This window comes from Pseudomonas sp. C9D1 (assembly GCF_056491235.1).
The window spans coordinates 4,238,722-4,288,836 of the sequence record NZ_JBSZIE010000002.1 but is presented as its reverse complement, the minus strand read 5'-3'; the positions used below and the strand labels follow the sequence as shown (position 1 = coordinate 4,288,836).

The following is a 50,115-nucleotide window of genomic DNA, read 5'->3' as shown; positions in this document are numbered from 1 at the left end:
TTCCCGTCTGGCCCTGGCCATCGCCATGGCCCCCTGCCTCGCGGCAGCCGAAGAAATCCCCCTGGACAGCCTCGACGCGCTGAAGAGCCCCTATGTGGTGGCCACTTCGGGCAACGCGCTGGAGCCCCGTTCCCAGGCCACCGCCGCCACCAGCATCTTCACCCGCAAGGACATCGCCCGGCTCAAGGCCAAGAGCGTGCCGGACCTGCTCGCCCGCGTGCCGGGCATGTCGGTCGAGCAGAGCGGCGGGCGCGGCAGCTCGGCCAACCTCTACCTGCGCGGCAGCAACGCCAACCAGACGCTGGTGCTGATCGACGGCGTGCGCATCGGCTCGCTGGTGGACGGCCTGCCACGCCTGCAATACCTGGGGCATGGAGCAGATCGAGCGGGTCGAGGTCACCCGGGGCGGGCGCTCCAGCCTGTACGGCTCGGCGCGCCATGGGCGGCGTCATCCAGGTGTTCACCCGCCGTGGAGAGGGCGCCGGCCTGGAGCCGCGCTTCGACTTCAGCCTCGGCGACAGCGACACCAACGAGAACAGCCTGGGCCTGTCCGGCGGTGACGAACGCACCCGCTTCGACCTCAACGCCAGCCTCGAAGAATTGCGCATGGACCGCAGTGACGACATCGACGGCGCCAACACCGACGACGACACCTACCGCAACCGCGGCCTGAGCATGAGCCTGGAGCACCGCCTCACCGAGCAGTGGCGCACCGGCCTCAACCTGCTCGACCAGCGCGGCAAGAGCGACATGGACGGCGACTCCGTCTGGTTCCCCGGCCAGCCCACCGACGAATTCACCCTGAGCAGCACCTCGGCCTACCTGGAGGCGGAGCTCGACCCGCGCTGGACCAGCCGCCTGCAGGCTGGCCATGCCGAGGAAAAGAGCCACCTCGACACCGTCTACAACTTCATCACTGCCCTTGAGGAATACGCCACTTACCGCGACTCCCTGGAATGGCAGAACACCCTGCGCCTGGACGAGCACCAGCAGGTGCTGCTGGGCGCCGAATGGTACGAGGAACGCCTGCGCGCCAACGTGCCCTTCGAGGAAACCGAACGCCGCAACCAGGCCTGGTTCGCCCAGCATCGCTTCCGCGCCGCGCCCTTCGGCACCGAGCTGGGCTGGCGCCACGACAAGAACGAGCAGTACGGCAGCGAAGACAGCCTCAACGCCGCCCTGGACTTCGACCTGCCGCTGAACACCCAACTGGTGCTGAGCTACGCCGAAGGCTTCCGCGTGCCCACCTTCACCGAGCTCTATGTGCCGGACATATTCTTCCCCAACGGCAATCCCAAGCTCGAACCCGAGCACTCGAAGACCTGGGAAGCCCAACTGCGCGGCGCGCACTACGACACCGACTGGAGCTTCGGCGTCTACCGCACCGATGTGGAAGACCTGATCACCGACGTGATGGAGTTCGACCCCGTCTTCGTCCACGAGATGCGCAACGTCGGCAAGGCCCGCATCAACGGCCTGGACCTCAGCGCATCCCGCGACTTCATGGGCTGGACCACCCGCCTCAACCTGGGCCTGGTCGACCCGCGCGACCGCGACACCGGCCATACCCTGCCCGGCCGCTCGCGGCGCAACCTGGCCCTGGACGTGGACAAGCAGTTCGGCGACTACAGCTTCGGCTTCAGTTGGCTGGGCGTCTCCAGCCGCTACGTGGACGCCGCCAATACCCAGAAATCACCGGGCTACGGGCGCATCGACATCCGCGCCGGCTGGGGCTTCCTCAAGGGCCTGAAGGTGGAGACGCGGGTGGAGAACATCGCCAACAAGCAGTACTCGCAGAAGTACTACGGCAGCGGCTCCAGCTTCTCCTCCAACCCCTTCGGCGACGGCGTGCCTTACGTCGACAACGACGTGGACATCCCCGACCCGACCATCGAGGAGAACACCGGCTTCCAGGAAGAGGGCCGCAAGGTGGTGATGACCCTCAAGTGGTCGCCGCAGTTCTAGTCAGGTTGCCTCGCCCGCGCTCACCCGCAGGCCGCCCTCGCAGCAGCCCGCCACCAGGCGGGTCGCGCCGGGGGACGCCAGCAGGCACTCGGCCAGCGCCGGCTCCAGCAGCACCCGCACGCGCCGCCCCAGGTCACGGGCGCCGTAGCGCGGGTCATGGCCGAGGCAGAGCAGCTCGCGGGCGCCCTCTTGCAACACCAGCGTGCGCCCCTGGCGTGCCAGGCGCTGGTTGAGGCGCGCCAGTTCGATGTCGAGCAAGGCCTCCAGGTGGTCCTCGCCGATGCGCTCGAAGCAGACGACGCGGTCCAGCCGGTTGAGGAACTCCGGGTCGAAGTGGCGGTGCAAGGCCGCCTCCAGCACCCGCGCCTCGTCCCGTGGGGAGACTCCGAACAGGCGCCGCCAGCCACGCGAATAGCGCTCACGGAACTGCCAGGCCTCCTGGGCGCCGATATTGCTGGTGAGGAAGATCAGGCTGTTGCGGAAGTCGATGCGGCGGCTGCCGGCGCTCAAGGTCAGCTGGCCGTTCTCCAGCACCCCGAGCAGGCTGCGCACCACCTCCTTGCCGGCTTTCTCCAGTTCGTCGAAGAGCACGATGCCGGGGCGGCCGAAGCTGCCCTGGATGGCCTCGGCGTCGAACAGCGTGGCGCCCTCCTTGCTGCCCACGTAGCCCGGCGGCGCACCGGTGAGCGCAGCGACGTAGTGTTCCTGGGCCAGGGTCTGCATGTCGATGCGGCAGAAGGCGTCGGCGCGGCCATGGAGGGCCAGCGCCAGCAGGCGCACCAGCTCGGTCTTGCCGACGCCGGTGGGGCCCATGAACAGGTTCACCGCCAGGGGCCGCTCGCGGTCGCCGATGTCCGCCTTGACCACCTTGAGCAGGGCCTCCACCGCCTCCAGCGCGGCGTCCTGGCCGACGATGCGGGTGCGCAGCAGGGCCATGACGGTGTCGGGCTCGAAGAGAAAGCGCGACTGCAAGCGCGCCGCCGGCACCTCGCCGCGCCCCAGGTGCTCGCGGTTGTGCTCGATCAGGTCGTTGACGAAGGGCATCCGGGCTCCTCGGTTCAGGGAATCACGGGCGGCGGGCCGCCCCGTTCACGGAGCGCCGTCGCGCTAGCCCGCGACCTGCTCGCGCCCACCATGGGGCAGCTCGCCCACCGGGCAGTCGGCCACGCCGATGGTGCGGCGGGTGAGCTTTTCCACATCGTCCCGGGCCTTCTCCGCGTCCAGCACCCAGGTGCGGTAGAACTCGAAGGGGCAATCGGCCACGCCACGGTCGCCATCGCCGGAGTTGTAGACCCCGGTGTAGCCCCGGTGCAGCAGCTTGAACAGGTGGTTCTGCGACTGGTCGTTGGCCCGCGCGTCGCGGATCTGCGAGACCGACAGCTGGGCGTACTGGATGCCCATCTCCTCCTCGCCGCATTCGCCCAGGGTGCGGCCGTCGAAGCCGATGATCGCCGAGTGGCCGAAGTAGCTGTAGACGCCATCGAAGCCGGCGGCGTTGGCCACCGCCACATAGCAGTTGTTGGCCCAGGCCATGGTCTTGGCCATCAGCACCTGCTGCTCCTTGGCCGGGTACATGTAGCCCTGGCAGCGCACGATCAGCTCGGCGCCCTTCATCGCGCAGTCGCGCCAGATCTCGGGTAGTTGCCGTCGTCGCAGATGATCAGGCTGATCTTCAGGCCCTTGGGCCCTTCGCTGACGTAGGTGCGATCGCCCGGGTACCAGCCCTCGATGGGGCACCAGGGGATGCACTTGCGGTACTTCTGCACGATCTCGCCGCGGTCGTCGATCAGCACCAGGGTGTTGTAGGGCGCTTTGTGCGGGTGCTCCTCGTGGCGTTCGCCGGTGAGGGAGAAGATGCCCCAGGTCCCGGCCTCGCGGCAGGCGGCGGAGAAGATCGCCGTTTCCTCGCCGGGGATGCTGGCGGCGGTGGCCATCATCTCGTCGTGGTCGTACATGATCCCCATGGTGCTGTACTCGGGGAACACCACCAGGTCCATGCCCGGCAGGCCGAGCTTCATGCCCTTGATCATCTCGGCGATGCGCCGGGCATTGTCGAGCACCTCGGCCTTGCTGTGCAGGCGCGGCATCTTGTAGTTGACGACGGCGACGCCGACGGTATCCGGGCTGCTGGAAATATCACCGTGACGCATGGGCTTCTCCTTCCGTTCAGTGGCTGATCATCCAGGGCCGCGCGCTGGGCTTGGTCTTCAGCGCGTGGGGGTTGGCCTTGGTGGGTGCCAGGGGTTTGTTCGGCGTGCAGCAACCGCAGCCTTTCGGGTGCTTGCGGTTCTCGCGGTACTCCTCGACCGTCTGCGGCGCGTTGGCGCTGCGCTCGTTGGCGGCGATGGCGCGGCGCTGGCTGCCGGCCAGGGTGGCCAGGCCGGGTGCGGAGAGGATGACCCTCGGCGCGCTGCCACCACAGGCCGGGCATGGGCAGGGGGCCTCGCGCTCGGCCATGGGCCGCAGGGCGGTGAAGTCGCCGCAGGTAGCGCAGTCGTATTCGTAGATGGGCATGTTGGGGTCCTCGTCTTCGTTCGATGTCCGCCGTCCCGGCGGGAGGTACGCCGTCCAGAGCAACCTCCCGCCGGGGCGGTGAACTCACTTGTCCGGCGCGATGGGCAGGTCGACGCTGCCGTCGAGGAAGCGGGTCGGGCCAGAGGCGTTGGGGTTGATGTCGAAGTCGAAGATTTCCGTCGGCAGCCACAGCGTCGCGCAGGCGTTGGGGATGTCCACCACCCCGCTGATGTGCCCCTGCACAGGCGCCGAACCAAGCAGCGCGTAGCCCTGGGCCGGCGAGTAGCCGAACTTGGTCAGGTAGTTGATGGCGTTGAGGCAGGCCTGCTTGTAGGCGATGTTGACGTCCAGGTAGTGCTGCTTGCCGGACTCGTCCACCGAGATGCCTTCGAAGATCAGGTAGTTCTTGTAGTTGGGCACGATGGGGCTGGGCTTGAACACCGGGTTCTTGATGCCGTACTTGGCCATGCCGCCCTTGATCAGCTCGACCTTCATGTGCACCCAGCCGGCCATTTCGATGGCGCCGCAGAAGGTGATCTCGCCGTCGCCCTGGCTGAAGTGCAGGTCGCCCACCGAGAGGCCGGCGCCGTCGACGTAGACCGGGAAGAAGATCTTCGAGCCGCGGGACAGGTCCTTGATGTCGCAGTTGCCGCCATGCTCGCGCGGCGGCACGGTGCGCGCGCCGGTCATGGCCGCCTTGTCGCGGGCCTCGCCGCGCAGCTTGCCCATGTGCGCGGTGGGCGCCATCGGCGGGTTGGCCAGGGGCGGCACGCGGGTCGGGTTGGTGTCGATCAGCGCCTGCTCGCGGCTGTTCCAGTCGGCGAGCATCTTGTGGTCCGGCAGGCAGCCGATCAACCCGGGGTGGATCAGCCCGGCGAACTGCACGCCGGGGATGTGCCGGGAGCTGGTGAACAGGCCGTGGAAATCCCAGATTGCCTTCTGCGCCATGGGGAAGTGGTCGGTGAGGAAGCCGCCGCCGTTCTGCCGCGAGAAGAAGCCGTTGAAACCCCACAGGGAATCCGGCTTGGCGCCGATGTCCAGCAGGTCCACCACCAGCAGGTCGCCCGGCTCGGCGCCCTTCACCCCCACCGGGCCGGAGAGGTAGTGCACGGTGGAGAGGTCGACGTCGCGCACGTCCGAGGCGTCGTCGTTGTTCCTGATCGCGCCGGCGGTCCAGTCGTAGGTCTCGAGGATGAAGTCATCCCCCGGGTTGACCCAGCAGGCCATGGGAATGTCGGGGTGCCAGCGGTTGTGGATCTGTTCGTTCTCGGTGGCGGCCTGGATGAGGTCGACCTTGATCAGCGTTTCGGTCATGACGGTGCTCCTTGGGACCAAGTGTTGGACGGGCGGTCTGGGCCGCGCTGGGAGCTAGTCTTGGCCGCCTGGCCGGGATCGGGAATACGTCGAATTACGTAGGTGGGAAGCGGCCGGGCGGGCGCGCGAAAGCCGTCGCCCGTGCGCGGGCACGGGGACGGCTTGGCGGGGATTCCGGGCCACGGCCCGGCTGCGGGCTACACCGACAGGTAGCGGCTGATGGTGGCTTCGTCGACCCGGTCGCGGGTTTCCTCGATCACGAAGCGGCCCTTCTCGATCACCAGGAAGCGGTCGGCGATCTCCAGGGTGAAGGACAGCACCTGCTCGGAGACGACGATGGTCAGGTCGCGCAGGGTGCGGATCTCCTTCAGGCTGCGGGCGATGTCCTTGATGATCGACGGCTGGATGCCCTCGGTGGGTTCGTCCAGCAGCAGCACCTTGGGGTTGGTGGCCAGGGCGCGGGCGATGGCCAGCTGTTGCTGCTGGCCGCCGGAGAGGTTGCCGCCCTTGCGCGAGCGCATGTCGTGGAGCACCGGGAACAGCGCGTAGAGATCGTCCGGAACCTGGCCGTTGGCCGAGGCCGGCAGGCCGGTCTGGATGTTTTCCAGCACCGTCATGTGGGAGAAGATCATCCGCCCCTGGGGCACGTAGGCGATGCCGCGTTCGACGCGCTGGTGGGTCTCCAGGGCCGACACGTCCTGGCCATCGACGCGCACCTCACCGCCCCATTGCGGGAGGATGCCCATCAGGCTCTTGAACAGGGTGGTCTTGCCCATGCCGTTGCGCCCCATGACGGCGACGATTTCCTGCCTGGCCACGTTCAGGTCGAGGTCGTGGAGGATCTGGCTCTGGCCGTAGCCCGAGGTGAGCTTGCTGATCTGGAACATGCTGGACTCCATTGATGGCTGGCCCGGGGCTCAATGCCCCAGGTACACCTCGATCACCTTCGGGTTGCTCTGCACCGCCTCCATGCTGCCTTCTGCCAGGACCTTGCCCTGGTGCAGCACGGTGACCTTGTGGGCGATGCTCTTGACGAACTCCATGTCGTGCTCGATGACCAGCACCGAACGCCCCTGGCTGATGCGCTTGAGCAGCTCGGCGGTCTGCGCGCGCTCGCTGACGCTCATGCCCGCCACCGGCTCGTCGAGCATCAGCAGCTCCGGGTCCTGCATCAGCAGCATGCCGATCTCCAGCCACTGCTTCTGGCCGTGGGAGAGCAGGTCGGCCTGGCGGTGCAGGTGTTCGCTGAGGAAGATTTCCCCGGCCACCGCCTCGACCCGGGCGATGACCTCGGCACTGCGCTTGAAGAACAGCGCGCCGAGCACCTTGCGCCCGGCCGGGTAGGACATCTCCAGGTTCTCGAACACCGTGAGGTTCTCGTAGATGGAGGGGTTCTGGAACTTGCGCCCGACGCCGGCACGGACGATGTCGTACTCGCGCATGCGGGTCAGCTCGCGGCCGTCGAACTGGATGCTGCCGGCGGTGGCGCGGGTCTTGCCGCAGATCAGGTCGAGCACCGTGGTCTTGCCGGCGCCGTTGGGGCCGATCACCACCCGCACCTCGTTGCGGTCCAGGTAGAGGTTGAGGTCGTTGACCGCCTTGAAGCCGTCGAAGGACACCGTCAGGCCCTCGATGGCCAGCACCGGTTTCGGGCTTTCGAATCCGCTCGGGCTCATGGTGTGCGCTCCACTTCACGGGGGGTGCTCGGGGCCGGGCTCGGGCTCGCGGCGGGCGTCGTCACAGTTGCGGCGGGTGCCTTGGCGCGGGTGGCCAGCAGGCGCTCCAGGCGCGGGCGGCCATGGCTCTGCCAGAGCCCGGCGAGGCCGTTGGGGAAGTACATGACCACGGCGATGAACAGGCCGCCCATCAGGTACAGCCACAGCTCGGGGAAGCTCTCGGAGAAGTAGGTCTTGCCGTAGTTCACCAGCAGCGCGCCGTACACCGCGCCGAGCAGCGACATGCGCCCGCCGACGGCGGCGAAGATGACCATTTCGATGGACGGCACGATGCCGACGAAGCTCGGCGACATGAAGCCCACCTGCAGGGCGAACATGGCCCCGCCTATGGCCGAGAAGCCGGCGGCCACGCAGAACACGAAGATCTTGAAGCTGGCCACGTCGTAGCCGGAGAAGCGCACCCGTTCCTCCTTGTCGCGCATGGCCATGAGCAGGCGGCCGAGCTTGGAGGCGAGGATGAACTTGCCGATGACGATGCAGCCCAGCAGCAGGAAGGCGCTGACGAAGTAGAGGATGAGCTTGGCGCCATCGGTGCGGATGTCCCAGCCCATCAGGGTCTTCAGGTCGGTGATGCCGTTGACCCCGCCGGTGAGCCCCTGCTGGCCGATGATCAGCACCGTGAGGATCATGGCGATGGCCTGGGTGACGATGGAGAAGTACACATCCCCGACCCGCCGCTTGAACATCGCCAGGCCGATCACCGCCGCCAGCAGCATGGGCACCGCCAGCACCGCGACGAGGGTGAAGCCGAAGCTGTGGAAGGGCTGCCAGAGCAGCGGCAGCTCGGTGATCTGGTTCCAGTCCATGAAGTCCGGGATGCCGGGGGTGGACTGGATCCTGGTGCTCTCCGGGTCGGAGGCCTCCAGCTTGAGGAACATCGCCATGCAGTAGCCGCCGAGGCCGAAGAACACCCCCTGGCCGAGGCTGAGGATGCCGCCGTAGCCCCAGCACAGCACCAGGCCGACGGCGACGAAAGCGTAGGTGAGGTACTTGCCGACCATGCTCAGGCGGAAGGCGTCCAGCGCCAGCGGGAACACCACCAGGATAAGTGCGGCGAGGATCAGCAGGCCGATGGTGCCCTGCCGCCCGCCGAGGACGTTGTCGATTGCGTTCATCTGCCGCCCCTCATTTACGGACTTTGATGGAGAAGAGCCCCTGGGGGCGCAGCATCAGGATCAGGATCACCGCCGACAGGGTCAGCACCTTGGCCATCGAGCCGCTCATGAAGAATTCGGAGATGGACTGCGTCTGGGCGATGGTGAAGGCCGAGGCGATGGTGCCGAACAGGCTCTGCGCGCCGCCGAAGACCACCACCAGGAAGGTGTCGACGATGTACAGCGAGCCCGCCGTCGGCCCGGTGGAGCCGATGGTGGTGAAGGCCGCGCCGGCCACCCCGGCGACACCGCAGCCGAGGGCGAAGGTCATGCGGTCGACCCGCTTGGTATTGATGCCCACCGCGCGGCTCATCACCCGGTTGAGCATGGTGGCGCGCACCTGCAGGCCCCAGCGCGAGCGGTAGAGCATGAGGAAGATCGTGGCGGTGAGCAGCACCGTGAGGCCCATGACGAACAGGCCGTTGCGCGGGATGTCGATGCTCTCGGTGGGGTTGAACGAGCCCATCAGCCATTCCGGCAGGGTGGCGCTGACCTCGCGCGCGCCGAAGATCGAGCGGAACGCCTGCTGCATCACCAGGGACAGGCCCCAGGTGGCCAGCAGGGTGTCCAGCGGGCGCTGGTAGAGCTTGCTGATCATTGCCCACTCCACCAGCCAGCCGATGGCCCCGGCGATGAAGAACGACAGCACGATGGCGAAGAAGAAGTAATAGGGCTGCATCGCCGGCGCGTAGTGGGTGGTCAGTGCCGACAGCAGGTAGGTGGTGTAGGCACCGATGGTGAGGAACTCGCCGTGGGCCATGTTGATCACGCCCATCTGGCCGAAGATGATCGCCAGCCCCAGGGCCATCAGCAGCAGGACGCAGAACACCGACAGCCCGTTGAAGCCCTGCATGGCCGCAATGGCGCCGAACTCAGATAGCCATTCCATAAGGTTCTCCGGAAGCGGGCGACAGCCTCGCCGCCCGCCGGGGTTTGGATTCAGGGTGAAACGGGGGTCAGACAAACCCCGACCCCACTTCAGGCTTCAAGCTTCAAGCTTCAAGCTGCTTCTCGCTTCTCGCTTGCCTCTTGCAGCTTGAAACTTGCCGCTTGCCGCTCCCTACTCACTGATACCCCTTGGGGAAGGGATTGGGTTCGATCAGGCCGGACTCGTAGACCACCTTGAACTGGCCGTCTGCCTGGACCTCGCCGATGCGGGTCTTGCTCCACAGGTGATGGTTGTCGTGGACCTTCACGTAGCCTTCCGGCGCGGTGGTCAGCTCGATGCCCGGGGAGGCGGCGACCACCTTGTCGACGTCGAAGCTGCCGGCCTTCTCCACGGCGGCCTTCCACAGCCAAGGGCCGAGGTAGGCGGCCTGGGTCACGTCACCGATCACCGCGTCCTTGCCGTACTTGGCCTTGAAGGCTTCGACGAAGGCTTTGTTGTTGGGGTTGTCCAGGCTCTGGAAGTACTTCATGGAGGCGTAGAAGCCGGCCATGTTCTCGCCGCCGATGCCGAGCAGTTCATCCTCGGTCACCGAGAGCGTCAGCAGGGTCTGCTTGGCGGCGGTGACGCCGGCGGCCTTCATCTGCTTGTAGAAGGCGACGTTGGAGCCCCCGACCACGGCGGCGAAGACCACGTCAGGCTTCTTCAGCTTGACCTTGTTGATCAGCGAGCCGAACTGGGTGTTGCCCAGCGGGTAGTACTCCTCGCCCACCACCTTGCCGCCGAGCACGTTCTCGATGTGCTTGCGGGCGATCTTCATCGAGGTGCGCGGCCAGATGTAGTCCGAGCCGATCAGGTAGAAGGTCTTGGCGCCCTTCTCCTTGGCCACCCAGTCCAGGCCGGCGAGGATCTGCTGGGTCGCCTCCTGGCCGGTGTAGATGACGTTCTTCGACTGCTCCAGACCCTCGTAGAAGGTCGGGTAGTAAAGCAGGCCGTTCTCCTTCTCGAACACCGGCAGCACGGCCTTGCGCGAGGCCGAGGTCCAGCAGCCGAAGACGGTGGCGACCTTGTCGTTCACCAGCAGCTTCTTGGCCTTCTCGGCGAAGGTCGGCCAGTCGGAGGCGCCGTCTTCCTGGATGATCTTGATCTGCCGGCCGAGGATGCCGCCGGAAGCGTTGATCTGCTCGATGGCCAGGCGCTCGGCCTGGATCGAGCCGGTCTCGGAGATGGCCATGGTGCCGGTGGCCGAGTGCAGCTGGCCCACGGTCACTTCGGTGTCGGTCACCGCCAGGCCGGTGGTGTTGGCGTCGGCGGCCACCGCCAGTTGGCCGAATACCGCTGCGGCCATCAGCGACAGCGCGGCGGCGCCCAGCGCCAGCCGGCGCGGAAGAAAGCGTTTCGCACCCGTCATCAAGCTTGAATCCATGGTCCTGCTCCTCTGTGGTTGGCGTGGTCGGCTCGCCTTGCGGGTACCGGCCTCGGTTCGGGGCAAGGATGCGTTCGGCCAGGGGGCGGGGGTATACGCACATTGACGTAGCGGCATACGTCATCTGACGTAGTGGCCGCTGCGCCAGCTTGGGGCATGCTGCGCTCGCAGACAGGCGCAAGGACGTGCGCGCGATGACGCAGCCAACCCGGGAGGGCCGTGCCAGAGCGGTGCGCACCCGGGGCCGGGGCGGGGCATGGAAGTTGCTGCACACGCCCACCGCCGCCCAGGAGCGCCGCCGTGCAACAGACCGGTACGCAACGCATCGCCAAGATCCGCCGCGACTACAACAGCTGGGTCGCCGACGAGACGCTGGAGGACTACGCGCTGCGCTATACGCCGCGCTCGTTCCGCAAATGGTCGGAGCTGCGCATCGCCAACACCGCCCTCGGCGCCGTGTCCTTCCTCGCCCTGGAAGCCATAGGCGGTGCCCTGGCCATCAGCTACGGCTTCACCAACACCCTGTGGGCGGTGCTGGCGGTGAGCCTGGTGATCTTCCTCACCGGCCTGCCCATCAGCTACTACGCCGCACGCTACGGCGTGGACATGGACCTGCTCACTCGTGGCGCCGGCTTCGGCTACATCGGCTCCACCATCACCTCGCTGATCTACGCCAGCTTCACCTTCCTGTTCTTCGCCCTGGAGGCGGCGATCATGGCGCTGGCCCTGGAGCTGTACTTCGGCATTCCGCTGGCGCTGGCCTACGTCATCTGCTCGGTGATCATCATTCCCCTGGTGGCCTTCGGCATCACCCTGATCAACCGCCTGCAGATGTGGACTCAGCCGGTGTGGCTGCTGCTGCTGTTGCTGCCCTACGTCTTCGTCATCGCCAGGAACCCCGGGGCGCTCGGCGACCTGGCCAGCTTCGCCGGGCGCGACGGCGAGGCCGGCACCTTCAACCCGCTGCACTTCGGCGCCGCCTGCACCGTGGCCCTGGCGCTGGTGACGCAGATCGGCGAGCAGGTGGACTACCTGCGCTTCCTGCCGCAGAAGACCCGCGCCAACCGCAAGCGCTGGTGGGCGGCAATGCTCCTGGCCGGCCCCGGCTGGATCATCCCCGGCGCACTGAAGATGCTCGGCGGCGCCTTCCTCGCCTTCCTCGCCCTGCAGCACGAGATCCCCCTGGAGCGCGCCGCCGAACCAACGCAGATGTACCTGGTGGCCTTCAACTACGTGTTCGCCTCGCCGCAATGGGCGCTCGGCGCCATGGTGCTGTTCGTCATCGTCAGCCAGGTGAAGATCAACGTCACCAACGCCTACGCCGGCTCCCTGGCCTGGTCGAACTTCTTCGCCCGCATCACCCACAGCCACCCCGGCCGCGTGGTCTGGCTGGTGTTCAACGTGGCCATCGCGCTGATGCTGATGGAGCTGGGCGTGTTCGAGGCCATCGAGCAGGTGCTGGGGCTCTACGCCAACATCGCCATCGCCTGGATCGGCGCCCTGGTGGCGGACCTGGTGATCAACAAGCCGCTGGGCCTGTCGCCGCGGCACATCGAGTTCAAGCGCGCGCACCTCTACGACATCAACCCGGTGGGGGTCGGCGCCATGCTGATCGCCTCGCTGCTCTCGGTGCTGGCCCATGCCGGGCTGCTCGGCAGCCTCGCCCAGGCGGCCTCGCCCATGGTGGCGCTGGTCTCGGCGATGGCGGTGGCGCCGCTGCTGGCCTGGCTCACCGGCGGGCGCTACTACATCGCCCGGGAAAGCGACCCGGCGCTGCTCCATCCGCTACGCGAGAAGGTCACCTGCACCCTGTGCAGCAACGATTTCGAGCGCGAGGACACCGCCTTCTGCCCGGCCTACGGCGCGCCCATCTGCTCCCTGTGCTGCTCGCTGGACGCCCGCTGCGGCGATGCCTGCAAGCCCCGGGCGCGGCTCTCGGAACAGTTCGACGACCTGGTGCGCTGGCTGCTGCCCAACGCCTCGGTGCCGCGCCTGCACACGCGCCTGGCCCATTACCTGGGGGTGTTGGCGGTGATCGTGATCCTGTTGTTCTGCGCCCTGGCGCTGATCTACAGCCAGGTTTCCCAGGGCCTGGAACAGGCCCCGGCGGACGCCGCGCAGACGCTCTACCAGGCGTTCCTCAAGGCCTTCCTGACCCTCTCGCTGTTCGCCGCGATACTCGCCTGGTGGGTGGTGCTGACCCGCGAGAGTCGCCACGTGGCGCTGGAGGAGTCGAACCGCCAGACCACCCTGCTGATGCAGGAGATCGAGGCCCACCGCAAGACCGACGAGGCGCTGCAGAAGGCCAAGGAAGCCTCGGAGGCGGCCAACGCGGCGAAGAGCCGCTACGTCACCGGGCTGTCCCACGAGTTGCGCACGCCGCTCAACAGCATCCTCGGCTACACCCAGATCCTGCAGCGCGACGGCCTCACCCCCGAGCCGCACAAGGAGGCCCTGGCGACCATCTTCCGCAGCGGCTCGCACCTGCTGTCGCTGATCGACGGGCTGCTGGACGTGGCCAAGATCGAGGCCGGCAAGCTGCAACTGGAGCCCAGCGAAATCCCCTTCCCCGAATTCCTCCAGCAGTTGCAGCACATGTTCAGCCCGCAGGCCGAGGAGAAGGGCCTGGCCTTCCGCTACGAGCCCGGCGGGCGCCTGCCGGTGGTGGTGCGCGGCGACGAGAAGCGCATCCGCCAGATCCTCATCAACCTGCTGGGCAACGCGGTGCGCTTCACCGAGAGCGGCGAGGTGCGGCTGCGGGTCAGCTACCTGCGCGAAACCGCCACCTTCGAGATCATCGACACCGGCATCGGCATCGCTCCGGACCAGATCGAGCGCATCTTCCAGCCCTTCGAACGGGGCGACCCGCTGCGCCAGGACAACGGCGTCGGGCTCGGCCTGACCATCACCCGCATGCTCATCGCGCTGATGGGCGGCGATATCCGCGTGCACAGCCGGCCGGGCCAGGGCACCTCGTTCCAGGTGCGCCTGTTCCTGTCCGAGGTGCGCGTGCCCCAGGCGGTGGTGCACGTCGAGCACGACATCATCGGCTACCAGGGCGCGCGCCGCCGCGTGCTGCTGGTGGACGACCATATCGAGCACCGTCGGGTGCTGGCCGGCATGCTGGGACCGCTGGGCTTCGAGATCGTCCAGGCCGCCGATGGCCAGGAGGCGGTGCGCCAGGTGGCCCTGCTGCACCCGGACCTGATCCTCATGGACCTGTCGATGCCGCACATGGACGGCTGGGAGACCAGCCGCCTGATCCGCAGCAACGTGCAGTCGCGGGCGCCGATCATCGTCATCTCCGCCAACGCCTTCGCCGACGACCGCGAGCGCAGCGTGGCGGCCGGCTGCAACGACTACCTGGCCAAGCCGGTGCACACCCCGGCCCTGCTGGAGAAGATCAAGGAGCACCTGGGCCTGGAATGGCTCAAGCGTCCGCCCGTGGCCCCCTGTACCGAAGCGGACGGCGCGCGGCCCTCGCCCGCCGCCCTGGAGGCGCTGCGCGAGCTGAGCGAGATGGGCTACGTCAAGGGCATCCTCGAGCGCCTGGACGCCATCGAGCGCGAGGAGCCCGGGTGCACCGCCGTCCTCGCCGGCCTGCGACAACGCGCGCGGCGCTTCCAACTCAACGAATTCAATACGCTGCTGAAAGCGGCCGGCAGCCCCACCCCCCGCGTCGACCTGGCGCGCGACCAGACAGGAGGAGCCCATGCACAGCTCGAGCCGTGACAGCGCCGTGGTGCTGATCGTCGACGACACCCCGGACAACCTCGCCCTGCTCAGCGATGCCCTCGACGCCGCCGGCTACAGGGTGCTGGTGGCGCTGGACGGCACCAGCGCCCTGGAGCGCGCCCAGCGCAGCCAGCCGGACGTGATCCTGTTGGACGCGATGATGCCGGGCATGGACGGCTTCGAGACCTGCCGACGGCTCAAGGCCAGTGGCGAGACGGCGGACATCCCGGTGCTGTTCATGACCGCGCTGACCGAGAGCGAGCATGTGGTGGAAGGCTTCGCCGCCGGCGGCATCGACTACGTGACCAAGCCGATCAAGCCCGACGAGGTGCTCGCCCGCGTCGCCGCTCACCTGCGCACCGCCCGCGCCCTGCAGGCCGTGCGCAACGCCCCGGCGTCACGCCCGGCGCTGGACGACGAGCAGACCCAGGAGGCGCTGGCCTCGCGCTTCCAGCTCACCGGCCGGGAAATGGAGGTGCTGCACTGGGTGGCCTGCGGCAAGACCAACCGCGATATCGGCGACATCCTCGGCCTCAGCCCGCGCACGGTGAACAAGCACCTGGAGCACGTCTACGTAAAGCTGGGCGTAGAAACCCGCACCGCAGCGGCGGCGGTGGCCATGTCGGCGGGGCGTTGATGCTCCTTTTGAAGCCAGGCGATGCAAGGCTGGGGGCTCGCTGCGGATGGCGTCTTTCGTAGGATGGTGTAGAGCGAAGCGAAACCCATCGATGCCCGGCACGGAGCCGGCATCGCGAATGAGATAGGTGATGCGTAGGGTGGATGACGCTCTTTTCATCCACCATCGAGGTACCGATCAGCCTCGGTGCCAGGTCCATAGATCCCTGCCTGCCCATGGTGGATGGGTGAAGCGTCATCCACCCTACAGCCCGCTGGGTGCTCGCTGCGGATGGCGGCTTTCGTAGGATGGCGTAGAGCGCAGCGAAACCCATCGATGCCCGGCACGGAGCCGGCATCGCGAATGAGATAGGTGATGCGTAGGGTGGATGACGCTCTTTTCATCCACCATCGAGGTACCGATCAGCCTCGGTGCCAGGTCCATAGATCCCTGCCTGCCCATGGTGGATGGGTGAAGCGTCATCCACCCTACAGCCCGCTGGGTGCTCGCTGCGGATGGCGTCTTTCGTAGGATACGTCGGGCGGCGCTCAACGAGCGGTGGCAAGGCGCTCGCAGAGCTTTCGCGTGGCGTCGAGCATCTGGAAGCTGGGGCGTTCCAGGCCGCGGTCGGGCACTGGCCACACCTGGCCGGCGGCGACCGCGGGGATCTGCGGCCAGGCTCGCCAGGCGGCGGCCTGGGCCGGTTCGCTGACGAGGATGACCCGGGGCTGGCGCTGCAGGATGGATTCGATGCTGACCTGGGGCGCCGGCAGGCGCTGGTCGGCGAAGACGTTCTCGGCGCCGCAGATGCGCAGGGCATCGCTGACGATCTGCTGCCCGCCCAGGGTGTAGAGCGGCTTGTCCCACACCTGGTAGAACACCGCCAGCGGCACCTCGCGGCGGTATTTCCCACGCAACTCCGCCAGCCCCGCAGCGAAGCGCTGGCTCAGGGCACGGCCCTGTTCGGCGCGCCCCACACGCTGGCCGACTTCGGCGAACACCCCGGCCAGGTCATCCAGTTGCCGGGGCTCCACCCGCAACTGCTCGATGGGGGTACGCCTGAGCTGTTCACGCCCGGCAGCGCCCACGCTGTCGGGCCACAGCAGCACCAGCTCGGGCTTCAGCGCCAACAGGCTTTCGATTTCCAGCTGGCCGTAGCGGCCGACACTGGGCAGCCCCGACAGAGCGGCCGGGCGCTCGCCGCCATCGAGCACGCCCACCAGCAGGTCGGCGGCATCCAGGTCGAGCATGAGTTCGGTAAGGGAAGGGGCCAGGCTGACCACACGCAGCTGCGCCACCGCCGGCAGCGCCAGGCACAGCAGCAACGCGCCGAGCAGGCTGCGCATCAGCCCAGTTGGCGCGGGATGCGGTAGAGGCTGAAGATCACCACGCTGCCGAGGGCCAGCAGCACCAGGGCCACGGCGTTGAGGCCGGCGAACACGGCCACCGCACCGATCCAGGCCGGCAGGCCGGCGCCGAGGAAGGCGACGCGACGGGCACGGGCCAGGGCGATCCAGGCGGCGGGCTCTTCCTCGCTGTCGAGGGCTTCCTCGGTGGCGATCAGGGCGCGCTTGTAGCCGCGAAACAGCGGCAGGCTGATGAACATGGAGATCAGCGCCGCCAGGAACAGCGGCATCTCCAGGGCGGCGAACACCGGCTCGCCGGGGCCGAACAGCAGGTTGAGCACGAACAGCGGGGCCAGGGCGATGGCGAGGTAGGCCCACCATTCCAGGCCCAGCTTGCGGCGCACCTGGTTGCGGGTCATAGCTCGACTTCACCCTGGTGCAGGCTGCCGAGCATGTGGCCGAGCTTGCCGGCCTTGGTCGCCAGGTACTTCCTGTTGTGCGGGTTGAGGCCGGTCTGCAGCGGCACGCGTTCGGCGACGCGGATGCCGAAGCCTTCGAGGGCCTTCACCTTGCGCGGGTTGTTGGTCATCAGCTTGATGCCGGAGATGCCCAGGTGGTCGAGCATCGGCAGGCAGATGGCGTAGTCGCGCTGGTCGGCACCGAAGCCCAGGCGCTCGTTGGCCTCGACCGTGTCGGCGCCGCCGTCCTGCAGCTCATAGGCGCGGATCTTGTTCAGCAGGCCGATGCCGCGGCCTTCCTGGCGCAGGTACAGCAGCACGCCACGGCCTTCCTCGGCGATGGCGCGCAGGGCGGCCTCGAGCTGGAAGCCGCAGTCGCAGCGCAGGCTGAACAGGGCGTCGCCGGTCAGGCATTCGGAATGCAGGCGGCCGAGCACCGGGGCGCCATCGGCGAATTCGCCCATGGTCAGGGCAACGTGTTCCTTGCCGCTGGCCTGGTCGAGGAAGCCATGCATGGTGAACAGGCCAAAGGGCGTGGGCAGTTGGGAGGCGGCGACGAAGACGACGGACACCACGGATCTCCTGGGATTTCGAAAGGCCGGCATTGTATCAGCAGCATTAACCGGCCGGTCAGACTGAATAGTTGGGGATAAGGATCGAAACGCTTGGACGATCGAGCCTCAGATCTTCGATTCCAGCAGCAACACGCCCTGGTCCTCGCGCCAACGCACGCGGTTGAGGAAGCTCATGCCCAGCAGCACGTCGACCGGGGCATCGCCCTCGACCACCGCGCCTTCGACGCCGAGCACTTCCAGCGGGCCGACCTTGACCCGGTCGAAGACCACCCGCCAGGCCCGCACGGTACCGGAGGCGGTGCTGGCGGTCATCGGCTTGCCGGTCACCCGGTAGTCGATGCCGAGGATGCGCGCCTGGTTCTCGCTCATGGCGACGGTGGAGGCACCGGTGTCGACCATGAACTGCACCGGGTGGCCCTCGATGGCACCGGCCACCATGAAGTGGCCATTGTTGCCGCGGGCGATGCTCATCTGGGTCTTCTGCGGGGCGCTGGCGCCGGCCTGGTTGTACTCGCGGGAGAGTTCGTAGGTGCGCTCGATACCGCCGATGCGCAGCACCGCGCCCCGGCTGCTGGCACTGACCACCTCGACGCCGCCGGGGCCGGTCTGGCCGACCTTCACCAGCTTGCGCTGGCCGTCGACGCTGAGCACCGCGGCATTGGGGAACAGGCCGACCACCTGCACCTGGGGTTCGGCATGGAGGGCACCACAGCAGGCCAGCAGCAGGCTGGCGCAGAACAGTTCAAGGCGACGCATGGTGGCTCTCCGGTTCCGGGTCGAAGGGGTACGGCTGCCCCCAGTGGGCGAAGACCGGGCGCAGCTCGCCATTTTCCACCAGGCGCGCCATGCGTTCGTCGAACAGCTCCGCGAATTCGCGTCCGCGTGCCGTGTCACCGAAGGCGACATAGAGCTTGAGCTGGGTGAGGTAGGTGATGCGGTAGTTTTCCGGGTTGGGGCTCTGCCGCAGGACGTCGTCGACCTCGGTGCGGGCGTCGATGTAGTAGTCGGCATGGTCGAGGTCGAGCATCGAGAGGATGCCGCCGCGCCGCTCGATCTCCTGGAAATGCGCCAGGTTCGGCAGGTAGCGCTCGTAGCCGTAACCGCGCATCCACACCAGGCGGTGTTCGCCTAGGTTGGCCAGGGTGGGCACCGGTGCCCCCTTCAGGGCCAGGGCGCTGATGCGGTCGGCGTCGTAGTTCCAGTGGGGGTAGATGGCCCAGGGCACTTCGTCACGGTAGGAGCCGACCCAGGCGTCGGCCTCGCCGCGCTTCACCAGGCCGATGGAGCGGGTGTAGGGCACCGAGCGCGTGCGCAGGTGCACGCCGACCGGTTCGAAGACCTTGCGCAGGATGTCCCAGCCGAGGCCGCTGCCGTCGGCGTCGGTGTGTGCGGCCCAGGTTTCGGCGGCGATCACGACTTCCGTCGCGCTCGCCTCGGGCTTGTTGCCCGGGGATGCGTCCGCTGCCAGCGCCCAGGGCGCCAGCATCATTGCCAGCAGTCCGACCAACCAGCCGCGCATCATCACTCCCCTTCCGCTCCCTGCCGAGTCCAGGTCTGGCGGCTAGCCCACGCCCCAGACGATCAGTTGCATCGCCAGCCAGGCGAAGACGCCGGCCAGCACATCGTCGAGCATGATGCCGACGCCGCCGTGGACGTGCCGGTCGATCCAGCGGATCGGCCAGGGCTTGAGGATGTCCATGAACCGGAATACCAGGAAGCCTAGCAGCAGCCACTGCCACCCTTCGGGCACCAGCCAGAGGGTGATCCACATGCCGACCATCTCGTCCCAGACGATGCCTTCGTGGTCGTGCACGCGCAGGTCATCGGCGACCTTGCCGCACAGCCAGAAGCCGAACAGCATGGTCAGCCCGAGCATCAGCCAGTAGCCCCAGTCGGGCAGCATCTGCCAGAGCGGGATGAACGGCAGCGCCACCAGCGAACCCCAGGTGCCGGGGGCCTTGGGCAGGGTCCCGGAACCGAAGCCGAAGGCGAGGAAATGCCAGGGGTTGCGCCAGACCGAGGGCGGGGCCGGTAGCACCGGCTCTTGCTGCGGATGATCAGTCACCTTGACTCCCGAAATGTTGAAAGCCCCGTGCGGGCGGCCGGATATCCCCGCCATCGGCGTCGAGCAGGTGCACGCCCTGGCCCGCTTCGACGCGACCGATCACGGCCACCTCGGGCCAGGCGGCCTGCAGGGCGGCCAGGTGCTGCGGCGGCAGGGTGAAGGCCAGGCGGTAGTCGTCGCCACCGGCCAGTGCATGGTTCAGGGCCGGCTCGCGCGGGTAGAGCGCACGCAGGCCGGCGGACAGCGGCAGGCGCTCGCGCTCCACCATCAGTGCGACAGCGGAGGCGGCAGCGATGTGCCCGCAATCGGCGAGCAGGCCATCGGAAATATCCAGCGCCGCGCTGGCCTTGCCGCGCAGGGCGATGCCGAGGCCGAGCTGCGGCGGCGGCGACCAGTAATGGGCGAGCAGCGCACGGGCTTCATGACTGTGGTCATCACGCTCGCCGAGCACCAGGGGCAAGGCGCCGGCACCGTCACCCAAGCTGCCGCCGACGCAGAGCAGGTCGCCCGGGCGGGCGCCGGCACGGGTCAGGGCCTGGCCGGCGGGCACGCGGCCGAACACGGTAACGGTCATGCTCAGCGGGCCACGGGTGGTGTCGCCGCCGATCAGGGCGATGGCGCAGTCGCGGGCCATGGCGTCGAGGCCACGGGCGAGCCCCTGCAGCCAATCCGCATCGGCGGACGGCAGGGTCAGGGCGAGGGTGAAACCGACGGGCGTGGCGCCCATGGCGGCCAGGTCGCTGACGGAAACCGCCAGGGCGCGCTGGCCGAGCAGGAAGGGGTCGCAGTCCAGGGGGAAGTGCACCCCGGCGACCAGGGTATCGGTGGAGACCGCCAGTTGTTCACCGGCGGGGAGTTGCAGCAGGGCGCAGTCGTCGCCGATACCCAGCGCGATGCCCTCGCCAGCCGCTGCACAGGCAGCGGCGACGAAGTAACGGCGGATCAGCTCGAACTCACCCATTCCTCGGTCAGCGCTTGGCGCCACGGACCTCGGCGGCACGCAGCAGCGGTGCCAACTTGTCCAGCACGCCGTTGACGAACTTGTGCCCGTCGGTAGCGCCGAAGACCTTGGCCAGCTCGATGCCTTCGTTGATCACCACACGGTAGGGCACGTCGACGCGGTTGCGCAGCTCGTAGGTGGAGAGGCGCAGCACCGCGAGTTCGACCGGGTCGACTTCCGCCAGGGGCCGATCCAGGCAAGGCGTGAAGGCCTCGTCGATCTCGGTCACCTGGCGCGGTACGCCGTGGAGGATCTCGTGGAAGTAGGCACCGTCGACCGCCGAGAAATCGTTGTCGACGCGGAACTGCGCCTCGATTTCATTGAGCGTCTGGCCGGCGATGTGCCACTGGTACAGGGCCTGGACGGCCAGGCTGCGGGCCTGGCGGCGCGCAGCGGTCTTGCCCTTGGCGACGGGCTTGTTGGCTTCGTCCGGGTTGTCGATGTCGCTGTTGAAACTCACTTGGCCTCCAAGGCCGCCAGCAGGCTGACCATTTCGAGGGCGGACAGGGCAGCTTCGGCGCCCTTGTTGCCGGCCTTGGTGCCGGAGCGTTCGATGGCCTGCTCGATGGAGTCGACCGTCAGCACGCCGAAGGCGACCGGAACGCCGAACTCCATGGACACCTGGGCCAGGCCCTTGGTGCACTCACCGGCGACGTATTCGAAGTGCGGGGTGCCGCCACGGATCACGGCGCCGAGGGCGATGATCGCTGCGTACTCGCCGCGCTGAGCGACTTTCTGCGCCACCAGCGGGATTTCGAAAGCACCCGGGGCACGGATGATGGTGATGTCGCTTTCATTCACGCCGTGGCGTACCAGGGCGTCTACGGCGCCGCTCACCAGGCTTTCTACGACGAAGCTGTTGAAGCGGCCGACCACCAGGGCGAAGCGGCCTTTGGGGGCGATGAAGGTACCTTCGATGGTCTTCAGGGTCATGGCGAGTTCTCGTTCATTAAAGAGCGAGGGCGCGTTCACGGCAGGTGACGCGCCCTACGGGTCATTCAGCGGGCAGGTATTCTACAACTTCCAGGTCGAAACCGGATATCGCATTGAACTTCATCGGCGAACTCATGAGGCGCATCTTGCGCACACCGAGATCGCGAAGAATCTGCGAGCCGGCCCCGACGGTGCTGTAGGTGGCGGGGTTGGTGACCTTGGCATCGCTGCCCAGCTGGCGCTCCAGGTGCGCCAGCAACTGCGGGCCGGTCAGCGGGTTGCCCAGCAGCAGCACGACGCCGCTGCCGGCCTTGGCCACTTCCTTCATCGCCGCGCGCAGGCTCCAGCGGCCTTCCTGGTTGACCATGAACAGGTCGCGCAGCGGGTCCATGTTGTGCACGCGCACCAGGGTCGCCTCTTCCGGGCTGATGGTGCCCAGGGTCAGCGCCATGTGCACGTCGCCCTCGACGGCGTCGCGGTAGGTGACCAGGTTGAACTGGCCCAGCTCGCTGTCCAGCGGCTGCTCGGCGATGCGCTCGACGGTGCGCTCGTGGATCAGCCGGTAGTGGATGAGGTCGGCGATGGTGCCGATCTTGATTCCGTGCTCGGCGGCGAAGGCCTCCAGCTCGGGGCGACGGGACATGGTGCCGTCGTCGTTCATCACTTCGCAGATCACCCCGGACGGCTCGAAGCCGGCCATGCGCGCCAGGTCGCAGGCCGCCTCGGTGTGGCCGGCGCGGGCCAGCACGCCGCCGGGCTGGGCCATCAGCGGGAAGATGTGGCCGGGGCTGACGATGTCGTCGGCCTTGGCGCCCTTGGCGGCCGCAGCCTGCACGGTGCGTGCGCGGTCGGCGGCGGAGATGCCGGTGGTGACGCCTTCGGCGGCCTCGATGGAGACGGTGAACTTGGTGCCGAAGCCGGAGCCGTTGCGCGGGGCCATCAGCGGCAGCTTGAGGGTCTCGCAGCGCTCGCGGGTCATGGGCATGCAGATCAGGCCACGGGCAAAGCGCGCCATGAAGTTGATGTGCTCGGCCTGCACGCACTCGGAGGCCATGATCAGGTCGCCTTCGTTCTCGCGGTCTTCGTCATCCATGAGGATGACCATCTTGCCCTGGCGGATGTCTTCGATCAGTTCGTCAACGCTATTGAGAGCCATGGGCCCTCCTTTTGAATTCAGTGTTTGAGGTAGCCGTGTTCGGCGAGGAAGCTTTCGGTCAGGCCCGAGGCGGCGGGCTCGGCGGCCTTATCGCCCAGCAGCAGGCGCTCCAGGTAACGCGCCAGCAGGTCGACCTCGAGGTTGACCTGCCTGCCCGGCCGGTAGTCGGCCATGATGGTTTCATCCAGGGTGTGCGGAACGATGGTCAGCTCGAATTCGGCGCCATTGACCGCGTTCACCGTCAGGCTCGTGCCGTCGACGGTGATCGACCCCTTCAGGGCTATGTACTTCGCCAGTTCACGCGGTGCGCGGATCCTGAATTGCACGGCACGGGCATTGTCTTCCCGCGCCACTATCTCGCCCACGCCGTCGACATGACCGCTGACCAGGTGCCCGCCGAGGCGGCTGGTGGGGGTCAGGGCCTTTTCCAGGTTGACCTTGCTGCCGGTCTTCAGGTCGATGAAGGCGGTACGGGCCAGGGTTTCGCGACTGACGTCGGCCCAGAAGCCGTCGCCGGGCAGTTCCACCGCGGTGAGGCAGACGCCGTTGACGGCGATGCTGTCGCCGAGCTTCATATCGCCCAGGTCGAGCTTGCCGGTGGCCACGTAGACGCGCACGTCACCGCCCTTGGGGGTGATGGCGCGGATGCTGCCGATCGCTTCGATTATGCCGGTGAACATGGGACCTCCACTGCAACAGGATGGCCGGTGCGCAAGGCCCGGGAGCGCATTATAGGCGCCCGGGATGCGCTCGCGGTCATCCACGCAGACGATGCTGCGAGCGCCGGGAGAAAGGTATGGGACATCGTTGAACTCCTGTTTATGAAAAAACAGGGCGCGTTGGATCGAAAGGGACTTCGCAGGCGCGCAGAAACACGCCCAGGCAGGCAATCCCGTTCTCTCTTCATCCGGACTATGACCGTCGGCCCCGGAATCACACCGGGTCTGCTGACCTTGCGACTAAGCAAGCGCTCGCGGGCTATGCGCAATGCGCAATTACCGCCGGTGGGGACTTTCACCCCGCCCTGAGAACGATTCGGCCACTGGCGTGGCCGAGGCGGTTTTTTAACACAAGGAGGGGAAAGCGCCAAGCTGGAAGCTGGAAGCTGGAAGCTGGAAGCTGGAAGCGACAAGTGTGCCGGCTTCAGGCTTCAGGCTTCGAGCTTGCGACCGGCACCGCAATGATCCGCCAGTCATCCCCGACCGCGCGCATCTCGACGATCTTCAGCTGCGGCGCCTCGGCCATCCGTGCCAGGGGCCAGTCCAGCAGCGGGCGGGCGCTGGAGCCGAGGATGCGCCCGGCCATGAAGATCTGGTACTCGTCCACCAGCCCGGCACGGGCGAAGGCGCCGGCCAGGCGGGGGCCGGCTTCCACCAGCACTTCATTGGCGCCGCGCGAGGCCAGCTCGGCCAGCAGGCGCTTGAGGTCGACGTGGCCATTGCTGCCCGGCACCGCCAGCAGCTCGTGGCCATCGTCCTGGAAGCGGTCGCGCGCGGCGGCGGCAGCGCAGGTGGCCACCAGTGCCGGCCCAGCCTGGAAGAAGGGGGCGGACAGCGGCACGCGCAGGCGGCCATCCACCAACACGCGCAGCGGCGGGCGATCCAGCGCCAGGGCGGTGAGCTCGGCATTCAGGCCCAGTTCGTCGGGGCGCACGGTGAGGCGCGCGTCATCGGCGAGCACGGTGTCGGCCCCGGTCAGCACCACGCTGGCGCGGGCGCGCAGGCGCTGCACGGCGGCGCGGGCATCGGGCCCGGTGATCCACTGGCTTTCGCCACTGGCCATGGCCGTGCGACCGTCCAGGCTCATCGCCAGCTTGACGCGGACGAAGGGCAGGCCCTGTTCCATGCGCTTGATGAAGCCGGCATTCAGCGCACGGGCTTCGGCTTCCAGCACACCGCTCTGCACGGCGATGCCGGCCTGCATCAGGCGCGGCAGGCCGCGGCCGGAGACTTCGGGGTTGGGGTCCTGCATCGCCGCCACCACCCGCGCCACGCCGGCATTGACCAATGCATCGGCGCAGGGCGGCGTGCGGCCATGGTGGCTGCAGGGTTCGAGGGTGACGTAGGCGGTGGCGCCACGGGCCTTGTCGCCGGCCTGGCGCAGGGCGTGGACTTCGGCATGGGGCTCGCCGGCGCGGGCATGCCAGCCTTCGCCGACGATGCGCCCGTCCCGGACGATCACACAGCCGACGCGGGGGTTCGGATGGGTGGAATACAGGCCCTTGCGGGCCAGCTCGAGTGCGCGGGCCATGAAGGCCTGATCGTTCTGGGTCATGCTTTAGTCTTTCGAGGGCTCACGGGCCAGGCGCTCGATTTCCTCGCGGAACTCGTTGAGGTCCTGGAATCGGCGGTAGACCGAAGCGAAACGGATATAGGCGACTTCGTCGAGCTTCTGCAGCTCCAGCATCACCAGTTCGCCGAGCACGCGGGACTTCACCTCGCGCTCGCCGGTGGCGCGCAGCTTGTGCTTGATGTGGGCGATGGCCTCTTCGAGGCGCTCGATGCTCACCGGGCGCTTCTCCAGCGCGCGCTGCATGCCGGCGCGGAGCTTTTCCTCGTCGAAGGGCTGGCGGCTGCCGTCCTGCTTGATCAGCCGAGGCATGACCAGTTCGGCGGTCTCGAAGGTGGTGAAGCGTTCCTCGCACGCCAGGCATTCACGGCGGCGGCGGACCTGATCGCCTTCGGCGACCAGTCGCGAATCGATCACCTTGGTGTCATGGGCGCCACAGAAGGGACAGTGCATGGTGGGCGACAACTGCGGAAAAAGAAGGCCACATGGTAGCGCATCTCCCCCGCAAGACAAGCCGCGGGCTTTGCGTTATAAGGCCGCCCAGAGCCCTCCGCAACAAAGGCCAGGAGTCATCGATGCGTGCCCTTTCCGTCCTTTCCCTCGCCGCCCTGCTGGTCGCCTGCTCCAGCGAGCCGCCCGTCGCGCCCACGTCAGCCTCCAAGCCGGCCGCGCCTCGCCAGCAGGCCGAAGAACCCACGCCCGCCCACCTGCGCGAGCTCAGGGGCCAATTGCTCGGCGCCCCGGCCGGCAGCGAAGTGGAAATGGCCCTGCTGGTGATCGACGACCGTGACCGCCCACAGCAGTTGCTGGCCAGCCTGCGCCTCTCCGGCACCGGCCAGGCCCTGCCCTTCAAGCTGACCTTCAACCCCGAGGTGTTCCCCCAGGGCCGGCGCGTCGAGCTGCGCGCCCGGGTCAGCCAGTCCGGCCAGTTGGTGCAGCGCCTGGCACCGCGGCGCATCCTCCAGGCCGAAAGCCAGGCCTTCGGCCCGTTGCAGCTGGAGCGCGCACCGTGACGCCCCCCGAAGGCCTGCAGCGCGCCCTCGGCGACCTGCTCGGCGACGCCCGCCTCAGTGCCGAGAAGCTGCCGGGCACCGACCTGCGCCTGTGGCTGATCGACGGCGCCAACATGGACCGTGCCTTCAACCCCGAGGAAACCCGGCGCATCCTCGAAGAGCCGCCCTACTGGTGCTTCTGCTGGGCCAGCGGCCTGGCCCTGGCGCGCTGGTTCGCCGAGCGCCCCGACTGGGTGGCCGGCAAGCGCGTGCTGGACTTCGGCGCGGGCTCCGGCGTCGCCGCCATCGCCGCGGCCAAGGCCGGCGCGGCGGAAGTGGTGGCCTGCGACCTCGACCCGCTGGCCCTGGAGTCCTGCCGCGCCAACGCGGCCCTCAATGGCGTGGAGCTGGGCTACTCCGAGGACTTCTTCGCCGAAGCGGACCGCTTCGACCTGATCGTGGTCGCCGACGTGCTCTACGACCGCGCCAACCTGCCCCTGCTCGACCACTTCCTCAGCCGTGGCCGCGAAGCCCTGGTGGCCGATTCCCGCGTCCGCGACTTCGCCCACCCGCACTACAACCGCCTGGCCATGCTCGAAGCCTGCACCTGGCCGGACCTGGCCGAGCCCGAGGAATTCCGCCACGTGAGCCTGTATCACGCAGTGAGATAACGACGAGCCCCGGTAGGCGGCTGCAGGCGGCAGCCGTATCATTCGCCCATCCCTTGCGCACTCGAGAACCCCGATGAGCGACACGCCCTATATCTTCGATACCACCGCCGCCGACTTCGACCAGGCGGTGATCCAGAACTCCTTCCACAAGCCGGTCCTGGTGGACTTCTGGGCCGAGTGGTGTGCGCCCTGCAAGGCGCTGATGCCGCTGCTGGCACAGATCGCCGAGTCGTACCGGGGCGAGCTGCTGCTGGCCAAGGTCAACTGCGACATCGAGCAGGACATCGTCATGCGCTTCGGCATCCGCAGCCTGCCCACGGTGGTGCTGTTCAAGGACGGCCAGCCGGTGGATGGCTTCGCCGGCGCGCAGCCGGAATCGCAGATCCGCGCCATGCTCGAACCCCATGTGCAGCAACCCGCACCGGCCGCTGCCGATCCGCTGGAAACCGCCCAGGCGCTGTTCACCGAAGGCCGTATCGGCGATGCCGAAGCCCTGCTCAAGCAGGTACTGACCGAAGACAATAGCAACGCCGCCGCGCTGATCCTCTACGCGCGCTGCCTGGCCGAGCGCGGTGAGCTGGGCGAAGCCCAGGCGGTACTGGATGCGGTGAAGAGCGACGAGCACAAGCAGGCCCTGGCCGGCGCCCGCGCCCAGCTGACCTTCCTGCGCCAGGCCGCCGACCTGCCGGAAGCCGCCGACCTGAAATCGCGCCTGGCACAGAACGCCGATGACGACGAGGCCAGCTACCAGCTGAGCATCCAGCAACTGGCCCGCCAGCAGTACGAGCCGGCGCTGGACGGCCTGCTCAAGCTGTTCGTGCGCAACCGCAGCTACGCCGAAGGCATCGCCCATAAGACCCTGCTGCAGGTGTTCGACCTGCTGGGCAACGACCACCCGCTGGTCACCACCTACCGCCGCAAGCTGTACCAGGCGATCTACTGATCGCTCGACCCACGTAGGTTGGGCTGAGGTACGAAGCTCAACGCAGCGGAGCCCACATCCATCACGTTGGGCCTCGCTGCGCTCGGCGCCAACCTACGGCGCTTATCCCTTCCAGATATAGACGGGCGCGTCGCCGCCCATCTCCAGCTGCACCTGCTCGCTGTGGCGCAGCCGCACCAGCAGGCGTTTGCCCGCAGCGGCGCCACCGGCCAGGGCTTCCAGCTCCACCAGCAGGCGCGGCCCCTCGATGCGCCCGGCGCCCTGCAACAGGCCCAGCGCGGCATCCCACAGGGCATCGTTGCGCTTCGGCGCGGCAGGCGTGGCGACAGGGGCAGGAGCCGACGGCGCCTCGACGCTGACCTGCAATTGCCCGCCCAGGCGCTGCCAGTCCTCCTCGTCCATCTCCACCGTCAGGTCGACCGGCCAATCGCCGATCCGTCCACGAATTCGCAGCATGTCCAGTTCCCCGGGTTTGAATCGGGCAATGCTCCCACGCCCCTCCACGAGGCGCCAAGCAGCACTGGCATGGCCAACGCAAAGTTGTTATAACGTAACACCTCATTTCAGCCCCCACCCCGGAGTGCCCCATGCGCCGCCTGCTGCTCGCCCTGCCCTTCGCCCTTCTGCCCCTGGCCGCCGCCCAGGCCCACGAACACGAGCACGAGGAGCACGGCAGCCTCGGAGCCCATGAGCACGGCGTGGCGCGGATGAACGTCGCCCTGGACGGCAACAGCCTGGAGCTGGAGCTGGAAAGCCCGGCCATGAACCTGGTGGGCTTCGAGCACGCCGCCAACAACGACGCCGACAAGGCCAAGGTCGCCGCCGCCCGCGCGCAGTTGGAAAAGCCCCTGGACCTGTTCGCCATCCCCCTGGTTGCCGGTTGCAAGGTGGCTGGCCAGGAGCTGGAAAGCCCGCTGTTCGGCAATACCCCGGAACACGAGCATGAACACGAAGACGCCGACCACGACGAAGCGGAAGGCCACGAGCACCACCACGAGCACAGCGAGATCCACGCCCACTACCAGCTGGAATGCGCCAAGCCCGAAAACCTCAAGACCCTGGACCTCAAGGCGCTGTTCACGCGCTTCCCCGCCACCCAGAAAATTCAGGTACAACTGATCGGCCCGCAGGGCCAGCAAGGCGCCGAACTGACCCCTGCCAGCCCTTCCCTGAGCTTCTGAACCCGATGAACCGGCCGGGGCAACCCGGCCGGCACCCCATGAGCCAGACACTGATCGAAATCACCGACCTGGGCTTCGCCTGGCCGGGCCACGCCGAGTTGCTCGACATCCCCGCCTTCGCCCTGCAAAGCGGGGAGACCCTCTTCCTCAAAGGCCCCAGCGGCAGCGGCAAGACCACCCTGCTGGGCCTGCTGGGCGGCGTGCAGACCCCCGGCCGTGGCAGCGTCAACCTGCTGGGCCGCGACCTGGGCAAGATGGCCTCCGGCGCCCGCGACCGCTTCCGCGTCGACCACACCGGCTACATCTTCCAGCAGTTCAACCTGCTGCCCTTCCTGTCCGTGCGCGAGAACGTCGAGCTGCCCTGCCACTTCTCGCGCCTGCGGGCCCAGCGCGCCCAGCAGCGCCACGGCAGCGTGGCCCAGGCCGCCGCCACCCTGCTCGGCCACCTGGGCCTGGCCGCCAGCCTGCTGGAGCGCCGCGCCGATGCCCTGTCCATCGGCCAGCAGCAGCGCGTCGCCGCCGCCCGCGCACTGATCGGCCAGCCGGAACTGGTGATCGCCGACGAACCCACCTCGGCCCTGGATGCCGACGCCCGGGAAAGCTTCCTCCAGCTGCTCTTCGGCGAATGCCGCGAGGCCGGGGCCAGCCTGCTGTTCGTCAGCCATGACCAGAGCCTGGCAGCGCTCTTCGATCGCAGCCTGTCGCTGCTGGAACTGAACCGCGCTGCGCGCCCGCAGGAGGCCTGAGATGTATCTGTTCCGCCTGGCCCTGGCGAGCCTCGCCAACCGCCGCTTCACCGCCCTGCTCACGGTCTTCGCCATCGCCCTTTCCGTCTGCCTGCTGCTGGCGGTCGAGCGGGTGCGCACCGAGGCCCGTGCCAGCTTCGCCAGCACCATCAGCGGCACCGACCTGATCGTCGGCGCTCGCTCCGGTTCGGTGAACCTGCTGCTGTATTCGGTATTCCGCATCGGCAACGCCACCAACAACATCCGCTGGGACAGCTTCGAAACCCTCGCCCACAACCCCAAGGTGAAGTGGGCCATCCCCATCTCCCTGGGTGACTCCCACAAGGGCTACCGGGTGATGGGCACCAGCGAAGCCTATTTCGAACACTACCGCTACGGCCGCGCCCAGCCGCTGAAGCTGGCCGAAGGCAAACCCTTCGCCGACATGTTCGACGTGGTACTCGGCGCCGAAGTGGCCGAAGCCCTGAAATACAAGCTGGGCGACAAGGTGGTGCTGTCCCACGGCGTCAGCACCGTCAGCCTGGTACAGCACGACGACAAACCCTTCACCGTGGTCGGCGTCCTCGAACGCACCGGCACGCCGGTGGACCGCACCCTGCACATCTCCCTGGCGGGGATGGAGGCGCTGCACGTCGACTGGCAGAACGGCGTGCCCGCCCGCGGAGCCGGCAAGGTCAGCGCCGAGCAGGCCCGCGCCCTGGACCTGCAACCCAAGGCCATCACCGCCTTCCTGCTTGGCCTCAACAGCAAGATCGCCACCTTCGCCGTGCAACGGGAGATCAACGAGTTCCGGGGCGAGCCGCTGCTGGCGATCCTCCCCGGCGTCGCCCTGCAGGAGCTCTGGAGCCTGATGGGCACCGCCGAGAAGGCGCTCTTCGTGGTCTCGCTGTTCGTGGTGCTCACCGGGCTGATCGGCATGCTCACCGCCATCCTCACCAGCCTCAACGAGCGCCGCCGCGAGATGGCCATCCTGCGTTCGGTGGGCGCGCGGCCCTGGCATATCGCCAGCCTGCTGGTGCTGGAAGCCTTCGCCCTGGCCCTGGCCGGTGCAGTGCTCGGCCTGGTGGTGCTTTACCTCGGTATCGCCCTCGCCCAAGGCTACGTGCAGGCCAACTACGGCCTCTACCTGCCGCTGGCATTGCCAAGCCGCTATGAGTGGACGCTGCTGGGCGGTATCCTGGCCGCCGCCCTGCTGATGGGCGCCGTGCCGGCTTGGCGCGCCTATCGGCAATCCCTGGCCGACGGCCTGTCCATTCGCCTGTGAGCCCACGATGAAACGCGCCCTGCTGGCCCTTCCGGCCCTGATCCTGCTGACCGCCACCGGCCTCTGGGCCGGTGAGGTCCGTGAACTGACCTGGTCCGAGCTGATCCCCGCCGACGCTCCGCCGCCACCGCCCCCCGCGCCCATCCACGACCTCTCGCAACTGGCCGACTCCCTGGCCGCCGAGGCGGGCCCGGCAGCCACCCAGCAGTCGCCGACCGCTCCGGTGGTGCCGACGCTGGATGGCCTGGAAGTGAAGCTGCCCGGCTATATCGTGCCGCTGGACGTGACCGAAGAAGGCCGGGTGACCGACTTCCTACTGGTCCCCTACTTCGGTGCCTGCATCCACGTGCCGCCACCGCCGTCGAACCAGATCGTCCACGTCACCAGCGAACTCGGCGTGCTGATGGACGCGCTCTACCAGCCGTTCTGGATCGAAGGGCCGTTGCAGGTGAAATCCAGCACCAGCGAACTGGCCGAGGCCGGCTACCAGATGGAAGCCAGCAAGATCTACCCCTACGAGATCCCCGAGAGCTGATAAGCAAGCCTGCTAACGAACTCACCACGGCATTGAGCTAGATCAAGGTGCCGTGGTTCGCGCTCCCCGAAACTGAGCCCAGCCAACACAAGCTCATGACCTCGGAGCCAATAAATGAAAACGCCGTTCCTAGCCGCCTCCCTTCTCGCCCTCGCTGTGGCCGCCCCTCTGGCCCAGGCTCACCAGGCGGGTGACATCCTCGTTCGTGCCGGTGCCATCACCGTCAACCCGACAGCCGACAGCTCCAGCGTCCAAGTGGACCGCGGTGCCCTGGCCGGTCTCGACCTGGGTGGCAAGGCCACCATGGACAGCGACACCCAGCTGGGCCTGAACTTCGCCTACATGCTGACCGACCACTTCGGCCTGGAACTGCTGGCTGCCACCCCCTTCGAGCACGAAGTGAAGCTCAAGGGCACCGGCCTGGACGCCGCCAACGGCAGCCTGGGCTCGCTGAAGCACCTGCCGCCGACCCTGAGCGTCGTGTACTACCCGCTGGAATCCCAGTCGGCCTTCCAGCCCTACGTGGGCGCCGGCATCAACTACACCTGGATCTATGACGAGCACGTGGGCAGCGGCGCAACCGCAGCCGGCTTCGACAACTTCCGCGTGAAGAACTCCTGGGGCCTGGCCTGGCAGGTCGGCGCCGACTACATGCTGACCGACAGCATCATGGTCAACGCCCAGGTGCGCTACATCGACATCGACACCACGGCCTATGTCGACAACACCGCCCTGAACGTACGCGCCAAGGTGGACGTGGATGTCGACCCGTGGGTCTACATGGTCGGCCTGGGCTACAAGTTCTAAGCCCAACCGCACTGAACAAAGGCGCCTTCGGGCGCCTTTTCGTTGGCATCACCGGCCCATCTGGTGGGATGAAAAAAGGCTTTTTGCGTTAAGTGTTGCTAGAGGATTTGAGCCCAGCTGATTGCTGAGTTTTGCTGGTACTTCTGGTTTCGCCCACCCGGGCGAGTCCCTTTTCCAATCGCTGGAACGCCAGCCCGGTGAAAAGAAACCAAAAAACTTGGCCCTCCATACGGGTCTGGCGGCTGCTCCAGCTTTCTTCGCCCAACGCATCACATCGATGTGCGCCCCAGCGCGCACGTAGTGGCGGCAGCTTTCGTAGGATGGCGTAGAGCGAAGCGAAACTCATGCGGTGGAGGGCGTCCGGAAGACACCGTGCTTGAGCCCTTGCTTTAAAACCACAACAGCTAACGCAGACAGAGCCAAAAAAGGCGCCTCGCGGGCGCCTTTTCCATTCGGCTCAGCGGCCCAGCAAGTGGGCCAGGCCGACCGCCAGGGGCGTCGGCTCGGGGAAGGCGAAGCGCTCCAGCAGGCGACCGTTGTCCGCCAGGGAGTGGCGGATGTCACCAGAGCGCGCTTCGGCGTAGCTGATGGCCGGCAGTTCGCCCACCACGCTGCCAATGGCGGCGAGCAGGTCCTTGAGGCTGGTGGAGCGCTGCAGGCCGACGTTCACCGGGCCGGCTTCAACGCTGGGGTTTTCCAGGGCCTGCACCAGCACCTGCACCAGGTCGCCGACATAGACGAAGTCACGGGTCTGCTCGCCGTCACCGAATATGGTGATCGGCGTGCCGGCCAGGGCGCGCTCGGTGAAGATGCTGATCACCCCGGAATAGGGCGAGGACGGGTCCTGGCGCGGGCCGAAGATGTTGAAGAAGCGGAACACCGCCGGCTCCAGGCCGTGCTGGCGACGGTAGAAATCCAGGTACTGCTCGCTGGCCAGCTTGTCCACCGCGTAGGGGGTCAGCGGCGCGGTCGGGGTGTTTTCGTCGATGGCCTGGCCTTCGCCGTTCTGGCCGTAGACCGAGGCGCTGGAGGCGAACACCACGCGCTTCACGCCGTGCTCGCGCATGGCTTCGCACACATTGAGCGTGCCGATGAAGTTGGCCTGATGGGTAGCCACCGGGTCGTCCACCGAAGCCGGCACCGAGGCCACGGCGGCCAGGTGCGCCACCGCCTTGCAGCCGGCCACGGCACGGCTTACCAGCGCAGCGTCGGCGACGTTGCCTTCGATGAGTTCGACGCGGGAATCGTGCAACGGCAGGTTGTCGCGCTTGCCGGCGGACAGGTCGTCGAGGATGCGCACGGAATGCCCGCGCGCCAGCAGCGCGTCCACCAGGTTGGAGCCGATGAAGCCGGCGCCGCCGGTAACGAGGATGGGGGAATCAGCCATGGCGGTAGTAACGATCCAGGAGAGCGGGCAACGCCGCGCGCCAGGCGCGGGGCTTGATGCCGAATGTATGGAGGATTTTCTTGCAGGCCAGCACCGCGTGCTGCGGCTCGTCCGCCGCATCGGGACGGGCAGCGTGGGCCTGGGGGGTGATTTCCTGCACCTTCAGCGTATGCAGGTTGCGGGCTTCGGCCAGCACCGCCTGGCCAAGCGCCAGGGTGGTGGTCGCCTCGTGGCCACCGTAGTGGTAGGTGCCCCAGAGCGGCGCCGCGCAGTCCAGCTGCTTGAGCACCGCAAGCATCACCCGCGCGGCATCATCCACCGGCGTGGGGTTGCCACGACGGTCGTCGGCCAGCATCAGCTCGTCGTCCCGCTCGGCCCGGGCGAGGAAGCGCCCGAGGATGCCTTCGTTGCTGTCATCCAGCAGCCAGCCGAAACGCAGCAGCACGTGCTTGGGGCACACCGCGCGCACGCTCTGCTCGATGCGCCACAGGGACTGCCCGCGCAGGCTGAGGGGGATGGTCTCGTCCTTCTCGTTGTAGGCGGTGGCCCGGGCGCCGTCGAAGACGCGGTAGCTGGAAGGCTGCAACAGGACGATGCCGTGGTGCTGGCAGAGCTCGGCCAGGCGTTCCACCGCGCGTTCCTGCGCGGCGAAGCGGCCCGCGCTGGCCTCTTCGGCCTGGAACCAGTCGAAGTAGTAGGCGAGGTTGATCACCGCATCGGGGCGGGTGTCATCGAGCAGCTGGGTCAGGCTGGCGGCATCCCAGCCCTGTTCGGGCGGGCGCGGGGCGAGGAACCCTACATCATCCTCGGCCCCCAGGCGGATAAGCGCCTGGCCAAGGGCATTGCCACCGCCCAGGAGCATCAAGCGCATACGCATAGACAGAAGGTCGCTTAAAGCCAGTGGGTGTTAACGATCAGCCGTCGTCCCGCGATAGCGCCCTCCCTGTGACCAGGAGGATCGCCGTGACGGGGACATCGGGCACGCAAGCCAGCGGCCGTTTCCGACCGGGAAAGACGCATTCTGCTTATTTCCCGGCGCTGCGTCACTAGTGGCGCGCCATGCGGCACGCCACTTCAGCTCTGCGGAGGCTCCGTTGGGCGGTAGAGGTGGGCGTGATCAGGGTGGTAGAGCGAGGAATCGGTGAAACCTTCGGCAGCCAGCACCCGCCCCACGAGGATCAGCGCGGTGCGACGGAAATCCTTCTGCGCCACCCGTGCCTCGATGTCCGCCAGGGTGCCGGTCACCCAGTCCTGGTCGGGCCAGCTGGCGCGGTGCACCACGGCCACGGGGCAATCGGCGCCATAGTGCGGCAGCAGTTCTTCGACGATGCGCGGCAGGTGGCTGACGCCCAGGTGGATGGCCAGGGTCGCGCGGTGCTGCGCCAGCTCCGCCAGGGATTCGCCCTCGGGCATCCGCGTGCGGGTGGCGAAGCGGGTGAGGATCAGCGTCTGGGAAATATCCGGCAGGGTCAGCTCGGTGCCGAGCAACGCGGCGCAGGCGGCGGTGGCGGTGACGCCGGGCACCACCTCATAGGGAATGCCCAGCGCGCGCAGGTGGCGGATCTGCTCGCCGATGGCGCCATAAAGCGAGGGGTCGCCGGAATGCACCCGGGCCACGTCCTGGCCACGCCCGTGGGCCTCGGCCAACAGGGCGACTATCGCCTCCAGGTGCAGCTCGGCGGTGTTCACCACCCGCTCGGCGCTATGCCCATCCAGCACCGCTTCCGGCACCAGGGAACCGGCGTAGAGGATCACCGGGCAACTGCGGATCAACCGCTGGCCCTTGACCGTGATGAGCTCCGGATCGCCGGGGCCGGCGCCGATGAAATAGACCGTCATGGGGTATCCACATCCTCAAGGGTGCAGGCCAGCGCACAGGTGGCGTTGGCACTGCGGCGTTTCTCCACCAGCAACCGCGCCGGGCGGCCGGCCAGGGCTTCGGCCTGTACCAGCGCGGCGGCTTCGGCGATGCCGGGGCTGCCGGTTTCCCGCAGGGCGATGGCCGACAGGCCGGACAGGCGCCCCTCGCAGGCCGCCAGCTGCGCCGCCGGCAACAGCGCCAGGGGCAAGCGAAGGGTCAGCGCCAGCGCCTGCAACCCCGGCTCATCGGCCTTGCTGTCGACACTGGCCAGGGCGCTGAGATCGCCGGGTACAAGTTCGTACTCGGCCAGGGCAGCGTCGAGCAGCGCGCGCAGCTCCTGCTCCGAGCAGCCGCGCCGGCAACCGAGGCCGGCCACCAGGGTCATCGCCCGGCCTCACAAAACAAAACCCCGCGAAGGGCTGGGCCCTGCGCGGGGTCGATCGGCAGCGAAGCCCGGCTCACGCCAGGTCTTGGCTCGCGGAGCGCTGGTACAGCCAGGCAGCGGCCCAACCCAGGGCGCCCCAGAACAGCGCGTTGGTCACCAGCGAGGCGGCGATGAACTCGTGCTCCAGCGCTTCCGGCGCCAGGCTCGCATGCACTTCAGGCTGCGGTGCGCCGACCACATGGGGGATCACCAGCAGCGCCAGGCCGACGATGCGCAGGACCCAGTTGCGGCCGAAGGCGATCAGCGCCAGGCCAGCGGCAGTGGAGGCGGCGGTGCCGATCCACCAGACCTGGCGCTGGGCCAGGTCGGCGGCTGCGGTACCCGGCAGCTCCGGCGGCAGGCCGAGGGACGGCGCCAGGGCGAAGGTGGCGAAACCGGCCAGGCCCCAGAGCAGGCCCTGCCAGGCGCGGGTCGGGCCGCGCAGGCTGAACAGCGCGGCCAGCAGCAGGGCGAAGCCGACGGCCACCACCAGGTTGGCGCCACCGGTGGACAGGGTGCGCTGCCAGCCGTCGGCGGGAGCCCAGGCTTCGGCGTCGTGTTCATGGGCGGGCGCGCCGGCGGCGTGCTCGTGGGCGTGTTCGGTCTGCTCGGCCGGTGCCGAGTTCTCGAAGGTTTCCGCATGGAGAATCAGCGGGGTGACCCACAGGCTTTGCAGCAGGGTCAGCACGATGGCGGCGAAGAGACCGGCGAACCCGGCGGTCTGGGCGATGCGCTTGGTCACGGTTGCGCCCTCAGTGGCAGGGGAAGGCGGAGCTGTGACGGGTATCGTGGGCAGCGTTGTGCACCGCCTCGATGTGCGAGAAGCCGGCGAAGTACACCAGCGACAGGCCCAGGAGGCTGGCACCGATGGCGATGGCCAGGCGTTTGGACAGGGGGACGGCGGCGGCCGAATGGCTCAGTGTGCTGCTGGACATGGTGCTTCCTCTGCGATGCGGGTGAGTCGGCAAGAGGAACGCGTGCGAAGAAAGCGGCCGCGCGGGGACCGCATTTCCGGCGTGCGCCCGCCCACCGCGGGTTGCCAAAAAAGTGATCAGGCCGGTCTCCGGGCTTGCGACGCCAGCCATGGCTGGTCGGGTTTGCCTTCCCATGTCCGCCGGACACAGTGGCTTACAGATCCCTACGTGCGCTTACCGTTGCGGGGGCAGCGTCGGACTCGCCCTGGGGCACACCGACTTCCCGTTTCACCTCGCGCGCGACGGCGCGAGACACCTGAAAAAACCGCACAAGAACATCACGAGTCCGACTGGCCGTCAACCGCCGCGATTGACCGCCGCCCCCGCCCTGCGTAGCCTTCGGCCCTTCGAGGTTCCGCGGCCGTGCGCCGCGGCTAAGAGGGAACACGGCCAAGCCGTGGCTGCCCCCGCAACTGTGAACAGCTGAGGTCCTATCCACAGCCACTGCCCATCGGGCGGGAAGGCGGAAGGACGGCGCATCGCGCCAGGCTGTGAGCCAGGAGACCTGCCTCGGCGAATTTCCATACAACCGGGCGGGGTGATCCGGTGGCGAATCGGGCCCTCCGTGCCCTCGTCCCGCGCGCCCGCCGATCCGATCGACTCCCAGCAAAGGGCTGCCGCGCATGAAAACCCTGGCCAAACTCCCCGTCACCATCGTCACCGGCTTCCTCGGTGCCGGTAAGACCACCCTGCTCCGCCACATGCTCGACAACGCCGAGGGCCGCCGCATCGCGGTGATCGTCAACGAGTTCGGCGAGCTGGGCATCGACGGCGAAATCCTCAAGCAATGCTCCATCGGCTGCAGCGAGGAAGAGGCCGTGGGCCGCGTCTTCGAGCTGGCCAACGGCTGCCTGTGCTGCACCGTGCAGGAAGAGTTCTTCCCGGTGATGCGCGAGCTGGTGGCACGCCGTGGCGACCTCGACCAAATCCTCATCGAGACCTCCGGCCTGGCCCTGCCCAAGCCCCTGGTGCAAGCCTTCCAGTGGCCGGAGATCCGCAGTGCCTGCACCGTGGACGCGGTGATCACCGTGGTCGACAGCCCAGCCGTGGCCGCCGGCACCTTCGCCGCCCACCCCGAGCAGGTGGACGAGCAGCGCAAGCAGGACCCGAACCTCGACCACGAGTCGCCCCTGCACGAACTCTTCGAAGACCAGTTGGCCAGCGCCGACCTGGTGATCCTCAACAAGGCCGACCTGCTCGATGCCGACGCCCTGGCCGCCGTGCGCGCCGAGGTGGCCGAGGAGCTACCGCCGGCGGTGAAGATCGTCGAAGCCAGCGCCGGCAAGCTGCCGCTCTCCGTGCTGCTGGGCCTGAACGCCGAGGCCGAGGCGCACATCGACAGCCGCGCCACCCACCACGACCACGAAGGGCACGAGGACCACGACCACGACGAGTTCGACTCCTTCCACGTCGACCTGCCGGAAGTGGAGGAAGCCGCCCTGCTGGCCGCCCTCGGCCAACTGGTGGAGCGCCACGACGTGCTGCGCATCAAGGGCTTCGCCGCCATCCCCGGCAAGCCCATGCGCCTGCTGGTACAGGGCGTCGGCAAGCGCTTCGACAAACACTTCGACCGCAAGTGGCTGGCCGACGAAACCCGCGCCACCCGCCTGGTGGTGATCGGCCAGGAGCTGGACCCGGCCACCATCGCCAACGAACTGCGCACCGCCCTGGCGTAACCGCCGAACCGGTTCCTCTCCCCCGGGAGAGGGCCGCTCCACCGAGCCAAGGCCCGAGCCATGCACTTGCTGCGCACCCAACCTGGCGGCTTCGTCCCCGACGACGGCATCGCCCACCTGGCCCAGACGCCCGCCGAGCTGGTGATCCTCTGCAGCGGTGATTCGCACCTGGCGCTGCTGGCCGAGGCCGCCCGCGAGCTGCCGGCGGACTACCCCAGCCTGCGCCTGGCCAACCCCATGCAGCTGCAGAACCACGCCTCGGTGGACCTTTACGTCGACGAGGTGCTGCAGCACGCCAAGGTCATCCTTATCTCCGTGCATGGCGGCGTCGGCTACTGGCGCTACGGCATCGAGCAACTGGTGGCCCTGGCCGAGCGCGGCACGCAGCTGATCCTGGTGCCCGGCGACGACCGCCCCGACCCGGAACTGGCCCGCCTGTGCAACGTCCCGGAAGAAGACGCCGAGCGCTGCTGGCAGTACCTGCGCCAAGGCGGCCTGGACAACGCCCGCCAGCTGTTCGCCAGCCTCGCCAGCCGCTGCCTGGGCCGCGACTACCCCTGGCAGGCACCCAGCGCCCTGCCCCGCGTTGCCGTGCATCACCCGCACCAGCGCCCCGCTCATCTCGACCACTGGCGCGCCGACTGGCGGGAGGGCCAGCCGGTGGCAGCCCTACTGTTCTATCGCACCCACCTGCAGGCGGCGAACACCGCCTTCATCGACGCCTTCTGCGAGCGCCTCGCCGCCGTCGGCATCAACCCGCTGCCCATCGCGGTGGCCAGCCTCAAGGAAGCCGAGTGCCTGGCCGTGGTCGAGGACTGGCTGGACGCCGTCGACGCCGAGCTGATCATCAACACCACCGGCTTCGCCCAATCCAACCCCGACTCACCCGGCCAGCGTCCCTTCCGCCGCGACGTGCCGGTGCTGCAGGCCATCTGCTCGCTGGACAACCAGCCGCTCTGGGAAGAGAACCCGCAAGGCCTCGGCCCGCGCGACCTGGCCATGCACATCGCCCTGCCGGAGCTGGACGGGCGCATCATCACCCGCCCCATCAGCTTCAAGGGTCTGGCCTGGCGCAGCGAGCGCAGCCAGAGCGACGTGGTGTGCTACCTGCCCCACCTCGAACGCATGGATTTCGTCGCCGAACTGGCGCGCCGCTGGCTGCTGCTGGGGCGCAAGGCCAACGCCGACAAGCGCGTGGCGCTGATCCTCGCCAACTACCCCACCCGCGACGGCCGCATTGGCAACGGCGTGGGCCTGGACACCCCGGCCGCCGCGCTGAACATCCTCCGCGCCCTGGAGGCCGAGGGTTACCCCCTGGCCGGCCTGCCGGAGAGCGGCACGGCACTTATCCACAGCCTGCTGGGCGGCGTCAGCAACGACCTCGACAGCCTCGACGCACGCCCCTGCGCCCAGAGCCTGGCGCTGGACGCCTACCTGGCCTGCTTCGCCCGCCTGCCCGAAGCCAACCAGCGGGCGGTGACGGAGCGCTGGGGCGAACCGCAGCAGGACCCGATGTTCCGCGCCGGGCGCATGATGATCGCCGGCCTGCGCTTCGGCCTGGCCTTCGTCGGCATCCAGCCGGCACGCGGCTACCAGCTGGACCCGGCGGCCATCTACCACGACGCCGCACTGGTGCCACCCCACGGCTACCTGGCCTTCTACTTCTGGCTGCGCGAGGTGTTCGGCGCCGACGCGCTGGTGCACGTCGGCAAGCACGGCAACCTGGAATGGCTTCCGGGCAAGGGCGTCGGCCTCTCCGCAGAGTGCTGGCCGGACGCGGTGATGGGCCCGCTGCCGAACATCTACCCCTTCATCGTCAACGACCCCGGCGAAGGCGCCCAAGCCAAGCGCCGCGCCCAGGCGGTGATCATCGACCACCTGATGCCGCCGCTGACCCGCGCCGAGAACTACGGCCCGCTGCGCGACCTGGAACGCCTGGCCGACGAGTACTACGACGCCTCGCTGCTGGACCCGCGCCGCGCCGTGCAACTGCGCAACGAGATCCTCGAGCTGGTGAAAGCCACCGCGCTGGACCGCGAGCTGGAGCTGAGCATCAGCGACGACCCGGAAAGCTGGCTGCCGCAGCTGGACGCCTACCTCTGCGACCTCAAGGAGTCGCAGATCCGCGACGGCCTCCACGTGTTCGGCGAATCCCCCGTCGGCGGCCTGCGCGACGACACCCTGCTGTCCCTGGTGCGCATCCCCCGGGGGGACGGCAAGGGCGCCAACGCCAGCCTGCTGCGTGCGCTCGCCACCGACCTGCAACTGGGCCGCGACCCGCTGGACTGCAACTGGGCCGAGCCCTGGGAAGGCCCGCGCCCGGCGCTGCTGGAGCGGGTCAGCATCGATCCCTGGCGCAGCAATGGCGACACCCGCGAGCGCCTGGAGCTGCTGGCCCTGGAGATGATCCGGGCGACTGATCATCCGTCGGTGGGCCCCGCCAGCGACCTGGTTATCCACAGCCTGCGCCAGGTCGTCGCCCCGACCCTGGACGCCTGCGGCCCCGCCGAAATCGGCGGCGTGCTGGCCGCCCTGGAAGGCCGCTTCGTGCTGCCCGGCCCCAGCGGCGCCCCCAGTCGCGGGCGCCTCGACACCCTGCCCACCGGGCGCAACTTCTTCACCCTGGACGTGCGCAACCTGCCCACGCCCACCGCCTGGCGCCTGGGCTTCCAGTCCGCCAGCCTGCTGCTGGAACGCCACCTGCAGGACGAGGGCGACCACCTGCGCCAGCTCGGCCTTTCCGTCTGGGGCACCGCCACCATGCGCACCGGCGGCGACGACATCGCCCAGGCCCTGGCGCTGATGGGCGTGCGCCCGGTGTGGCAGGCCGGCAGCCAGCGCGTGGAAGACTTCGAGATCCTGCCGCTGTCGCTGCTCGACCGCCCCCGGGTGGACGTGACGCTGCGGGTATCGGGCTTCTTCCGCGATGCCTTCGCCAACCTCATCCGCCTGTTCGATGCCGCCGTGCAGGCCGTAGCCGAACTGGACGAGCCCGAGGACATGAACCCCCTGGCCGCGCGGGTGAAACTGGAAAGCGCCCGCCTCGCCGCCGAGGGGCTGGCCGTGGACGACGCGCGGCTGCAGGCCGGGTGGCGCATCTTCGGCGCCCAGCCCGGTGCCTATGGCGCCGGCGTACAGGACGCCATCGAGGAGCGCCAATGGCAGGACCGCGCCGAACTGGCCGAGGTGTATTTGAACTGGGGCGGCTACGCCTACGGCGCCCAGGATGCCGGCACGCCCGCACGGGCGCGCTTCGCCCAGCGCCTGGAGCGGCTGCAGGCGGTGCTGCAGAACCAGGACAACCGCGAGCACGACATCCTCGACTCCAACGACTACTACCAGTTCCAGGGCGGCATGCTCGCCGCCGCCGAGACCCTGCGCGGCGAGAAAGTGGCCAGCTACCACGGTGACCACAGCCAGCCGGACCTGCCGCGCATCCGCTCGCTGAAGGAAGAACTCGGCCGCGTGGTGCGCTCGCGCGCCGCCAACCCCAAGTGGATCGCCGGCATGAAGCGCCACGGCTACAAGGGCGCCTTCGAACTGGCCGCGACCGTGGACTACCTGTTCGCCTTCGACGCCACCAGCGAGCTGATCGACGACCACCAGTACCAGCTGCTGGCCGACGCCTACCTGATGGACGCCGACACCCGCGACTTCATCCAGCAGCACAACCCCGACGCTCTGCGCGACATCGCCGAGCGCCTGGTGGAAGCCCAGCAACGCGGCCTCTGGGAACACCCCGGCGACTACCGCGAGGCCATCGAGAACCTGCTGCTGGATATCGAGGAGCAGTAGCCCCCGGCGCTCCCCCTCACCACAAACCCGGCGCCCTTGTAGGAGCGAGCTCTGCTCGCGCCCCCCCCCCGGCACGGGGTCCCACCGGCACACGCGGGTTTCGCCCGCCCTACGCTCGAACCGGCGGGGCAACGCCCCGCCCACCGATGATTACCCGCGCAACCGCGCCGCCGCCTCCCGCAGGATGCGCTCGGTGCCGTCCCAGCCCAGGCAGCCATCGGTGATGGACACGCCGTAGCTCAGGTCGCAGGACAGCGACTGCGCGCCGTCGAACAGGTGGCTCTCGATCATCACCCCGCGCAGGGCGTCCTGGCCGGCCAGGCGCTGGTCGATCACGTCCGCCAGCACCGCCGGCTGACGCAGCGGGTCCTTGCCGCTGTTGGCATGGCTGCAGTCGACCATGATGCGCGGTGCGATACCGAGCTTCTCCAGCCCCGCCCGTGCGACCGCGACGCTGGCTGCGTCATGGTTCGGGCCCTGGTGGCCGCCGCGCAGTACCAGGTGCGTATCGGCGTTGCCGGCGGTCTGCACCAGCGCCGGGCGGCCCTGGTCGTCGATGCCGAAGTGCTGGTGTGCGTGGGCCGCCGAGCGCATGGCGTCAGTGGCGATGCCGAGGCTGCCGTCGGTGCCGTTCTTGAAGCCCACCGGCAGGTCGAGGCCGCTGACCATCTCGCGATGCACCTGGGATTCGCTGGTGCGCGCACCGATGGCGGCCCAGCCCAGCAGGTCATCGAAGTAGCCGGCGGCCAGGGGTTGCAGCAATTCCGTGGCCACCGGCAGCCCCAGCTCGATCATCTGCAGCATCAGCCGGCGGCTGAGCGCCAGGCCGGCCGCCATATCGCCACTGCCATCCAGGTGCGGGTCGTACACCAGCCCCTTCCAGCCCACCGTGGTGCGCGGCTTCTCGACGTAGGCGCGCATCACCAGCAGCAACTGGTCGCTCACCTCCGGCGCCAGCGCGGCGAGGCGGCGGGCGTAGTCGAGGGCGGATTCGGGATCGTGGATGGAACAGGGGCCGACCACCACCAGCAGGCGCGGGTCGTCGCCATCCAGCACCGCGCGCACGGCATCGCGCTGGGCACGGACCTGGCGGGCCAGGGCATCGTGCAGCGGCAGGCGCTGGCGCAACTCGGCGGGGGTGGGCAGCGGTTGGGTGCTGCGCGAGGGGGACGCCAGGCTTTCCAGCGGCAGGGCGTGGAGGGGCTGGGCGGCGATGGGCGATACGGAAACGGAATTCATGACGGGCATCCTCGGCCGGCGCGGTTCGGTCCGCGCGCGGCGCTCTAACTGGGTGTTCGATTCAGGGGTGTGAGTGCGGCGGCGAAGCGGCTAAATCGCCAGTCGGAGTTGCGGTAATAGGTGGCGTAGGTGCGGTAGCTGATCATGGTGCGATCCTCGGATTACGTGCGTTTGGCCTTGTGGGCCCTGGAAAAACAAAAACCCCCGGGCGGGTTGCCGACCGGGGGTTTTGTGGAGCTTTGGTTGGCGACCCTGCTGGAGTGGGCCGCCTGATCAGGTATCAGGCCAGCCCGTGGCTAAACCAATACCCATAGAAATAGCTGACCGCAGCAGCCACGCGCGCACGTGCCGGGCGTTGGGCCTGGCAAGCGGTGAGCGGAGTGGAAGCGAGGTGCGGCATGACGATCTCCAAAGCGAATGCTGGCCAAATTACTGCATCGCCGGCCGCCGTTCAATCACTGATTTCTATCGGCGCGTTCGGCCTTTCGCTACCATGCCGCGATGCGTTTTCAGGAACCCGTCATGTCCGAGCTCCCCCACTTCCCCTTGAGCGCCGTGGTCGCCGCCGACGAGCTGAAGCTCGCGCTGTACCTGGCAGCCATCGACCCGGCCATCGGCGGTGTGCTGATCGAAGGCCCGCGCGGCATGGCCAAGTCCACCCTGGCCCGGGGCATCGCCGACCTGCTGCCGCAAGGCATCTTCGTCACCCTGCCCCTGGGCGCCAGCGAGGAACGCATCGTCGGCACCCTCGACCTCGACGCGGCCCTGGGCGAAGGCCGTGCGCAGTTCTCCCCCGGCGTGCTGGCCAAGGCCCACGGCGGCGTGCTCTATGTCGACGAGGTGAACCTGCTGCCCGACCACCTGGTGGACCTGCTGCTGGACGTCGCCGCCAGCGGCGTCAACCTGGTGGAGCGCGACGGCCTGTCCCACCGCCACGCCGCGCGCTTCGTGCTGATCGGCACCATGAACCCCGAGGAAGGCGAGCTGCGCCCGCAACTGCTGGACCGCTTCGGCCTCAAGGTCACCCTCGACGGCCAGCCGCAACCGGCCGAGCGCGCCGAAATCGTGCGCCGCCGCCTGGCCTTCGACGCCGACCCGCAGGGTTTCATCGCCCAGTGGGACGCCCCGCAGCAGGCACTCGCGCGCCGTTGCCAGGACGCCCGCGAACGCCTCGCCGCCATCCCCCTGGATGACAGCGCCCTGGACCGGATCGCCCAGCGCTGCTTCGCCGCCGGCGTCGACGGCCTGCGCGCCGACCTGGTGTGGCTGCGCGCCGCCCGCGCCCATGCCGCCTGGCGTGGCGCGCCACGTATCGAGGCAGAGGATATCGACGCCGTCGAGCACTTCGCCCTGGCCCATCGCCGTCGCCACGCAACGCCACCCTCGGCCCCGCCGGCACAATCGCCCGCCTCCGCGCCGGCGCCCAGCGATGCCGCCGGCGCCGAAGGCCAGTGGGGCGAGCTGCCCGCGCAACCCGTGCCCACCGACACCCGACGCGAGCTGCCGGGCTGGCCAAAAAAGCCCTGAGCATCCGCCCGCGCCGGGTCAGGGGCGCGGATGCCAGACCAGGCCCCGGGACACTCGCCAACGGCCGCAGCGGCCCGGCCCGTGGCGGGCGCGACGGTGCCATCCAGTGGCTGCCGACCCTGCTGCGCGGCCGCCCGCGCAAGGCCGACGACCTGGTCCACCGCCCCCGAGGCCAACGCCCCGATGCGCTCTGGCTGGTGCTGGTGGACGCCTCCGCCTCCACCCGCCGCCACGGCGCCCTGTCACGCGCCAAGGGCCTGCTGGCCGGGCTGTTCGAATCCGCCTACCGCCAGCGCGCCCGCCTCGCCCTGCTCCACGCCACCGGCCGCGAGCCGCGCTGGCTGTGGCAGGGCAGCAAGGCCTCGGCGCCACTGCACCAATGGCTCGACGGCCTCGGTGCCGGCGGCGGCACCCCGCTGATCGAGGCCCTGCACCTGGCCCGTGACTGGTTGCAGCGCCGCCAACGACAGAAGCCCTCGGAGCACCAGCGCGTGCTCATCCTCACCGATGGCCGCCTCAAGGACTGGCCCGCCCTGGAGCCGCTGGGCTGCGACACGCTGCTGGTGGATATCGAAGGCGGCCCCATCCGCCTCGGCCGCGCCCGCCAATTGGCCGAGGAACTGGGTGCGGAATACCGGGTGCTGTCGGACTGAGCCGGATGCGCTCGGAATAGGCACCGCTTGGTGGACATAAAGAGCGATGTCCACCCTACCCGCGGGGGAACCCCGTGAAGGGCACGCGACTTCGTAGGGTGGACCACGCTTCACCGGTCCACCGGGCAGAGCTGAAGGTGTCCCCAAATGCGAGCCAACCTCGCGGATGCCCAATGAACTGAAGTTGCACATACCGGCCTCGCAACGTTGGGCCTCGCTGCGCTCGGCGCCAACCTACGTCCACGTCGGAGCTGAACCACCGGTGCCCTGGATCGTCCATCAACCAGATGGTCGAACGTCGCCCGCCCCGGGTGCGTGTTAAGGTCCGCCCCTTTTCTTTGCGGAATGCCCGATGAACCAAGCCGTGCCCTGCGCCGACAGCTCAGCCACCCGCCTCGCCACGCGCCTGGCGTTCTTCGTCTCCGGCTTCGGCATGGCCTGCTGGGCGCCGCTGGTGCCTTACGCCAAGGCGCGCCTGGGTATCGAGGAGGCGGTGCTGGGGCTGTTGCTGCTGTGCCTGGGAGCCGGCTCGATGCTGTCCATGCCGGTGGCCGGTGTGCTGGCCGGGCGGATCGGCGCACGCCCGGTGATCCTGGTGGGCGGGCTGGGCCTGTGCTGCGCCATGCCACTGCTGGCCGGTGCCGACTCCAGCCTGATGCTGGCCCTGGCCCTGGCCTTGTTCGGCGCCTCCCTGGGGGCCATGGACGTGGCGATGAACATCCACGCCGTGGAGGTGGCGAACGACGCACCGGTTCCCTTGATGTCGGGCTTCCACGGCATGTTCAGCCTCGGCGGCTTCGTCGGCTCCCTCGGCATGACCGGGCTGCTGGCCGCCGGGCTGGCACCGCTGCCGGCGATTCTCGTCGCCCTGCTGGTGGTCATGCTCGGGCTCGCCCTCGCAGCACCGCGCCTGTTGCGCACCCGTTCAGGCAGCGAAGGGCCGCTGTTCGTGCTGCCACGCGGAATCGTTCTGCTGCTGGGGGCGCTGACCTTCGCCATGTTCCTGGCCGAAGGCGCGCTGCTGGATTGGGGCGCCATCCTGCTGGTGGAAACCCGCCAGTTCGACCCGGCCCAGGCCGGGATCGGCTACGCACTGTTCTCCCTGGCGATGCTCAGCGGCCGGCTGACGGGCGACCGGGTGATCGCCCGCCTGGGGGAGTACCGCGTGCTGGTGGGCGGCGGCCTGCTGGCCACGGCCGGCTTCACGCTGATGCTGCTGGCCCCGCACACCGCTCTGGCGCTGGCGGGTTTCCTGCTGGTCGGGCTGGGCGCGGCCAATATCGTGCCGGTGCTGTTCACCGCCGCCGGCCGCCAGAGCGCCATGCCGCCCAACCTCGCGGTGGCCGCCGTGACCACCGTCGGCTACGCCGGCGTACTCGCCGGGCCTGCGCTGGTGGGCTTCGTCGCCCAGGGCCTGGGCCTGGTCACGGCCTTCATGATCCTCGGCGCGCTGATGCTCTCGGCGCCGCTGACGGCGGGGCGTTTCGCGCGGTGAAAAGCCAGAGAAACTGAAACCAGATCAACCGCCCGTGTGGGTCAGCATCTCCGGCACTGCCCGTTCTTCGACTATTCGTTCCTGCACCCAGCGCAGCACCTCCGCTTCATCGCGGATGCGGTACCACTCGCCTTCCGGGTAGAGGCTGGCGGTGGGGCCGAGGTCGCAGGGGAACTGGCATTGGGTGCGGGTGATGTGCACGCCGCCTTCGCACTCCAGCTTGCCGGCGGCCTTGAGGGTTTCCCGCAGTTTCTTCCACAGCGGCAGCGCACCACGGCGGGTGCAGCGCGGGCCGTTGCACAGCAGCAGGCGGCGGGCGTGGGGCGGGATGCAGGACCAGGCGTGGCTGCTTGGCAGCTCCGGCACGCCGACGCAGGCCAGGTGCAGCTCGCGGCGCTCGACCAGGGCGACGGCGGCGCCGGCCGGGTCGCTGTCGTACTGGCCCAGCAGGCTGGCGACGAAGAGTTCCCCGGGGGCGTCGAGGCGGCCCAGTTCGCTGCGCAACCAGTCGAGGTGCTGGGCGCTGGACTGCGGGTCGAGGTCGATCACCAGCAGCGGGCGCGGGCTGGTTTGCACGGCATGCAGCAGTGCATCGAGGCCGGCGCCGGTGTCGACGATGTCGGCGAGTGCCGCCTCACCGCGCAGGGCACTCAGCTGGCGGCGGAACAGCTCGGCGAAGGAGCCGGTGTCGAGGTCGGGCCCGGCGAACAGCACGCGGGCGTAGGAAGTAGCGGTCATGGTGTTTCCAGTTGGGGGACGAGGGCCTGCCAGAGGCCGTCGAGGGAATCGAATTCGCGGGTGACCGGAGGCAGCTCGGGGCGCTTGAGGATCAGCACCGGCAGGCCGCGCTCGCGGGCCACCTGCAGCTTGGGCTCGGTGGATTGGCTGCCACTGTTCTTGCTGATCAGCACGTCGGTGCCGAGGCGATCGAACAGCGCGCGCTCCTCGTCCAGGCCGAACGGCCCGCGCGAGGCGATGACCTCGAAACGCTCGCCCGGTGCCTGTCCCTGCAGGCAGCGCACCGTCCAGTGCTGGTGGGCAGGAATTTCGCCGAGGTGCTCCAGGGGTTCGCGGCCAAGGGTGAAGAAGGGACGCTGGAAGGCGGCCAGGGCGTCGATCAGCCCGGCCCAATCGACAACCTCGCGCCAATCGTCACCCTCGCCGGCGCGCCAGCCGGGGCGACGCAATGCCCAGCAGGGCACGCCCGCCAAAGCGGCAGCGCGGGCGGCGTTATGGCTGATCTGTGCGGCATAGGGATGGGTGGCATCGAGCAGCAGGCCGATGCCGTTGTCCTCGATGTAGCGCGCCAGCCCTTCGGCACCGCCGTAGCCGCCGACGCGCACCTGGCAGCTCAGGTCGGCCGGCACCTTGCCGAGGCCGGCGAGGCTGTAGGTGTGTTCGGGGCCCAGGCGCCGGGCCAAGGCCAGGGCCTCGGTGACGCCGCCCAGCAGCAGGATGCGTTTCATGGGTGCTCCAGGGCCTGCCCCACCAGGTTGCCCTGGCGGTCGATGGCGAAGACTTCCAGGCTGACGCCGGCCGGTACGGTACGACGGGCGAAGGCCAGGGCGTGGGCGCAGACCGTATCGCCCAGGGGCACCCCGGCGGCGTGGGCCAGCGCCAGTGCCTGCTGGCTGGTGTTGGCCCCGCGCATGGCGTCCTGCAGCTCGGCATCGGCGCCCAGGCCGGCGGCCCATTCGGCGAGCAGCGGCAGGTCGATGCTGGAGTGGCGGCTGTGCAGGTCCATGTGGCCGGCGGCGAGCTTGCTGATCTTGCCGAAGCCACCGCACAGGCTGAGCTTTTCCACCGGTGCCTTGCGCAGGTGCTTGAGCACGGCGCCGGCGAAGTCGCCCATCTCGATCAGCGCGGTGTCGTCGAAACCATAGCGGTGGCGCATGGCGTCCTCGCTGGCGTTGCCGGTGCAGGCGGCCAGGTGGGTGAAGCCGTTGGCGCGGGCGACGTCGATGCCCTGGTGGATGGAGGCGATGTAGGCCGAGCAGGAGAAGGGCCGGACGATGCCGGTGGTGCCGAGGATCGACAGGCCACCGAGGATGCCCAGGCGCGGGTTCATGGTTTTCAGCGCCAGCTCGGCGCCGCCCTGCACGCAGACGGTGACCTCGAAGCCGCCGGCGTGACCGCGCTCCTGGGCCAGGCGCGTGAGGTGCTCGGTCATCATCCGCCGTGGCACCGGGTTGATCGCCGGCTCGCCCACCGCCTGGGTCAGGCCCGGCTTGGTGACGGTGCCGACGCCGGGCCCGGCGTGGAAGCGCACCCCCGGTTCGACGGCCAGGCGCACCTGGGCATAGATCAGCGCACCGTGAGTCACGTCCGGGTCGTCGCCGGCATCCTTCAGGGTGCCGGCCTCGGCGCCGCCCTCGATCAGGCGGCAGAACTCCAGGCGCATGAGCACCTGCTGGCCCTTGGGCAGGACGATCTCCACCGCGTCGCTCGCCGCGGCGCCCAGCAACAGGCGCGCCGCCGCCAGGCTGGTGGCGGTGGCACAACTGCCGGTGGTGTAGCCGCTGCGCAGGGGCGCCGGCTGTTCGGGGGTTTCGTCACGCATGGCGGGATCGTGCAGGGCAGGACTCGGCGGCGCTCGGCGCCAACCTAGGCATCCTTGAGCACCTCGAGCAGGGTGATGGGCAGTGCCGAGCGCCAGGTGTCGAAGCCGCCCAGGGGCTGGGCCTGGGCGATGGCGATGCGGGTCAGCTCGCCGCCATGGGCTTCGCGGAAGGCCACCAGCACCGCCTCGCTCTGCAGGGTCACGGCATTGGCCACCA

Annotated in this window: 50 protein-coding genes, 1 pseudogene and 3 riboswitches (1 of these 54 only partly in view); of the genes and pseudogenes, 17 read left to right on the top strand and 34 right to left on the bottom strand. The window is 68.6% G+C overall.

Annotation, left to right across the window (positions count from 1 at the left end):
* A partial coding sequence (locus ACXI0U_RS27685) for a TonB-dependent receptor (protein ID WP_479551086.1) occupies nt 1-673 on the top strand: 673 nt, incomplete at its 5' end.
* Nucleotides 607-1,965 (top strand): TonB-dependent receptor plug domain-containing protein, encoded by a 1,359-nt coding sequence (locus tag ACXI0U_RS27680; RefSeq protein ID WP_479551119.1) that lies wholly within the window; start codon nt 607-609, stop codon nt 1,963-1,965. The genes ACXI0U_RS27685 and ACXI0U_RS27680, both read left to right, overlap by 67 nt.
* Here ACXI0U_RS27680 and ACXI0U_RS27675 read toward each other — a convergent pair whose 3' ends face one another.
* From ACXI0U_RS27675 to urtA, 9 genes and pseudogenes are all read right to left on the bottom strand, one after another.
* Nucleotides 1,966-3,009 (bottom strand): AAA family ATPase, encoded by a 1,044-nt coding sequence (locus ACXI0U_RS27675; RefSeq protein WP_423728464.1) that lies wholly within the window; start codon nt 3,007-3,009, stop codon nt 1,966-1,968.
* 63 nt (nt 3,010-3,072) lie between these two features.
* Nucleotides 3,073-4,115: pseudogene (locus ACXI0U_RS27670) on the bottom strand (aliphatic amidase).
* Between the two features lie 16 nt (nt 4,116-4,131).
* Complete coding sequence (locus tag ACXI0U_RS27665; protein ID WP_265170396.1) at nt 4,132-4,479, bottom strand: FmdB family zinc ribbon protein; 348 nt, start codon at nt 4,477-4,479, stop codon at nt 4,132-4,134.
* An 84-nt stretch (nt 4,480-4,563) separates the two neighbouring features.
* The gene (gene fmdA / locus ACXI0U_RS27660) at nt 4,564-5,793 is read right to left on the bottom strand and encodes a formamidase (RefSeq protein ID WP_479551085.1); all 1,230 of its coding nucleotides are present in this window, start codon (nt 5,791-5,793) and stop codon (nt 4,564-4,566) included.
* 197 nt (nt 5,794-5,990) lie between these two features.
* Nucleotides 5,991-6,680, bottom strand: a complete 690-nt coding sequence (gene urtE, locus ACXI0U_RS27655) for an urea ABC transporter ATP-binding subunit UrtE (RefSeq protein ID WP_043245943.1) — start codon at nt 6,678-6,680, stop codon at nt 5,991-5,993.
* A 30-nt stretch (nt 6,681-6,710) separates the two neighbouring features.
* Nucleotides 6,711-7,469, bottom strand: a complete 759-nt coding sequence (gene urtD, locus ACXI0U_RS27650) for an urea ABC transporter ATP-binding protein UrtD (RefSeq protein WP_021219669.1) — start codon at nt 7,467-7,469, stop codon at nt 6,711-6,713.
* A complete protein-coding gene (gene urtC / locus ACXI0U_RS27645; protein WP_431483310.1) occupies nt 7,466-8,644 on the bottom strand; it encodes an urea ABC transporter permease subunit UrtC in 1,179 nt (392 codons plus the stop codon). The genes urtD and urtC overlap by 4 nt, the downstream gene beginning before the upstream one ends.
* A 10-nt stretch (nt 8,645-8,654) precedes the next feature.
* The gene (gene urtB, locus ACXI0U_RS27640; protein WP_021219667.1) at nt 8,655-9,572 is read right to left on the bottom strand and encodes an urea ABC transporter permease subunit UrtB; all 918 of its coding nucleotides are present in this window, start codon (nt 9,570-9,572) and stop codon (nt 8,655-8,657) included.
* Between the two features lie 175 nt (nt 9,573-9,747).
* On the bottom strand, nt 9,748-10,980 hold the full coding sequence (gene urtA / locus ACXI0U_RS27635) for an urea ABC transporter substrate-binding protein (protein WP_021219666.1): 1,233 nt from the start codon (nt 10,978-10,980) through the stop codon (nt 9,748-9,750).
* Between the two features lie 315 nt (nt 10,981-11,295).
* On the opposite strand from urtA, the gene ACXI0U_RS27630 reads away from it, so the two are divergent.
* Both ACXI0U_RS27630 and ACXI0U_RS27625 read left to right on the top strand, forming a co-directional pair.
* A complete protein-coding gene (locus ACXI0U_RS27630) occupies nt 11,296-14,727 on the top strand; it encodes a hybrid sensor histidine kinase/response regulator (RefSeq protein ID WP_374979742.1) in 3,432 nt (1,143 codons plus the stop codon).
* Nucleotides 14,708-15,367, top strand: a complete 660-nt coding sequence (locus tag ACXI0U_RS27625; RefSeq protein ID WP_431483309.1) for a response regulator — start codon at nt 14,708-14,710, stop codon at nt 15,365-15,367. The genes ACXI0U_RS27630 and ACXI0U_RS27625 overlap by 20 nt, the downstream gene beginning before the upstream one ends.
* A gap of 527 nt (nt 15,368-15,894) precedes the next feature.
* On the opposite strand, the gene ACXI0U_RS27620 is transcribed toward ACXI0U_RS27625, so the two are convergent.
* From ACXI0U_RS27620 to nrdR, 13 genes are all read right to left on the bottom strand, one after another.
* Nucleotides 15,895-16,692 (bottom strand): cobalamin-binding protein, encoded by a 798-nt coding sequence (locus tag ACXI0U_RS27620; RefSeq protein WP_431483308.1) that lies wholly within the window; start codon nt 16,690-16,692, stop codon nt 15,895-15,897.
* Entirely contained in the window at nt 16,692-17,111 is a 420-nt protein-coding gene (locus tag ACXI0U_RS27615) for an MFS transporter (RefSeq protein WP_479551084.1), read from the bottom strand. The genes ACXI0U_RS27620 and ACXI0U_RS27615 overlap by 1 nt, the downstream gene beginning before the upstream one ends.
* Nucleotides 17,108-17,722: a GTP cyclohydrolase II gene (gene ribA, locus ACXI0U_RS27610; RefSeq protein WP_111260683.1), complete on the bottom strand. Its 615-nt coding sequence runs from the start codon at nt 17,720-17,722 to the stop codon at nt 17,108-17,110. The genes ACXI0U_RS27615 and ribA overlap by 4 nt, the downstream gene beginning before the upstream one ends.
* A 108-nt stretch (nt 17,723-17,830) precedes the next feature.
* A complete protein-coding gene (locus ACXI0U_RS27605) occupies nt 17,831-18,481 on the bottom strand; it encodes a retropepsin-like aspartic protease family protein (RefSeq protein WP_263401557.1) in 651 nt (216 codons plus the stop codon).
* Nucleotides 18,468-19,244, bottom strand: a complete 777-nt coding sequence (locus tag ACXI0U_RS27600) for a substrate-binding periplasmic protein (protein ID WP_148304274.1) — start codon at nt 19,242-19,244, stop codon at nt 18,468-18,470. Before ACXI0U_RS27600 ends, ACXI0U_RS27605 begins: the two co-directional genes overlap by 14 nt.
* A gap of 42 nt (nt 19,245-19,286) precedes the next feature.
* Nucleotides 19,287-19,790, bottom strand: coding sequence for a phosphatidylglycerophosphatase A family protein (locus ACXI0U_RS27595; RefSeq protein ID WP_479551083.1), 504 nt, complete (start codon nt 19,788-19,790; stop codon nt 19,287-19,289).
* Nucleotides 19,783-20,751, bottom strand: coding sequence for a thiamine-phosphate kinase (gene thiL, locus ACXI0U_RS27590; RefSeq protein WP_479551082.1), 969 nt, complete (start codon nt 20,749-20,751; stop codon nt 19,783-19,785). Before thiL ends, ACXI0U_RS27595 begins: the two co-directional genes overlap by 8 nt.
* A gap of 7 nt (nt 20,752-20,758) precedes the next feature.
* On the bottom strand, nt 20,759-21,250 hold the full coding sequence (gene nusB / locus ACXI0U_RS27585; protein ID WP_021219656.1) for a transcription antitermination factor NusB: 492 nt from the start codon (nt 21,248-21,250) through the stop codon (nt 20,759-20,761).
* Complete coding sequence (gene ribH, locus ACXI0U_RS27580) at nt 21,247-21,723, bottom strand: 6,7-dimethyl-8-ribityllumazine synthase (protein ID WP_111260678.1); 477 nt, start codon at nt 21,721-21,723, stop codon at nt 21,247-21,249. The genes nusB and ribH overlap by 4 nt, the downstream gene beginning before the upstream one ends.
* Before the next feature lie 61 nt (nt 21,724-21,784).
* On the bottom strand, nt 21,785-22,879 hold the full coding sequence (ribBA, locus tag ACXI0U_RS27575) for a bifunctional 3,4-dihydroxy-2-butanone-4-phosphate synthase/GTP cyclohydrolase II (protein ID WP_021219654.1): 1,095 nt from the start codon (nt 22,877-22,879) through the stop codon (nt 21,785-21,787).
* Between the two features lie 17 nt (nt 22,880-22,896).
* Nucleotides 22,897-23,559, bottom strand: coding sequence for a riboflavin synthase (locus ACXI0U_RS27570; RefSeq protein ID WP_479551081.1), 663 nt, complete (start codon nt 23,557-23,559; stop codon nt 22,897-22,899).
* A gap of 210 nt (nt 23,560-23,769) precedes the next feature.
* Nucleotides 23,770-23,915, bottom strand: a riboswitch (FMN riboswitch).
* 107 nt (nt 23,916-24,022) lie between these two features.
* Entirely contained in the window at nt 24,023-25,153 is a 1,131-nt protein-coding gene (gene ribD / locus ACXI0U_RS27565; RefSeq protein WP_479551080.1) for a bifunctional diaminohydroxyphosphoribosylaminopyrimidine deaminase/5-amino-6-(5-phosphoribosylamino)uracil reductase RibD, read from the bottom strand.
* Between the two features lie 3 nt (nt 25,154-25,156).
* Nucleotides 25,157-25,621 carry a transcriptional regulator NrdR gene (gene nrdR, locus ACXI0U_RS27560; protein WP_031287756.1) on the bottom strand — a complete coding sequence of 155 codons (465 nt, stop codon included), beginning with the start codon at nt 25,619-25,621 and terminating at the stop codon, nt 25,157-25,159.
* Between the two features lie 122 nt (nt 25,622-25,743).
* Here nrdR and ACXI0U_RS27555 point away from each other — a divergent pair, with 122 nt between their 5' ends.
* The 3 genes from ACXI0U_RS27555 to trxA all read left to right on the top strand — a co-directional run bounded on the left by ACXI0U_RS27555 (nt 25,744) and on the right by trxA (nt 27,774).
* Nucleotides 25,744-26,181 carry a YbaY family lipoprotein gene (locus tag ACXI0U_RS27555; RefSeq protein ID WP_479551079.1) on the top strand — a complete coding sequence of 146 codons (438 nt, stop codon included), beginning with the start codon at nt 25,744-25,746 and terminating at the stop codon, nt 26,179-26,181.
* The gene (locus ACXI0U_RS27550) at nt 26,178-26,831 is read left to right on the top strand and encodes a class I SAM-dependent methyltransferase (RefSeq protein WP_350447673.1); all 654 of its coding nucleotides are present in this window, start codon (nt 26,178-26,180) and stop codon (nt 26,829-26,831) included. Before ACXI0U_RS27555 ends, ACXI0U_RS27550 begins: the two co-directional genes overlap by 4 nt.
* 73 nt (nt 26,832-26,904) lie before the next feature.
* Complete coding sequence (gene trxA, locus ACXI0U_RS27545; RefSeq protein WP_479551078.1) at nt 26,905-27,774, top strand: thioredoxin; 870 nt, start codon at nt 26,905-26,907, stop codon at nt 27,772-27,774.
* A 102-nt stretch (nt 27,775-27,876) separates the two neighbouring features.
* Here trxA and ACXI0U_RS27540 read toward each other — a convergent pair whose 3' ends face one another.
* Complete coding sequence (locus tag ACXI0U_RS27540; protein WP_021219647.1) at nt 27,877-28,230, bottom strand: hypothetical protein; 354 nt, start codon at nt 28,228-28,230, stop codon at nt 27,877-27,879.
* 131 nt (nt 28,231-28,361) lie between these two features.
* On the opposite strand from ACXI0U_RS27540, the gene ACXI0U_RS27535 reads away from it, so the two are divergent.
* The 5 genes from ACXI0U_RS27535 to ACXI0U_RS27515 all read left to right on the top strand — a co-directional run bounded on the left by ACXI0U_RS27535 (nt 28,362) and on the right by ACXI0U_RS27515 (nt 32,307).
* Nucleotides 28,362-28,955 (top strand): DUF2796 domain-containing protein, encoded by a 594-nt coding sequence (locus ACXI0U_RS27535; protein WP_479551077.1) that lies wholly within the window; start codon nt 28,362-28,364, stop codon nt 28,953-28,955.
* Nucleotides 28,956-28,993: 38 nt separating this feature from the next.
* Nucleotides 28,994-29,701: an ABC transporter ATP-binding protein gene (locus tag ACXI0U_RS27530; protein WP_479551076.1), complete on the top strand. Its 708-nt coding sequence runs from the start codon at nt 28,994-28,996 to the stop codon at nt 29,699-29,701.
* 1 nt (nt 29,702) lies between these two features.
* Entirely contained in the window at nt 29,703-30,965 is a 1,263-nt protein-coding gene (locus ACXI0U_RS27525) for an ABC transporter permease (protein WP_021219644.1), read from the top strand.
* Nucleotides 30,966-30,972: 7 nt separating this feature from the next.
* On the top strand, nt 30,973-31,500 hold the full coding sequence (locus ACXI0U_RS27520) for a DUF3299 domain-containing protein (protein WP_021219643.1): 528 nt from the start codon (nt 30,973-30,975) through the stop codon (nt 31,498-31,500).
* 114 nt (nt 31,501-31,614) lie between these two features.
* Nucleotides 31,615-32,307 (top strand): OmpW/AlkL family protein, encoded by a 693-nt coding sequence (locus tag ACXI0U_RS27515; protein WP_423728470.1) that lies wholly within the window; start codon nt 31,615-31,617, stop codon nt 32,305-32,307.
* 457 nt (nt 32,308-32,764) lie between these two features.
* Here the strand turns inward: ACXI0U_RS27515 and ACXI0U_RS27510 are convergent, their stop codons facing one another.
* From ACXI0U_RS27510 to ACXI0U_RS27485, 6 genes are all read right to left on the bottom strand, one after another.
* Entirely contained in the window at nt 32,765-33,694 is a 930-nt protein-coding gene (locus ACXI0U_RS27510) for an NAD-dependent epimerase/dehydratase family protein (protein WP_479551075.1), read from the bottom strand.
* Entirely contained in the window at nt 33,687-34,571 is an 885-nt protein-coding gene (locus ACXI0U_RS27505) for a sugar nucleotide-binding protein (protein ID WP_021219640.1), read from the bottom strand. Before ACXI0U_RS27505 ends, ACXI0U_RS27510 begins: the two co-directional genes overlap by 8 nt.
* A 197-nt stretch (nt 34,572-34,768) precedes the next feature.
* On the bottom strand, nt 34,769-35,533 hold the full coding sequence (cobM, locus tag ACXI0U_RS27500; protein ID WP_271659861.1) for a precorrin-4 C(11)-methyltransferase: 765 nt from the start codon (nt 35,531-35,533) through the stop codon (nt 34,769-34,771).
* Nucleotides 35,530-35,940 (bottom strand): cobalamin biosynthesis protein, encoded by a 411-nt coding sequence (locus ACXI0U_RS27495; RefSeq protein WP_350447670.1) that lies wholly within the window; start codon nt 35,938-35,940, stop codon nt 35,530-35,532. Before ACXI0U_RS27495 ends, cobM begins: the two co-directional genes overlap by 4 nt.
* A gap of 73 nt (nt 35,941-36,013) precedes the next feature.
* On the bottom strand, nt 36,014-36,721 hold the full coding sequence (locus ACXI0U_RS27490) for a CbtA family protein (protein WP_479551074.1): 708 nt from the start codon (nt 36,719-36,721) through the stop codon (nt 36,014-36,016).
* A gap of 10 nt (nt 36,722-36,731) precedes the next feature.
* The gene (locus ACXI0U_RS27485) at nt 36,732-36,914 is read right to left on the bottom strand and encodes a CbtB domain-containing protein (protein ID WP_021219636.1); all 183 of its coding nucleotides are present in this window, start codon (nt 36,912-36,914) and stop codon (nt 36,732-36,734) included.
* A 102-nt stretch (nt 36,915-37,016) separates the two neighbouring features.
* Nucleotides 37,017-37,228: riboswitch (cobalamin riboswitch) on the bottom strand.
* Between the two features lie 58 nt (nt 37,229-37,286).
* Nucleotides 37,287-37,480, top strand: a riboswitch (cobalamin riboswitch).
* Nucleotides 37,481-37,576: 96 nt separating this feature from the next.
* On the opposite strand from ACXI0U_RS27485, the gene cobW reads away from it, so the two are divergent.
* Both cobW and cobN read left to right on the top strand, forming a co-directional pair.
* Nucleotides 37,577-38,629 carry a cobalamin biosynthesis protein CobW gene (gene cobW, locus ACXI0U_RS27480; RefSeq protein WP_350447669.1) on the top strand — a complete coding sequence of 351 codons (1,053 nt, stop codon included), beginning with the start codon at nt 37,577-37,579 and terminating at the stop codon, nt 38,627-38,629.
* Between the two features lie 60 nt (nt 38,630-38,689).
* Nucleotides 38,690-42,424, top strand: a complete 3,735-nt coding sequence (gene cobN / locus ACXI0U_RS27475) for a cobaltochelatase subunit CobN (RefSeq protein WP_479551073.1) — start codon at nt 38,690-38,692, stop codon at nt 42,422-42,424.
* 150 nt (nt 42,425-42,574) lie between these two features.
* Here the strand turns inward: cobN and ACXI0U_RS27470 are convergent, their stop codons facing one another.
* Nucleotides 42,575-43,663 carry a 3-deoxy-7-phosphoheptulonate synthase gene (locus ACXI0U_RS27470; protein WP_479551072.1) on the bottom strand — a complete coding sequence of 363 codons (1,089 nt, stop codon included), beginning with the start codon at nt 43,661-43,663 and terminating at the stop codon, nt 42,575-42,577.
* Between the two features lie 522 nt (nt 43,664-44,185).
* Between ACXI0U_RS27470 and ACXI0U_RS27465 the strand changes: the two genes are divergently transcribed.
* The 3 genes from ACXI0U_RS27465 (at nt 44,186) to ACXI0U_RS27455 (ending at nt 47,338) form a co-directional block, all read left to right on the top strand.
* Nucleotides 44,186-45,190 carry a magnesium chelatase ATPase subunit I gene (locus tag ACXI0U_RS27465; protein ID WP_184489519.1) on the top strand — a complete coding sequence of 335 codons (1,005 nt, stop codon included), beginning with the start codon at nt 44,186-44,188 and terminating at the stop codon, nt 45,188-45,190.
* Nucleotides 45,172-45,843, top strand: a complete 672-nt coding sequence (locus ACXI0U_RS27460; protein ID WP_479551118.1) for a vWA domain-containing protein — start codon at nt 45,172-45,174, stop codon at nt 45,841-45,843. The genes ACXI0U_RS27465 and ACXI0U_RS27460 overlap by 19 nt, the downstream gene beginning before the upstream one ends.
* A gap of 352 nt (nt 45,844-46,195) precedes the next feature.
* Complete coding sequence (locus ACXI0U_RS27455) at nt 46,196-47,338, top strand: MFS transporter (RefSeq protein ID WP_479551071.1); 1,143 nt, start codon at nt 46,196-46,198, stop codon at nt 47,336-47,338.
* Between the two features lie 24 nt (nt 47,339-47,362).
* Here the strand turns inward: ACXI0U_RS27455 and ACXI0U_RS27450 are convergent, their stop codons facing one another.
* The 4 genes in view from ACXI0U_RS27450 to cbiE are tightly spaced (at most 44 nt apart) and all read right to left on the bottom strand, a layout consistent with a single transcriptional unit that may run on beyond the window.
* On the bottom strand, nt 47,363-48,076 hold the full coding sequence (locus ACXI0U_RS27450; protein WP_479551070.1) for a (2Fe-2S) ferredoxin domain-containing protein: 714 nt from the start codon (nt 48,074-48,076) through the stop codon (nt 47,363-47,365).
* The gene (locus ACXI0U_RS27445) at nt 48,073-48,804 is read right to left on the bottom strand and encodes a cobalt-precorrin-6A reductase (RefSeq protein ID WP_431483296.1); all 732 of its coding nucleotides are present in this window, start codon (nt 48,802-48,804) and stop codon (nt 48,073-48,075) included. Before ACXI0U_RS27445 ends, ACXI0U_RS27450 begins: the two co-directional genes overlap by 4 nt.
* Nucleotides 48,801-49,898 (bottom strand): cobalt-precorrin-5B (C(1))-methyltransferase, encoded by a 1,098-nt coding sequence (locus tag ACXI0U_RS27440; RefSeq protein WP_374979725.1) that lies wholly within the window; start codon nt 49,896-49,898, stop codon nt 48,801-48,803. Before ACXI0U_RS27440 ends, ACXI0U_RS27445 begins: the two co-directional genes overlap by 4 nt.
* Nucleotides 49,899-49,942: 44 nt before the next feature.
* Nucleotides 49,943-50,115, bottom strand: partial view of a precorrin-6y C5,15-methyltransferase (decarboxylating) subunit CbiE gene (cbiE, locus tag ACXI0U_RS27435; RefSeq protein WP_431483295.1) — the final stretch only. Its footprint extends 1,033 nt past the window's final position; only the last 173 of its 1,206 coding nucleotides appear in the window; its start codon lies beyond the right edge, outside the window — the gene reads right to left on this strand; it ends in the stop codon at nt 49,943-49,945.

What these genes read in the sequence shown, in the direction of transcription:
- ACXI0U_RS27680 (WP_479551119.1), top strand. Translation starts at nt 607, where the DNA reads ATGGACCGCAGTGACGACATCGACGGCGCCAACACCGACGACGACACC.
- ACXI0U_RS27675 (WP_423728464.1), bottom strand. Translation starts at nt 3,009, where the DNA reads ATGCCCTTCGTCAACGACCTGATCGAGCACAACCGCGAGCACCTGGGG.
- ACXI0U_RS27665 (WP_265170396.1), bottom strand. Translation starts at nt 4,479, where the DNA reads ATGCCCATCTACGAATACGACTGCGCTACCTGCGGCGACTTCACCGCC.
- fmdA (WP_479551085.1), bottom strand. Translation starts at nt 5,793, where the DNA reads ATGACCGAAACGCTGATCAAGGTCGACCTCATCCAGGCCGCCACCGAG.
- urtE (WP_043245943.1), bottom strand. Translation starts at nt 6,680, where the DNA reads ATGTTCCAGATCAGCAAGCTCACCTCGGGCTACGGCCAGAGCCAGATC.
- urtD (WP_021219669.1), bottom strand. Translation starts at nt 7,469, where the DNA reads ATGAGCCCGAGCGGATTCGAAAGCCCGAAACCGGTGCTGGCCATCGAG.
- urtC (WP_431483310.1), bottom strand. Translation starts at nt 8,644, where the DNA reads ATGAACGCAATCGACAACGTCCTCGGCGGGCGGCAGGGCACCATCGGC.
- urtB (WP_021219667.1), bottom strand. Translation starts at nt 9,572, where the DNA reads ATGGAATGGCTATCTGAGTTCGGCGCCATTGCGGCCATGCAGGGCTTC.
- urtA (WP_021219666.1), bottom strand. Translation starts at nt 10,980, where the DNA reads ATGACGGGTGCGAAACGCTTTCTTCCGCGCCGGCTGGCGCTGGGCGCC.
- ACXI0U_RS27625 (WP_431483309.1), top strand. Translation starts at nt 14,708, where the DNA reads ATGCACAGCTCGAGCCGTGACAGCGCCGTGGTGCTGATCGTCGACGAC.
- ACXI0U_RS27620 (WP_431483308.1), bottom strand. Translation starts at nt 16,692, where the DNA reads ATGCGCAGCCTGCTCGGCGCGTTGCTGCTGTGCCTGGCGCTGCCGGCG.
- ACXI0U_RS27615 (WP_479551084.1), bottom strand. Translation starts at nt 17,111, where the DNA reads ATGACCCGCAACCAGGTGCGCCGCAAGCTGGGCCTGGAATGGTGGGCC.
- ACXI0U_RS27605 (WP_263401557.1), bottom strand. Translation starts at nt 18,481, where the DNA reads ATGCGTCGCCTTGAACTGTTCTGCGCCAGCCTGCTGCTGGCCTGCTGT.
- ACXI0U_RS27600 (WP_148304274.1), bottom strand. Translation starts at nt 19,244, where the DNA reads ATGCGCGGCTGGTTGGTCGGACTGCTGGCAATGATGCTGGCGCCCTGG.
- thiL (WP_479551082.1), bottom strand. Translation starts at nt 20,751, where the DNA reads ATGGGTGAGTTCGAGCTGATCCGCCGTTACTTCGTCGCCGCTGCCTGT.
- ribH (WP_111260678.1), bottom strand. Translation starts at nt 21,723, where the DNA reads ATGACCCTGAAGACCATCGAAGGTACCTTCATCGCCCCCAAAGGCCGC.
- ribBA (WP_021219654.1), bottom strand. Translation starts at nt 22,879, where the DNA reads ATGGCTCTCAATAGCGTTGACGAACTGATCGAAGACATCCGCCAGGGC.
- ACXI0U_RS27570 (WP_479551081.1), bottom strand. Translation starts at nt 23,559, where the DNA reads ATGTTCACCGGCATAATCGAAGCGATCGGCAGCATCCGCGCCATCACC.
- ribD (WP_479551080.1), bottom strand. Translation starts at nt 25,153, where the DNA reads ATGACCCAGAACGATCAGGCCTTCATGGCCCGCGCACTCGAGCTGGCC.
- nrdR (WP_031287756.1), bottom strand. Translation starts at nt 25,621, where the DNA reads ATGCACTGTCCCTTCTGTGGCGCCCATGACACCAAGGTGATCGATTCG.
- ACXI0U_RS27555 (WP_479551079.1), top strand. Translation starts at nt 25,744, where the DNA reads ATGCGTGCCCTTTCCGTCCTTTCCCTCGCCGCCCTGCTGGTCGCCTGC.
- trxA (WP_479551078.1), top strand. Translation starts at nt 26,905, where the DNA reads ATGAGCGACACGCCCTATATCTTCGATACCACCGCCGCCGACTTCGAC.
- ACXI0U_RS27540 (WP_021219647.1), bottom strand. Translation starts at nt 28,230, where the DNA reads ATGCTGCGAATTCGTGGACGGATCGGCGATTGGCCGGTCGACCTGACG.
- ACXI0U_RS27535 (WP_479551077.1), top strand. Translation starts at nt 28,362, where the DNA reads ATGCGCCGCCTGCTGCTCGCCCTGCCCTTCGCCCTTCTGCCCCTGGCC.
- ACXI0U_RS27530 (WP_479551076.1), top strand. Translation starts at nt 28,994, where the DNA reads ATGAGCCAGACACTGATCGAAATCACCGACCTGGGCTTCGCCTGGCCG.
- ACXI0U_RS27525 (WP_021219644.1), top strand. Translation starts at nt 29,703, where the DNA reads ATGTATCTGTTCCGCCTGGCCCTGGCGAGCCTCGCCAACCGCCGCTTC.
- ACXI0U_RS27520 (WP_021219643.1), top strand. Translation starts at nt 30,973, where the DNA reads ATGAAACGCGCCCTGCTGGCCCTTCCGGCCCTGATCCTGCTGACCGCC.
- ACXI0U_RS27515 (WP_423728470.1), top strand. Translation starts at nt 31,615, where the DNA reads ATGAAAACGCCGTTCCTAGCCGCCTCCCTTCTCGCCCTCGCTGTGGCC.
- ACXI0U_RS27510 (WP_479551075.1), bottom strand. Translation starts at nt 33,694, where the DNA reads ATGGCTGATTCCCCCATCCTCGTTACCGGCGGCGCCGGCTTCATCGGC.
- ACXI0U_RS27505 (WP_021219640.1), bottom strand. Translation starts at nt 34,571, where the DNA reads ATGCGTATGCGCTTGATGCTCCTGGGCGGTGGCAATGCCCTTGGCCAG.
- cobM (WP_271659861.1), bottom strand. Translation starts at nt 35,533, where the DNA reads ATGACGGTCTATTTCATCGGCGCCGGCCCCGGCGATCCGGAGCTCATC.
- ACXI0U_RS27495 (WP_350447670.1), bottom strand. Translation starts at nt 35,940, where the DNA reads ATGACCCTGGTGGCCGGCCTCGGTTGCCGGCGCGGCTGCTCGGAGCAG.
- ACXI0U_RS27485 (WP_021219636.1), bottom strand. Translation starts at nt 36,914, where the DNA reads ATGTCCAGCAGCACACTGAGCCATTCGGCCGCCGCCGTCCCCCTGTCC.
- cobW (WP_350447669.1), top strand. Translation starts at nt 37,577, where the DNA reads ATGAAAACCCTGGCCAAACTCCCCGTCACCATCGTCACCGGCTTCCTC.
- cobN (WP_479551073.1), top strand. Translation starts at nt 38,690, where the DNA reads ATGCACTTGCTGCGCACCCAACCTGGCGGCTTCGTCCCCGACGACGGC.
- ACXI0U_RS27470 (WP_479551072.1), bottom strand. Translation starts at nt 43,663, where the DNA reads ATGAATTCCGTTTCCGTATCGCCCATCGCCGCCCAGCCCCTCCACGCC.
- ACXI0U_RS27465 (WP_184489519.1), top strand. Translation starts at nt 44,186, where the DNA reads ATGTCCGAGCTCCCCCACTTCCCCTTGAGCGCCGTGGTCGCCGCCGAC.
- ACXI0U_RS27455 (WP_479551071.1), top strand. Translation starts at nt 46,196, where the DNA reads ATGAACCAAGCCGTGCCCTGCGCCGACAGCTCAGCCACCCGCCTCGCC.
- ACXI0U_RS27450 (WP_479551070.1), bottom strand. Translation starts at nt 48,076, where the DNA reads ATGACCGCTACTTCCTACGCCCGCGTGCTGTTCGCCGGGCCCGACCTC.
- ACXI0U_RS27445 (WP_431483296.1), bottom strand. Translation starts at nt 48,804, where the DNA reads ATGAAACGCATCCTGCTGCTGGGCGGCGTCACCGAGGCCCTGGCCTTG.
- ACXI0U_RS27440 (WP_374979725.1), bottom strand. Translation starts at nt 49,898, where the DNA reads ATGCGTGACGAAACCCCCGAACAGCCGGCGCCCCTGCGCAGCGGCTAC.